This window comes from Ensifer oleiphilus, assembly GCF_013371465.1.
Taxonomy (GTDB): domain Bacteria; phylum Pseudomonadota; class Alphaproteobacteria; order Rhizobiales; family Rhizobiaceae; genus Ensifer; species Ensifer oleiphilus.
This window is the reverse complement of record NZ_JABWDU010000007.1, coordinates 283,059-340,499: the sequence shown is the minus strand read 5'-3', so window position 1 is coordinate 340,499 and position 57,441 is coordinate 283,059. Positions and strand designations below refer to the sequence as shown.

The window sequence follows — 57,441 nt, the reverse complement described above, 5'->3', positions numbered from 1 at the left end:
CCGCATCTGGCTCGACGATTTCGGTACCGGCTTTGCCGGCCTGTCCTGGCTCCGGCTGATCGATTTCGATACCGTCAAGATCGACCGTTCGTTCCTGCACGATTGCAGCACGCCAAAGGGCAAGGCGATGCTGAAGGATATCATCGGACTGGTCAGGAATCGCGGCCACAAGATCCTGGTGGAAGGTGTCGAAACCGAGGAGCAAATGGCGCTGATGCGGGAATTCCGCATCGACCATGTCCAGGGCTTCCACGTCGGCCGCCCTGTGCCCGCCGAAAGCTATCGCGTGTCAGCGGGTCTGGAGCAGCGCCCGGCCGGCCTCGTCAGGCCAGCCTAGCGGGATCCTCCCGACGGCTGCTATTTTTCAAGCTCATGGCTGCTTTTTTGTTTGCGATGTATGTCCCCGAAACGGCTGGACGCGTCTGCCATAGCGAACAAACCCCCAAGGACCGTTCACGTCCCCTTCATCGCACGGCCCAGCCGAGGCCGTGTTCAATGTCAGCGGCTCACGTCAAGAGACGTGGCGACCCGCTCAGCACACCGGCACGTTCAGTGTAAACCTGGTTTCTTCCGACGTTGAGGAAACGCTGATCCGGCCGCCATGAGCCTGAGCAATCTCGGCTGCGATGTAGAGTCCCAGGCCGAGGCCTTGCAGCTTGCCCTTTCCTTCGCGCCGCTTGAACGGCTGGAAGAGCCGAGGCAGGTCTGTCTCCGCTATCGGCTCCCCCCTATTGGCGACCCAAAGCTCCAGGGTGCCGCTGCGTCGCGCGGCACCGACGCGGATCGTTTTGTCCGCGGCGCCATGGGTCAAGGCGTTGCCGAGCAAATTGGAAAAGAGCTGACCTATACGCTGGTGATCCAGCGTGAGCGGTTCCTCAAGCACCAGGTCTGTTTCGATCTGTCGGTCAGGATAGATGCTCCGGTGCTCTGCCACGATCTGCGTGAGAACTGGGGTGAGCAGTCGATTGGTCCGGTTGAGCCCTATGCCGCCGCCAAGCCTGCCGCGGGCGAAATCCATCACATTGTCGATGAGGTTTGCCATTCGATCGACACTCTGCTGCATCAGCGAGATCACGGCGCTGGACTTCGGCGCATGCTCCTCCCGCGCCAGGATGCGCGTGCCGGCCGAGATCGATGCAAGCGGATTGCGCAGATCGTGACCAAGGATAGCAATGAATTGATCCCTGAGTTCTGAGGTCTCGATTTCGCGATCGAGTTTCAGTTTTGCATCAGCGATATCGGCCCGGGCATCAAGATGCCGGGCGATCAGGTCGGCGAACAAGCGAAACATGCCCACATTGGCGGCGCCGCCAAGCTTGGCCGGGCTGGGATCGATCGCGCAAAGCGTGCCGAAGAAGACATTGTCGCGCAGGTAGATCGGCACCGAGATGTAGCTCTTGAGGCCATATTGCAGCGGCGTGTGGTGGTTCGCATAGGCTTCGCTGGCCGAGACGTCGTCGATGACCACAAGCTCGCCGCTCTGCCGGATTTCGTGACATATGGTGGTCTCGAGCTGCAATTCGCCGCCGGGGGCCAGTCCGAAATCGATCAAATCGAGCGTCTGGCATGCGATCCAACGGTCCTGCGTGACCCGGGCAATCGCGACGAACCTCATGCCCGTCGATTGCTGAATGACGTCGAGAATCGTCGGGACGACCGAGATGCTGGCAACGGCATCCAGGTCTGCTTGAAAATCATGCGCCAATGCCTGATGTCTCCCGAGGTCGCTTTTCGATCCTCTGTATAGGCGATTGATCCGATTTCTCAAACGGACACGCCGCCGCTGCCTCAGCGCATAGGTGGCTCATCCCCCATCTTTATCGCACCGTCCTCAAAAGGTCTGCATCGAGCGTGGTGACGTCGACCCGTTGTTTGGGCGATGCTATCGGTGCGGTGGGGGCGTCGTAAGCTGCCGTGATCAGAAAAGCGATTGCTGGGCGGGCTCCGGCGGTCCGAGATGCACGCCTTCGAGTTCCAGCATCCGGATCTTCGATGTCGAGCCGCCCGGAGCCGAGAACCCGCCGACCTTGCCGCCGGCGGCCAGCACCCGATGGCAGGGAATGATCAGCGCCACCGGGTTCTTCGCCATCGCCTGGCCGACGTCCCGCGCAGCTTCGGGACCGACGCCCAGTTCCTTTGCCAGGGCGCCATAAGTGGTGGTCTGCCCCCATCCAAGCCCGCGGGCAGCGGCATAGATTCGCTTGAAGAACGGATCCTGGCCTTCGAGGTCGAGCTTGATGTCGGAGAAATCCACCTCCTCGCCGCTGAAATAGCGCCGCACGGCGGCAACCACTTCGCCAATCTCAGGCGTCGGGTGGGCCGGTTCGCCGGCAACGAGCCGGCGCAGCAGCAGCAGCCGTTCGGTGTCTTCAGCCTTTTTGGTCGGCAGCTGGAAACGGGTGATGCCAACGGCGTTCCAGGCGATGCCGCAAAATCCCGCGGCGGTTTCGAAGATAAGATAGTTGTGAACTGGCTGCGCCATCGCACCGTCCTCACGTTTCATACCTCGTGAAAATCGTGCGGCCGGCCGGCGAATTCAACCCGATTCCTGCGCCTAGGGACCATCGCCAACAGGCGACTTACCAAACCGGCCGGCAGATCCGCGTCATTACGCTCAGATCGTGGGCAGCCCACCGCCGGAGCGGAAGCGATCCTACCTTGCTTCGATCATCTTCGCCCAGCCTGCGGCGCTTTCGGCCGATTCGATCAGCACCGCCTTCGGCGCCTTGTACCATTCGTTCTCCGGCAGGCCGCGACGGTTGCGCACGAAGGCGATCGCCGCCTCCAGCGTCGGGAACTCGGCCGGCAACGTCAGATGCAGAAACAGCGAGACGACAATGACCGAACGCGACCGCCCGCCGCGGCAGTTAATCAGAATGTTGCCCATCTCGCGGCGCGGATAGGACGGTTTTTCCGGCAGCACCTGTTCCAGAGCGGCGCGCAGGATGTAGTGAGCCGCCAGCATCTGCGTGTCAGGATTGCCACCGCCGTCGATCAGTCCGACCTTGTAGTAACGGATCTCGCCTGGTCCGTAGACACTGCCCTCGTGGTCCGACACCAGTTGCGCCTGACGGACGAAATTGAAGTCGAGATTGACGGCGCAATTGACCACGGTAGTAATGCCGTTCAGCCTCAAGAGATCGAGGTCGCTCGTCCCTTCCTTGCCGGCAATATAGATATTGACGCCATAAAGCGGGTGCTGTTCGTAAACGAGGCTGAGTTTGGCAAGTTCGGCCGACGCTTGCGCCTTCGTCTCGGTCTCCTGGATCATGTCCAAAATCTTCTCCTGCTGTCTTCTCAGTTTGTTGCCGCGGCAATGCGTTTGGCCGAGATCCCCCGCGCGACACGCTGCAAAGTCGGATAATTGGCACCGGCGCCTGTGGCGATGTAGCCGGGACACATGAAGTCGGGCGCATCAGTCGGTACCTTGCCAAGCGTCAGCGGCTCGTACCGGCCGCCGGCATTCTTCAAAATCAAGGTCGCGGCCGCCACATCCCAGGAATTGACGCCGAAGCCGGTCGCCGCATCCGCCCAGCCGACCGCCACATGGGCGATGCTGAGCGCAGCACTGCCCGGCCGCCGGAGGGTTGAAAACGTCTCCACGAATTCCCCGAGATTGGCGAGCGCTGCGTCCCGGCCGTCGAGGCGAAAGTCCCGGGACACCGGATAGCCGGTGATCAGGGTTGCGCGGTTCTCCTCATCGACCGCTTGCGAGGAAATCACCTCGCCGTTGAGATAGGCCCGTTCGAGATCGGCGGAGAACATCATGTCGGCGACGGGATCGTAGACGACGCCGGCAACGACCTCTCCCAGTTCGACGGCGGCGATCGACACGCACCAGAACGCCAGGCCGCTGGCAAAATTCGAGGTGCCGTCGATCGGATCGACATACCACTGGATGTCGCCGTCGCCCACTTGTCCGCCCTCTTCGCCGAGCATGGCCGAGTTCGGCTCCTGCGCAAAAATGAAATCGCGAATGGTGGCTTCGGCGCGCTTGTCGTGGATGGTCACGACATCATGCAGGTCGCGCTTGTAATCGACCACCATGTCGGAGCGGAACGCTTTCAGCAGCGGATCGCGCACTTCGCTGGCCGCCCTGCGGGCAATCTCGACCAGACGCTTCGACCGCTCCAGCCGTTGTTCGGGGCCTGCCGTCGGCAAGGTCGCTGCGGAGAGACGCTTTTCCATATCGTTCTGATCCATTCCTTATCGAGAAAAACCGGCGCGCCAGGCGATGGCGCGCCGGCTCTGTTTCACTTGCTGTAGTTCACGCGCCAGAAATCCTGCCACTCCTCGCGCCGGTCGAAATCATCGAGACCGGTCGAAGAATTGTAGCCGAACAGGCGATCGGCGACCGCCATCAGCCCCGAGGGCTCGTCGGCCGGCATCTTGATGTCGATGTTGGTCGGCAGCTTGCCGTCCTTCATCTGCGGCGCGATGCCTTCCTCGGTCAGGATGTAATGGATGAAGAGCTTCGCTGCGTTCGGGCTCTGCGTCTTCGTCGCGATCAGGCCGAGCTTGACGTAGCTCCAGCCCACCCAGGGGTTGAGCTCCTTGCAGATGCCGAGCTTGTAGCCCTTGCCTTCGTTGTCGCGGAATTTTGCCGAGGAGAGAAGACCGAAGAAGGGCTCCTTCTGCCCGGCGGCGCCGACCGCTTCAGCCACCGGATCGTCACCGTCGGTGACCAGCGGTGCGTTCTGCGCCAGCGCTTTGATCCAGGCGGCCGACGCACTCTTCTCCTCCGTGGAAAGATCCTTGCCGAAGTGGGCCTTGTAGGCACCGGCGACCTTGTCGTCGGCGTGTTTCTCCATCTGGTTGAACCAGTCGGTATAGGTGCCCTTGGTCAAGGGATCGACAAGCGCGACCTTGCCTTTCCACTTCGGTTCCGTCAGCTCCCAGATATTGGCTACGGGGCATTTGTCGTGGGCTTCGGTGTTATAAGCCCAGACGTTGGCGTTGGTCGAAATCGCCAGCGGGTTCTGGAACTGCGCCGGGATTTTCGCGACCATATCGGCCGGCAGATAGCTTTCGACGAATTCCTGCGGCAGGAGTTGCGCGAGTGCTGCCGGCGCGTCGGTGATCAGGGCGACGTCGCCCTGCACGTTGCCCGCCTGGCTCTCCCGAATGATCATCTCCAACTGGCTGTTGGCCGACACTTTGACGCCTGTCGCCTTGACGCCGTACTTTGCCGTAAAGCCCTCGGCCATTTCGACGATCTTGCCGGTGCTGTCATAGACGTTGATCGGCTTTTCCGTCTTGGCTGCCGCAATCAGCGCATCGAGATCGAGCCCGTCGGCCGCGCGGGCCTGCGCCGAAAGCAGGCCGGCTGCGACTGCCGCGGCCGTCATGGTCATGCCACGCACTCTCTTCTTTTCCGTTGTCATCGCTTCCCCTCCCAAGGAAACAGCGCTCGGTGATCGGCACCGCCCGTCACGTCATTTTCGGTGGTTTATTCGCCAGAGATCCTGCCAGGCTTCGCGCTTGTCGAGGTCGTCGCCGGCGGTCGATGGATCGAAAGCCATCAATTGATCGAGATACTTGGCAACGCCCGAGGCCTCATCGGCCGGTAGGCCGATGGTTGAATTGCCGGAAATCTTCCCGTCTTCTGTCTGGGGCACGATCCCTTCTTCCGTCATCAGATAGCGAACGAACAGCTTGGCGGCATTCGGGCTCTTGCTCTGGCCCGCGATCAGGCCGAAGCCCGGATAGAGGAAGCCGGAGAATGGCTCGACGCCGGCGCAGATGCCGAGCTTCAGGCCCTTCGTCAGGTTGTCGCGATACTTCGCCGTCGAGGTGATGACGAAGAACGGCTCGGCCTGTCCCGGTGCGCCGGCGGCATTGGCGACCGTGGTCGAATCCGCCAGAAGCGGGCCATTTTCCGCGAAGGCCTTGACCCAGGTAGCCGTAGCACTCTCGCCGTTCGTCTCCAGCTTCTTACCATAAAGGCTTTCGTAGGCGCGGGCGACATCGGCGTCGCGGTGCGTCTCCATCTGATTGAACCAATCCGCATAGAGCGGTTTGTCGAAGAGATCGAGCATCGCCAGCTTGCTGCGCCATTGCGGCTCGGTCAGCTGCCAGATGTTGGTAACAGGGCACTTGTCGTATTTCTCAGTGTTGTAGGTGAAGACGTGTGGGTCCGAGACAACAACAAGAGGATTGCGTAGCGGTTCCGGAATATCCTTGGCGAGATCCGGAGGCGTCCAGCTGGTGGCAATGCCTTCCGGCAGCAGCTGCCCGATCGCCGATGCCACGTCGGTTGCCACACTGACATCGCCGAGGATATTGCCGGCCTGGTGCTCGCGGATCATCAACTCCACCTGCGTGGCTTCGTTGACCTTTTTGCCCGTCGCCTGCACGCCGTATTTTTCGGAGAAGTCCTTAGCCGTATCGACGATCTTGCCGGTCACGGCATAGACGGTGATCGGCGGTTCCTTCTTGGCAGCCTCGATCAGGGCGTCGAGATTGAAGGCCTCTTCAGCCTTCGCCGGGCCACAGGTCAGTGTCATGGCAGCAAGGCTGCCTGCGACCGCCCAGGCTATGGGGCGGTCGCGCAATGCGCTGCGTTTCTTTTCCATCATGTCGTCACTCTCCCGGCTGAGCCATCACTTCTGGTAGTTCACCCGCCAAAAATCCTGCCAGGTTTCGCGGGCATCCCAATCGTCGAGGCTCGTGTCCATCTGATAGGGCAGAACCTGATCGAGAACCTTGCCGATGCCCGAGGGTTCGTCTGCCGGAAGTGCCACGTCACTGTTGGTCGACATCTTGCCGTCAGCGGCCTGCGGCGCGATGCCTTCCTCCGTCATGACGTAGTGGATGAACAGCTTGGCGGCGTTCGGGCTGTTGGTGCCCTTGGTGATCAGGCCGACGCCTGGATACATCCAGCCGAGCCATGGCTTCAGGTCCTTGCAGAGCCCGAGCTTCATGCCCTTCTCCGCATTGTCGCGGAACTTCGCCGAGCTCATCAGCCCCATGAACGGCTGCGACTGGCCGGGCGCGCCGACAGCATCGGCAGCCGCGGCATCGGCATCGGTCAGAAGCGGTGCATTGGCGGCGAGCGCCTTCACCCAGGCCGCCGTTGCGCTGCCGTCGTCGAGCTCCAGTTCCTTGCCGTAGAGGTCCTTGTAGGCGGCAGCGACCTTGTCATCGCCGTGTTTTGCCATCTGGTTGAACCAGTCGACATAGGACGCCTTGCCGAGCGGGTCCTGCATGGCAACCTTGCCCTTCCACTCCGGGCCGGTCAGCTGCCAGATGTTGGTGACCGGGCACTTGTCGTAGAGCTCGGTGTTATAGGCCCAGACGTTGGCGCTGGTCACAACCGTTAGCGGATTCTGGTATTGCTCCGGGATCTTCGATGCCATGTCCGGCGGCAGCCAGCTCTCGGCAAAGCCCTGTGGGATCAGCTGTGCCATGGCGGCCGGCGCATCGCTGATGATCGAAACGTCGCCCTGGATGTTGTTGGCGCGCGCCTCGCGGATGATCATTTCCAACTGCGCCGTCGCCTTGACCTTGGAGCCCTCGGCGGCGACGCCGTATTTTGCAGAAAAGGCCTTGGCCATCTCGACGATCTTGCCGGTGCTGTCATAGACGGTGATCGGCGCTTCTTTCTTGGCCGCTTCGATCAGGGCGTTGAGATCGAAGGCGTCCTCAGCCATGGCCTGTCCGGCCAAAAGACCGGCAAAAGCCGTCGTCCACATCAGGCAGCGCTTTGTGTTACCTGTCTTTCCATTCTTCCGAAAATGCATCGACTGCTCCTCCTCAGTAAGCGGTGTTCGTCTTTCGGTTGATGCGATCAGTAATGTCGTCAGTTGAGCTTGGCGCTGCGCAGCAGCTTGTCGGCCTCGGTTATGCGCTGGCCGTCCTTGTCGAAGACGTGCAGCGCTTCCGGTGGCGCGAAGAAGCGGACCTTTTCGCCCAGCTCCAGCCGCGGCAGCGCGTGCGTCGTCAGGAACAGCGTGTGGCTGTCGCTCCTTAATTCCAGGATCCAGCTGCCGCCGGTCGGCAGGATGCCGGTGACGACCATCTTGCCGCTGAAGCTGCCTTGCGGAACGTCTTCCTTGCGCGTGGCGTAGCTCAGCGCTTCCGGGCGGATACCGACGGAGCCGATGCCGCGCAGGCTGGGGTAGCGGCTAGACAGGTAAGCTTCCGCTTCCTTGGCCACATCCGATGTGCCATTCTTGTCGAAGGACAGGATGTTGATCGGCGGGCTGCCGACGAATTCGGCAACAAAACGGTTGGCCGGGCGGTCATAGATGTCGTTCGGCGTGCCCATCTGCTGCAGCGTACCTTCGTTCATGACAGCGATCGTGGTCGCGAGCGTCATCGCTTCCCACTGGTCGTGGGTGACGAAGACAATCGTCGTCTTGAATTCCTTGTGCAGCCGCTTCAGTTCGGCGCGCATTTCGAGCCGCAGCCGCGCATCGAGGTTCGACAGCGGTTCGTCGAGCAGTAGCACGCCCGGATTGACCGCAAGCATGCGGGCAAGCGCCACGCGCTGCTGCTGGCCGCCCGAAAGCTGAGAAGGATACCGATCCCGGTACTTGGCGATGTCGAGTGCCTGCATGACTTTTTCGACACGCGCCTCACGCTCGGCCTTCGGCAGCTTGCGCAGCCTGAGGCCGAAGTCGGTATTGCGCTCGATGGTCAGGTGCGGCCAGAGCGCGTAGCTCTGGAAGACCAGACCCATTTCCCGCTTCTCCGGTGGCACGAAGACGCCATCGAAGATGGAATCGACCACCCGGTCGCCGATGCGGATCTCGCCGCCGGACAGGTTCTCCAGCCCTGCGATCATGCGCAAGGTCGTCGTCTTGCCGCAACCGGATGGGCCGAGCAGGCACATGAACTCGCCATCGCGGATTTCCAGGTCGAGGTTGGAGACGGCATTGGCGGAGTTGACGCCATAATTCTTCTGGGCGCCGCGCAGATTGATAGTGGGCATCAGCTTCCGAGTCCTTCTGCAAGATTGGTCTTGGTCAGCTTCTGGGCTGCCAGTGTTCCGAGATAGGCGATGGCCGCGATAATCAGCACGACCGCGTTTGCCGCCTGGGTGTAGTGGTAGTCGACGAGCCGCAGCGAATAGGTCGTCAGAACGTCGGTGCTGGGCACGGCGAGGATGACGAACAGGCTGAGGCCCTTGATGCCTGAGATGAACGGCAGCAACACACCGGTAACGAGCGAGCCCTTCTGGATCGGGATAACGATCGACATCATCCGGCGGAACCAGCCGGCACCAGCGATCTGGGCCGCCTCTTCCGGATCCTTGCCGAGCTGGGTCATCGCAGAGATCCCGGCCCTCGAGGCGTAGGGCATCTGGTCGGCCATCAGCGCCAGCACCAGGATGGTGACGGTGCCGTAGAGTGCAGGCATCGGACCTCTAGGAACCGCAAAGAGCGAGAGATAGGCGGCGGCAAAGGCAATGCCCGGCACCAGATAGGGCAGGAACGTCACCTGGCGCAGATAGACCGACAGGGCACGAACCGGGGTGCGGATGACGACATAGCCGACAAGCAGTCCGAGAATGCCCGAGGCGAGCGAAGCGAGGCCGACGATGACAAGCGTGTTCTTGGCCGCCGCCCAGAGGTCCGGGCTCAGGAGCACGCCGGTCTGCAGCGCCACGGTATGAAGATCCTGGCCGATCCAGTAGTCGAGCGTGAAGTTGTCGAGCGTGAACTGTGCCGGCAGCTTCATGATGGTCGAAAGGAACAGGGTCAGGAGCGGCAGGCCGACGCTCAGCATGAAGATCGTCGCGGCAAAGCCGGTCGCGGGAAGCCTGAGTTTGCCGAGGCGGCTCTGCCGGTTCATCGAGCCCTTGGAGCCGATGGTGACGAAGCGGCGCGCTTCGCGCACCAGCCGCGCATCGATCATCAGGGTGATGATACCGATCAGCATGATGGAGGCGGCAACGACACCGGCAACGCCCGTCTGGCGCGAAGCGATACTGCGGAAGAGCGAGGTGGAGAGCACTTCGAATTTGACCGGCAGGCCGAGCACATAGGGCACGCCGAACTCGCCCAGGCACTTTGCGAAGATCAGGATCATCGACGACATCAGCGCCGGGCGCATCAGCGGCAGGATGATCTGCATTGCCACCTGGTAGCGCTTGGCACCGAGAATGCGGGCGGAATCTTCCAGCTGGGAATCGAAGCGCCGGAGCGCCGAGCCGAACAAGAGGATGACGAAAGGGGTATAATGCAGCGCGAGGATGATGGTGATCGGGAAGCGGCCATAGGCAACCCAGTCGGGCGGCGTCCATCCCAAGGCTTCGAACCAGCCCGGCTGGCCGCCGACCGTGCGGTTCTTGAACAGCGTCGTCCAGGCGAGCGCGAAGGTCCAGGCCGGCAGCATGTAGGGCACGATCAGGGCCGTCGCAAACCAGCGACGTCCGAACATGTCGGTGCGGCTGATCAGCCAGGCAAGGATGGTACCGATGAGCAGCGACAAAAGGATCGCACCGACGGCAACCGACAGCGTGTTGAACAGCGGCCGCCAGAAGAGATCGACGGAGACAGGAGAGGTGAACGTCCGGTCGAGATAATAGAGCGTCAGGTCCCCGAAATCCTTGCCGAGCCGCCGCTCGTGCCCGAATTGCACGCGCACGGCATCGAGCACGATGGAGATGATCGGCACGACGATCAGATAGGTAAAGAGCAGCGCCGTCAGTACGCCGATCAATGTCGTCGGCTCCCGAGAGGCGACCTTCAACCGGTATCGCCAGACCTGCCAGGACGAAGGCGTGGCGGACGCCTCGCCGCCCGCTGTCGGCGACGCCTTCGCTGAATCACTTAGAAAAGCCATGCTCTGTCCCCTTGAGATCTCGCCTCGCAACACGATCCGGCCATGTGCCGGGCGCCTCGCGGCCGAGCCAACATGCGAACGGGGAGAACAGGCAAAGCCGCACGAGCACCCGCCCCGCTCTATTTCGAGCCGGGCAACCTGCCGCGAGAACGCGATGCGTCGTCATCGATCCAATCCTCCCTGTCCGCGATCGACCCCGTTCAACGGCCCTGTTTAGGACCGGGTCCGACGGCAGCCGGCTACTCCTCAGAAGCCGGCGCCATCATCACGAACATAGACGGAACAAAAATTCCATTTCTTTGCCGCCTATGGAATGCATGATCCATTGAGAGGCTTCGCTTGTCAACAAAAAAATGCACACGTGCGCAATGATTTATCGTATTGTTTTTATTATATATTTTTTCGTCGCGTTACGACGTTGTTCGAACACGTGATCACTGCCGCGCGACCGCCAGCCGAGGATGCACCAGCGACAGGCGGAACGTCGAAGCAAACAGCAGGATTTCCGGCGAGCGTGGCGCGCTCGGCGGACAGCACCAACCGAGCCCAATGATACTTTTTCGTTGGAATGAACCGGCTTTTGTGGCCCAGATGACCCAAACTGATTCTTGAGGAAAACCATGGCACGAGGGTTCGTCACGGCGGAGGAAGTCGCAAAGCGCGCGGGTGTTTCCCGCTCGGCCGTCTCGCGAACATTCACTCCGGGAGCCAGCGTTTCCCAGGCCGTCCGACGCAAGGTGCTGAAAGCGGCGCGCGAGCTCGGTTATCGGGTCAACCGCCTGGCGCAGGGGTTGAACAACGACCGCTCGAACCTGATCGGCGTCGTCGGCACCAATCTCAGTGCACCCTTCATTTCCAAGCAGCTCGACCTCTTGAGCATCGGCCTGCTCCGGCGCGGGCTGCAGTGCCTGCTGCTCAATGCCGCCGATGCGCGCAAGGATATCGCGCCGCTGATCGAGCTTCTGTTCGAATTTCGCGCCCAGGCAATCGTCGTGCTTTCCGGCGAACCCCCGTCCTCGATCGTCGACGAGTGTATCGCCAACGGCGTGCGGCTGATCCTGGTCAATCAACGGCTAGACCGAACCGACACAAACATGGTGCTGAGCGACGATTCGCACGGAGCGGATCTTGCCGCGCTCAGGCTGATTGCCGCCAAATGCCAGAAGGTTGCTGTCGTCTCCAGCGCCAGCCAGACGCCGGCCCAGGTTCGCCGGGCAACGGCGTTCACGCAGCGGATGCAAGCCTCAGGCGTCGACGTGGTCGCCTGGTCGGACGGGCCGACCGGCTACGAAAGCGGCTATCAGGCCGGTTGCGATCTCCTGCGCGACAAGAAGATCGACGGGGCTTTTTGCGTCACCGACCTTCTGGCGCTGGGGTTCCTCGATGCCGCGCGCATCGAAATGCACCGACGCGTGCCCGAGGACGTCTCGGTCATCGGCTTCGACGACATCCCGCAATCTGGCTGGAAGAGCTATGAGCTGACGACCATCGTCCAATCCTTGTCGACCTTGACCGACAACGTGCTGACAGCGCTTGAAACCGACGAACCGGCAACCCGGCTTCAGGTGGTTCCCGTCTCGATGATCGAGCGCAAGACGGTTCGCTAGGGATTGTCGAAGTCACCCGGCCTGGCGGATGCGGCTTTCGATCAAGAGGCCACTATCGTCGAGGATCGGGTGCGCGACCGACGCGATATGGGCGTTGATGCGCTTGAGGTCGCGCAGCATATCGAGATGCAGCGAGCTGGTTTCGATGCTTTCCGCCCTTCCGTCACGCAGGCGCTGCAGGTGCCGCTCAGCCGATTGCCGTTCGAGACGGCGCACGTCTTCCTTCACTTCCACTAGTCGCCGCGCGAGGGCCGCATCGCGGGTAGCAAACACCGTCTGCGCCATGCGCAGATTGTTCAGCGTGATCGCGAAGAGCCGCGTCAGCTCCTCATGGCCATCGCGCGAAAACCTCAGGCCGCGCGAAATCTTCTTGGCAAGTTCGGCCAGCAGGCCTCTTTCGATGATATCGCCGATGTGTTCGAGATTGATGGCATAGTCGACGACATCCATCGCCCGCCGACGGTTATCTTCTCCGATATCAGCCTGGCCGAGGCGTGAGACATAGACCTTGATCTGATGCTGCAGCCGGTCGACCCGGCCTTCGAGCGTGCTGATGCCCGCCAGTTTCGAGGGGTCAGCATGCTGCAGTGCGTCCCCCGCCTGCATCAGCATGCTTTCGATCAAATCGCCGACGGCCAGTACCTCGCGGCTCGCGCCGGCGAGCGCTGCGACCGGCGTCGAGAGCTTGTCCTCGTCGAGATAGCTCGGCGCGTCCGGCATTTGCTTGGGCTCCGGCAACAGCCGAGCGGTCAGCGCTGCGAGCGGTCGCGACAGCGGCCAGGCAAGCATCGCCAGCACCAGATTGAAGATGAGATGGGCATCGACAGGCAGTTTGTCATGCGACAACGGCAGAATATCGAGCAGCTGCGCGGAGTAGCCGGCAAGCGGCAGGGCAACAAGGCAGCCGACGGCACGCACGATGAGATTGCCGATCGTCACGCGTCTCGCGCTGATCGGCGCCCGCAGCGTCGCCAGGACCGGCGGCACCGCACCGCCGAGATTGGCACCGAGCACCAGAACGATGATGAGCCCGGTGGAAATGCCACCCGTCGCCGCAAGCGACAGGATGAGGACGACGATGGCAAGGCTTGAGGACGCCAGGACCGCGAGCATGGCGGAGAAGATGAGGGCGACCGGCCAGGCATTGTCCAGCATCGCCAGAAAGGCCGAAAGCGCTGCGGAGGCGCGCAACGGTTCCGTCGCGAGGCCGATCAGGTGCAGCGATAACAGCATCAGCCCCACGCCGACCACGGCGGCACCCCCGCCCTTTCGCGCATTCGAGGTTCCGCGCGACAGGATGACGCCAGCCAGAATGAGAAGCGGCGAGAGCCAGCCGATGCCGAGCGACACGATCCACGCCGTCATCGCGGTTCCGACATTGGCGCCCAGAAGCACGATCTGCGCCATGCGCGGCGCAACGAGATTGCGTTCCGCGAAGGATGCGATCATCAGTGCCGTCGCGGTCGAGCTCTGCAGCGCGATCGTCGCAACCAGTCCGGCAAGAAAGGACCGCACGCTGTCACGTGTACCTGCGGCCAATCCGGTCTTCAGCCTGGCGCCGAAGGCGCGCTGCACGCCATTCTTGACCTCCGACAGCCCGAACAGCAGCAGCGCCACGGCGCCGAAGAGATTGATGCTGACGATGGTCGATTCCATGAACGCACTCCAGTCGGACGATCTTTCAGGCCCTATGCCGCGCCAGGTGCAGCTTCACTGCCTGCGGCGTCGCAATTCCTCGCGGAACAACTGTTGGAAGGCCGCGTATTTCTCGAAGCCGAGATCGGAGATTAGCCGCATGACCGTTGTGGTGGAGACGCCGGCTCGCTCAGCCACTTCCCGGGCGCTGGCAAAGGCGATGTCATAGGGATGGGACAGGGCGAACTTGGCGACCTCAAGCCGCCCGCCTTTGAGCCGGCGGGCACCGAGGCGAAAGGCCTCCTTCAACTCCGGGACGCTTGCCGGCGGCTTCAACCGCCAACCGGGCAATTCAAACGACTGCTCGTTCATGAACAAACAACCTCCTTCGCGTCTCGCTGCAAGATGATCTCGATCCGCCGCGCACCGTTTTCCGCTCGGTCGAGAAAGGCGGCAAACGCACCCAGGAAGATCGACAGGAAACCGGCGACGGAATCGTCCCATCCTGTTTCCGGCTCCCGACCGAACCGCTCGGCAAGGGCGCGGTAAAGCCTGAGTCGTTGCGGCGCTATTGCAGGTAAGGCCAGATGTGCCGCCTGGCGCAGGCAATACCAGTCGGCGATAACATCGATCATGCGGCAGGCCGCGACTTGTTCGCTCGACATTCCGCACGTTTTTGCAAGCGCGTGCACGGCATGCGCGGCCGCGTCGGCATCAATAAGGTCCGCGCAGATAGCTGCAAGAGTTGCTTTCGAGACGCGGCTGACCACATCCTGCGGCCACTCCTTGGGGAAATAGCGGTGGTGAACCAATGCCAGCTTATGAGCCCGCAGGAAGGCACCGTAATCCTCGGCGCCAAAAGCGACGTCGCCCGCTTCCGCGAGCCGCTCCGTTTCGCGGCGATAGGCCTGCGCCAGCCGCGGATCCAGCGCCGCTGCCTGCAGTTCGACGGTATCAACGACGATGCCGTTGTTCACCGGTTGAACGATTTTGAATGCCGGCGGATAAGCGACCAGCGAAGGCACCGCCACATTGGTGAGCTGACGCTCGCGACGACCCCGTCGCGTTACGCCCTCGACATGAAGATGACCGCTGAAATGCACCGCGAGCCCGGCGCCAATCAGGGCATCGGTGACGGCGTCACGCGGAGTGCGGCGGGCGATATTGGTTTCTCCGAAAAGCACGCGCTCGGCCCCGGTCGCGCCATCGAAAGGATCGAGCGCCGGGTAGTGCGAGAAGGCAAGCACTGTCTTGTCCAGTGCCTTTGCCCGCGCGCAGACATCGGCAATCCACGAGACGATGAAGGGTTTCAGGCGCAGCATGGCGTTCCAGCCGGCCGCGGTGCTGTCGACGAAAGCCGCCTCTTCGCCGCTTTCGAACGTGCCGTCGCGCGGCTCGAACACATTGGCGTCAATCATCAACAGCCAGATGCCCGGCTCCGGCTCGACCAGATAGGAGGCATCCATCAATGAATAGCGGTTGCTTCCATCCGGCGAGACCACGTCGTAACGCCGGCTTTCGACATCGTCGGAAAGGCCGAACGGCGTCTCCCAATGAAGATAGTCGGGCTTGCGGAAATAACCGTAGGCAGCCATCGGGCCAAGACCCGAAGGATATCCCTCGCAATACATGCGCGGGGTCACGATCACGCCCTCGGCGCGAGACGCCGGATCGCTCGTCACCCAGACGCTGGCACCATCCTGATCCAGGAATTCCTTGGTGTGGTTGCGCCCCGATGGCCCAAAGATGTCGTGATTGCCGGGGAGAGCGTAAAAGGCGGTGCCGTACTCGCTCGCATGCCGATCGAGGATGCGGCGCAGGCTCGCGGTCGTCTGCCGCTGGCCGTCGTCGGTGTAATCCCCGAGCAGCACGACATGTCGGATGCCGCGCTGCCGCACCTCGTCCAGTGCCACGGAAAGCGCCTTGGCGCTCTCGTTGAAGACACGGGTTGACTGCCGCGTTTCTACCCAGCTGCGAACCATCATCCGCTGGCCGTCAATGGTCATACCAGGGAAATCGAAGTCGCCTTCAAGATCGTGGAAATGCGCGTCAGCGATGACGGCGATGCTGGGCTGGCTGCGCTTCAACATCAGTCCTGCCCGGATGCCTTGCCGGCGATCATGTCGATCCATTCAGAGGCGCGGCGTGCCGCGTTGTAAAGCATCGGCTTCGGCGTTTCGAACCATTCGTCGGGACGCAATTCGCGATGTTCGCGAATATGTGCAACGGCAGCATCGAGCGTCGGAAACAGCTCCGGTTGCTGCTTGTGCAGGAACAGCGCCACCAGCGACACCGACCGGCTGCGTCCGCCGCGGCAATTGACCAGCACATTGCCGCCATCGGCAAAGGGATAGGTTTCGCGCTTCGGCATCGCCTGCCGCAAAGCGCCATCCAGGATGTAGTAGGCGCCGAGCATCATCGTATCAGGGCTGCCTTCGCCGTCGATCAGGCCGAGCTTGTAGTAACGAATGTCGGCATAACCGCTGGGCCGCAATTCGCCACCGCCGTCCGCGTCCGTCTCACGCACCCAGTTGATATCGAGATTGATCGCGCAGTTAACAACGATCGAGATGCCGTGCCGCCTGAGCAGATCGAGATCGCGGGCACCGTCGCTGCCGCCGATATAGAGGTCTGATTTGTGGGGACCCAAGCCCTTGGCGATCAAACTGATCGCCGGGCGCGAATAAACAGGTGCATCCATGCCGTTTCCTTTCGAGGTCGGGCGATGCCGAAAGGCATGCGGCCCATAAATCTCACTTTCGACTTCTGACGCAGACGCTCACGCCAGCCGCAACTCGGCAACAGGCGCGTCAGCCGACGCGATCGGGATCCGCGACGCCTGGCTGATGCCGCCGGCAATCCCGGGAGCGGATGCGAGAACCGGGCCGCCATGGCGAAGACTGCCGATTTCCATGAAGGGGCAGACATCGCCGCCGGCCTCGGCAACCAGCAGCAATCCGGCCACGCAATCCCAGGAATTCATGTGCAGTTCGATATAGGCATCCGAACGACCGTCGGCGACGTAGGCAAGCGCCAGCGCTCCGGAGCCAGCCCTGCGGACATTGGCGCCAAGCGCCAAGAGATCGCGGATGGTTTCGAGATAGATTTCGTTGGATACACGGCCGGACCAGCCCATCTCCACCGACGCCGTCTCGAAAGCCGTGGTCGCCGAGACTGCAATCGGCTGGCCGTTGCGGGTCGCGCCTGCGCCGCGCTCAGCGAAATAGAGTTCGTCGAGCGCGGGGTTGTAGATGGCGCCGATCTCCGCCAGGCCATTTTCGATGTAGGCGATCGAAATGCAGAAATGCGGGATGCTGCGGGCGAAGTTGGCCGTGCCGTCGACGGGATCGACCACCCAGAGACGATTGCTGATCGAGCCCCCGCCTTCCTCTCCGAAGAAGCCGTCATCAGGAAAGTGCTCGGCAATCGCTTTACGAATGTGCGCCTCAGATGCCGCATCCGTCTCGGTCAGAAAGTCCTGTGGGCCCTTCATCGAGAACCCGCTGCTCGCGCTGTCTTCGAAGCCGCGCAGCACAAGCGCACCGGCCGACAGGATGACATCGCGGCAGAGCCTTGCCCGCCCCTGCAGATCGTTCGGATAGAATGGTCGTTCCAGGTTCATACGGGCATGGCTCCTTTGCACACGCGAGCATCTTTGCACACGCGTTCATTGGTGGCAAGCCCTTCCCTGCGTCAATCGCAGGCATGCTGAACGGGACGCCGCCTAGGCGGCCCGGCCGTCGCGGATCATCGAGAAATAATCGTCCTGGCCGATCTGCCCGCCCTTGAGCGAGATTTCGAGGCCATCGACAGCAGGATCGGCGCTGTGCGCTATGCAAAGCGGCGAACCGGGAGATTGCGGCAGCGGCAACCGCAGCGTCAAAGCTTCGACCGAAAGCTTGCCGAGCGCGTGGCTGGACGTGTCACCGCCTGCGATGACGGCGCGACGAAGGCCCGCACGCGTGATCAGCTGCTGCAGCAGAGCTCCCAATCGCTCCCCAAGCCGGTGGCGGGAGCCATCCTCCAGCGAGAAGGCGGCGCCTCGATCGGCCGCGGGCCCGAGAGCCGTGTAGAATATAACGCTGCGACCGGATGCAAGGGCCTGCAAGCCCCGTGCGACGGCGGCCTCCAGTGCCGCAGCTCCATCCACGGCCGCAAAATCCACCGCATCGAGCGCGATCCCTTCGAAACCGTTGTCGACCGCATGACGGATCTGCCGCTCGGTCGTCGGCGATACGCTGCCGGATACGACCGCAATCTGATCGACGCGCCCGACCTCAGAGAAGGCGGGTGCCGCGCGCAGCAGGCCAAGGCGTTGCCATTCCCTCACCAGCGCATACTCCACTCCCGACGATCCGCAGACGAACTGCCCAGACGGCGCCTTCAGGCGCCAGAGTTGCCGCCCGACGACCGCCTGGGTCTCTTCATCGGCCACATCGAGCAGAACGATATCGTCACCGGCTGCAAAAACCCTGTCGCTCGTCGCATCCGCATCGGCCGCCTTGAGTGCCGCAAGGTCGACAAGTCCGCAGCCAAGTGCGGTCTGGGACGCGAGGTGGAGGCGAACATCCGCCTCACTCATCGGCGTTACCGGGTGCCGGCTCATGACGGGATGGCGATCGATCCGGTAGGTCTCGCCACGATAGGCGGCAAACAGATTGCCGAATGCGGTGTAGCGGCGGATCTGCGGCGCACCGACGACGAGCGGCACCGGCGCCGCCCCGAAGATGTCGCGACCGATTTCGATCGCCCTGCCGATGCTGCCGAGCTGCGGGCTGGAATCGAAGGTCGAGCACACCTTGTAATGCGTGATTGCCGCACCGAGCGATTTCAGCCAGGAAAAGGCGGGAGCGAGATTGTCGTCCATCCAGCCCGGTGTCTGGCTGCGGCTTGTGCCAGCAAGGCCGAAGGCACGGCAATGCGAAAAGCGATCAAGGAGCGAAACATCCGGGATCTTCAGGAACAGCGCCGTGTCGACGCCCTGAGACGCAAGCGCCTCCATGACATCGGTCGAACCGGTCAGATCATCGCCGTAAAAGCTGAGCAAAGGTGTCTGCATGGAGGGTCTCGCTGCGAATTGCGTTCGGTCAGGCGCCCTTGCCGTCGGCGAACTTTTCAAGGGACTGGGCAAGCTCAATGTGGTCGCGGGCATAATCGGCCAAAGAGATGCCGGCAACGGCCGCTTCCCAGGCCTGACGAACCGCCCGGACGCCGGCACCGGCACCGCCGGGGTGGCTGACGATACCGCCGCCGCAGAGATAGAGAAGGTCGGTCGATCCGCCTGTCCGCCTATAGGTGTCGGGGGCCTGACCACCCCATTGCCCGGAGCCGACCACCGGCAGCGGGCAGTCGTCCGGCGCAAACAGCGGCGTGCTGACGGCCTCGAACGATTTCACAAAACTGTCGTCCGGCTCCCAGTATTTGACGCGGATGCCGTTGATCTGGAACTGATCGACACCGAGCAGGCGCCAGAACTGCTGCCACACGGAAAATTCCATTCCAAGTCCCCCGTGGCGGGTCAGGATATCCCAGCCATTGCGGTGGGCATGCAGGACGAGCTTGGACCGTTTGCGCAGGAAAGCGACGCCGCCCATGCCGATGGAGTTGATATTGACGACGGCAGCGTTGCCACCGGCAGCAGCGACCAGATCGTGGTTGCGCATCATCTCGTCGGGATCAGCGTGGGAGATGCCGAAGGCGTACACCACCTTCTTGCCGGTCTTCTGCTCGTGGTCGAGGATTTTCGGCATGATCGCCGCAACCCGGTCCTTCAGCGGCGAGTAGGCCGGGCTCATCAGCTTTTCATCATCCTTGATGAAATCGACCCCTGAAGACAAAAGTTCGCCCACCAGCTCCGCCGTCTCCTTCGGCCGCAGCCCGAGAGCCGGCTTGACGATCGTGCCGATGATCGGCCGCCCCTCGACACCGGTCAGCCGCCGGCTGCCGGCAACACCGAATTGCGGCCCGGGATGGGCGGCCGCGAACTCCTGCGGCAGCTTCATGTCGACGACACGGATGCCGGTCATACCCTTGATCGAATAGACACCACCAATGGCAATCGTCATCAGCGCCGAAAGGTCCGTGCCGACGGCGTCGAGCGGAAAGCTGACATCGACATCCGCCCGGTTGAAGCGCTTCACCTCCCCGGCTTCCTCAGGCAGGGATGGCCGCTCTGTCGGCTCAAGATGCCGGATGGCGACCACGCGCGCAGCAACGCGCGCTTTCAGTTCCTCGGTTTCTCCGGGGACGGCGACGAAGGTACCGGTCGACTGGTCGCTGGCGATCTTTTCGGCGAGCGCCTCAACGTTCCCAGCGCTCTCTATCCGGTAGGTCATGCGTATCACGGGCGGTTCGCTCTTCGGTTCGAAAGGGGTGGCTCTTGTTCTCAAACTGGTATAATGAGTACCTCAGTTGCGCAAGAAGAATCTCTGAACGGGCGCCACCATGCGAACCATTCCTTATCCGCAGGAATCGTGCATATAGGACACACGCTCAGGCACCGGTGGAGTTCACATGATCAGCCAGCCAGAACCCATTGTTCGCAGAAAACTCTCCGACGAGGTTTTCGCCCGCTTGAAGACCTTGATCGAAAGCGGCGAGTTGCAGCCGGGCGACGAAATGCCGTCGGAACGGATGCTCATGGAGCGGTTTCAGGTCGGCCGACCGGCAATCCGCGAAGCAATGCAGGCACTTGCGAATATGGGCCTTGTCGAGATCTCGCACGGCGAGCGCGCCAAGGTGCTCAAGCTCACGCCGAAGTCGCTCTTTCGCCAGATGGACGTTGCGGCCAAGATCATGCTGTCGGGCTCTTCAGATTCGCTCGAGCATCTGAAAAGTGCACGCATCTTCTTCGAGCGCGGCATGGTGCGCGAAGCCGCGAGCCGCGCGACAGCGGCAGATGTCGCCGCACTGAAGGACACGCTTATCCGCCAACGCGATGCGCTTGGCGATTCCGAAACGTTCATCGCCGCCGACATGGCCTTCCACAGCTGCATCGCGCAGATTTCCGGCAACCCCATCTATACCGCCGTCAGCGAAGCGATGCTGGGCTGGCTGAAGGAATACCACACCGAAATGCTGATCTGGACCGGTCGTGAGAACCACACGCTCGCCGAGCACGAAGAGATCATCGACTGCATCAGCCGCGGCAATCCTGACGATGCCGAACAGGCGATGATCAAGCACCTGGAGCGCTCCCGTGCGCTCTACACCCTTAAGGGCAAGGCCGAAGGCGCCAACGGCTAGCGAGGAAATTCGATGCGGGCAACGGCATAGGCCGGCAACCGGACGCATTCTTCGCGAAGGTCGAGGGCCTTCGGTTCACCGGCACACTCTCGCATCCAGTTTTCGTCGATTAGCGTAAGCATTGACTTACGAACATTGCCGAGAGACACAACCTGCATCTCTACACTGATGTTCGCCAGGAGCACCGTTCTGCCGCCATCGGTGACGGCGCCGACACCGACAAGCGTATCTGGAGCGCTGGTTTCGACCGACACGCATGTGTGGCCCGACAATTCCGCCAGCCACTTCAGCACGTGAAAGAGCGGACGTTTTCCGCCCTCCGCCACCGGCTCGCCGGCGGCGGCAATCAGACCGAACGGACCGCAGAGCGTCGAAAGCGTCAGCACCTCTAGTCCGGCCTCGGCCACCGTCGCGGCGTAGGCAAGCGTCCATGCGGCGCCGAAGAGGGCGTTGTGTCGCGGGTCTCTGTTTGCCATGGCAATCCGCCGGCCCAGCGGATTGTCCTTCGTGGCGCTGCCATAGGGGTTCTGCCGCATCGCGATCGTCGATGGCCCGATGCGATAGGGCCTGTCTCCATAGATCGCGCGAACCGAACGCGTCACATGACGCAAGGCTTCGAACGTCTGCATGACACTCAGATCGTCTGCGGCATGGACGATCGGATTGGTGCAATGGGTAAGATAGGATAATGGCGCGGGCGGCACCCGTTTGCGATTGAGCTCGGTGAAGTAGCTGAACATGCCGCCGCCAAGCGGCAATCCGGGAAACGCACGCTGCGCTGCAGCATAGACAGCTTCGAGCGGCGGGCAATCCGGCCAGGCGCTACCGGGCGGCGTCGATTGACGGTCGACGGAAGGCGACACGGCAATGCTCGACAGAGTGAGGCCGGCCGTTTCGACGTCGGCCGCGATCGCCTTCAGCTCCTCGTCGAGCGGCTGCCGGCAAGCAAGGAAACACTCAAGGGTCACCTTGGCGCCGCTTGCTTGCGCAACTCTACGGAAACCTGAAAGCGCCTCCACGCCATGACCGGCGCCCGTATCGAAATGGCAGACCAGGTGCCGGGCGCCAAGCTCGGTGACGAGACCCGCATGACGCAGCTCCTCGGTCAGATTCTCCGGGCGCAGGCCAAGGCCGATCTCAGGAAGTGTCCGACTGATGTCTGCGAGAGAAATCTCGATCGCTTTGCCCGGCCGTCCATCCGCGGCGGCCGACGGAGCGGACTGTGCGATCGTCAGCCGGACCGACTGACAAAGTGTTTCTCCCGCCTTCAGCATATAGGGCCAAGGCAGTGCCAGTGGGCGCACATAGGTCTTGTAGGAGCCATCCGTCCAATTGCGCTGGTCTTCCATTTCGAAGACATCGCCGGTCATCCGGCACTCGGCCATGACGCCGGGCATGGCCTCATGGGTGATGGCCGAAATATTCTTGAACGGCTGCCATGGCTCGATGAAATCGGGAAAAACGGCGTGTTCGACCGTGCCGTCGCCATGCTCCACCGCAACAGGTCTCCCGGCGACGCCCACGACCGGATGAAGCACGACGAACCCAGCGCGCGCCGTCTCAAACGCGCGATCGGGTGTGAAGTCAGCGGCAAAACTGACGGATTGTGGGTCAAGTGCGATCGTCGCATCGCAGCGGAGAATGGCCCCGTCCGGTGCTACGAACCGGGCGGTGTAGCGGACGGTCGCACGATCGGCCACTTCCTCGATTTGCACGCCGTCCAGCGCCGCTTCGCAGGTGCCCCAATCGCGATCGCGAACAAGAAACGAAATGCCGCGCAGAACCTCCCGTCCGGCAAACCGGATCGCGCGCAGATTGCCGCCGACCAGATCGACGCTCAACTGCCCCGCTTGCAGACGCTGCACGGTGGGTTCGCTTTCGTCGGAACCGAACAGGAGGAACGCGCGCGATAGCGTCATCCGAGGAATTCCGAGAGCGGCACGGTGCGATTTTCCGCCGCGCTCAGATACGACGCCTCGACCAGCGCAAAGGTCTGCAGGTTGTCGCGACCGGATGTGTCGGGTTCGCGCCTTTCGCGCAGACACTCGACCCAATGGCGCTGGATAAGCCCGACGCTTTCCTGAATGTTGTGCCATGGCTTGGAGGCCCATGGCAGAAGGCGTGGCTGCACGTCGCTCACCTCCGTGCCATCGGGCGAATGAACGGACAGACGGTAGCTCTGCGACAGGCGAAGCGTGCCCTTGCTGCCATCGACTTCAAGCAAGGTTTCCGGGAAAGGCTCGACCGGCAGCCGCGTTGCATAGCTGCAATCGACGATGGACGTGATCCCAGCCTCGTGATCGAGCATCATCGTTGCGACGTCCTCGCCGGCAATCGCAGGATTGACCCGTCGCGTGCGCGCCGTCACCGCTGTCGCGTCACCGAAGAGGAAACGGGCGATATCCAGGGCGTGAATGCCGAGATCCTCGATGATGAACCGTTTGCCGGTGGCCAGATAAGGTTGGCCGGAGAAGACGTCATAGGCAGAGCGGAAACTGACGCGTCCCCAGAAGACCTCGCCAATCGCGCCGCTTTCGATTGCGGCCTTCGCTGCCCGGATCGGCGATTGCCAGCGGAAGTTCTCATGTATCATGAAGGCGACGCCGGCCCGGTCACAGGCCGCGACCATCGCGACAGCGTCTTCCATCGTCGGTGCGAACGGCTTCTGGCAGATCGTCGCTACGCCGCTCGCCGCCGCCATCTCCACCAGGGGGCGATGGCTGGCAACCGTCGTCGCGATATCGACGAAATCGAACCCGCCATCGGCAAACAGCGCTTCTGCCGAGCTGTAGCGTCGCTCGATGCCGAACGTGTCGCCGACGATCTGCAGCCGCGCCGGGTCACGGTCGCAGATCGCGACGATGCGCACGCCCGCCGCGTCATTCCAGCCGTGCATCTGGTTGACCGCGAAGAAGCCGCAACCGATCAGGGCACCTTTCAATTCCGTCATCCTTCAGCCCTTCTTGGCAAGCTGCATCAAGGTCACCTGCTGCTGCAGGCGGCGCTGGGCCTGGTCGACGACCACCGCGACGATGATCACGATGCCCTTGATCACCATCTGCCAGAAGGACGAAATCCCCATCATCACAAGCCCGTCCGACAGAATGCCGATGACGAATGCGCCGATGATCGTGCCACCGATGGTGCCGCGCCCGCCGGACATCGACGTGCCGCCGAGAACAGCCGCCGCGATCGCGTTCAGTTCGAACGAATTGCCGGTCGCGGGGTGCGACGCCATCAGCTCCGATGAGATCACCAGGCCGACGATCGCCGCGCAGAAGCCCGAGAACATGTAGACGAACATCTTCACCCGGTCGACCCGGATGCCCGACATGCGTGCGGCGCGCTCGTTGCCGCCAACGGCAAAGATGTGGCGACCGATCGGGGTGTATTTGGCGACATAGGCGGCTGCCAGCGCCACGACGATCAGGATCCAGATCGAGACCGGCAGCCCGAGCACACGCCCAGATCCGAGAAAGGCAAAGCCTGTCGTCGCAAGCTCCGGCTTGCCGACGAGGTTGGGGAATGTCTGGCCGTCGGACGACAGCAGCGCGAACCCGCGCGCGACATAGAGCGTGCCGAGGGTGGCGATGAACGGCGCCACGTTGAGCTTGGTGATCAACAGACCGTTGATCGCGCCGATTGCGACGCCAACGGCAAGGGTGATCAGGCACACCTCGACAATGTTGAAGTAAACGGTAAAGCCGAACTGCAGGTCGATGCCGTTGAGGATGAGACCACCGGCGACCATGCCGCAAAGCCCGACGATCGACCCGACCGACAGGTCAATGCCGCCAGTGATGATGACGAAGGTCATGCCCATGGCCAGGAACGCGTTCAGCGCCACGTGCTTGGACATCAGGATGATGTTGGCCGTCGACAGGAAGTTCGGCGCGAAGATCGAGAAGAACGCGATCACCGCAAACAAGGCGATGAAGGTTCTGAGCTTCATCAGGGTCAACAGGACCGATCCGCTGGAAACGTCCGTCGCGTCGGGGGTCGTGGTTGCCGTCGTCATTGGGCGAGTTCCCTTGTCGTTTTGTGTCCTTCGGCCGAAGCCTTGACAATCATTTCTTCGGTCGCGTCCTTGCGGTCGATCACGGCGACCAGGCGGCCATTGCTCATGACCGCTATGCGGTCGGACAGCGCCATCACCTCTTCGAGGTCCGAGGTGGAAAAGAGAATAGCGAGCCCCTCACCCGCCAGGCGCCGCATCGTGCGAAACACGTCTGCCTTTGCTCCGACGTCGATGCCGCGGCTCGGCTCGTCCATCAGCAGAACCTTCGGCTCCGTCATCAGCGCCTTGCCGATCACCACCTTCTGCTGGTTGCCGCCCGACATTGATGTCACTTCGAAGTCGGGGTTCGGGGCCTTGATGGCGAGATCGCGGATCGCCGACTGGATGGCGGACTGCTCGCGTTCGCCGGCGATGTGAAAGCCGAAGCGGACGAAGCGATCGAGGCTTGCAAGCGTCAGGTTGCTGGCGATCGAAAGCGCCTGTACCAGACCTTCGCGCTGCCGGTCCTCCGGGATCAGCGCCATGCCCTCGCGGATCCGGCGCGACGTGTCGCGATCCGCCACCTCGACGCCGCCGACACGAATGCTGCCGGTGGCGTGGGCATGCTGCCCCATCACGCATTCGAAGAATTCGCTGCGCCCTGCCCCCATCAGTCCGTAGATGCCGAGCACTTCGCCTGCCCGCACCGAGATCGAGACGTGGTCGACGGCAAGACCGCCTGTCTTCCGCGGCAAGCAGATATCCTCTGCACGGAACATTTCCTCGCCGAGGCGATGATCGACGGACTTGGCAAAATCCTTGGCGTCGGACCCGATCATCGAGCGGACAATCCACTTGGTATCGATATCGCGCACCATGGCGTGCCCGGTGATCTGGCCGTCGCGCAGGACGGTAATGTAGTCGCCGATGCGCATCAGCTCTTCAAGGCGGTGGGAGATATAGACGATGGCCACCCCTTGCGCCTTCAGCTCGCCGATGACCTTGAAAAGCACATCGACTTCGGCCGCCGACAACGCCGATGTCGGTTCGTCGAGAATGAGGATGCGGGTGTCGAGCGAGATCGCCTTGGCGATCTCGACCAGTTGCTGCTGGCCGATCGGAAGGTCCTCCACCAGAGTCTCGGCGTTGATGCCGGCGTCCAGCTTGTCGAGGAAATGATTGGCCTTTTCGACCTGTGCGCGATGATCGATGCCGCGAACGCCGCGCATGATCTCGCGCGTGGCAAAGATGTTCTCAGCCACCGACAGGTTGCCGAAGAGGTTGAGCTCCTGAAAGACCATGCCGATGCCGTGACGCTGGGCGTCGGCCGGCGAATGAAATTCGACCTCCTCGCCGTCGATGAGGATTCGTCCGAGCGACGGTTTCTCCACCCCGGCAATGATCCGCATCAGCGTCGACTTGCCGGCGCCGTTCTCGCCGACAAGCACGTTCACGGCTCCGCGCCGGAGCGCCAGATTGGCATGACGGACCGCGACAATGCCGGAATAGACCTTGGTCACATCCTCCAGGCGCAGCACGCAGGTGTCGTCTTCTACGGGGAACATCGTCATTCGCTCACCGTCAATTGAACAGGTACGAACAGCGGCAGCTGTCCCTTGGCAGGCAGCGGAAAGGCACCCAGCGCCTCGACCTTCTTGCCGACGAGCCCGTCGCGCGAGAGTTTTTCCAGAATGAGGCCGTTGACATGAGTGTTGAACGACTTGCCGTATTGCGCCCACTCGATCTGGTTCTTGAATTCGTTGAAATTGACGAAGTCGAGGCTGTCGCGGATCGCCGTGCCGCGGATCGCCGGCCCGATCTGCACGCGGGCATCGGCCTTGCCGTCACCGTCCGCGTCGACATCCACATAGGCCGATCGCGATTTCGTTTCGGCGGTGACGATGGTCCCGGTCAGGCGTGCTGCAAAAGTCCAGGGCGCGCTGCCCTGTTTTTCCTTGTGACCGTATTTCGCGCCGGCCGCATCGGCATTGGCTGACGCAAGCGCCGCTACCTCCTGCAAGCCACCGGCCTTCTTGTCGAGATAGGGCACCATTTTCGTGTCCCATATTTCGGCGACCGAACGATCGGGATTGAAGCCGCCGGACGCGGCCTCGGCAGCCTCCTGCGCCGTGGGCGTCTTGATGATCTTGCAACCCGACAGAGCGATTGCACAGACAAGTGCAAGCGCAGCCGCGGCCTTCAACTTCGGCATCGAGAACTACTCCGTGACAGGACAATGGCGCGCGACGACCGTATCCGCCGTCGCGCGCCTGGAGGATCGTTGTGGATCAGTCGGCGAGAGCGAAGGTCTCGAGCTGGCCGGCGTTCTCGCTGTTGATCAGCACGCAATCCATCAGCTGCTTTTCTTCCGCCGGGCCTTTGCCTGTCTTGATGTAGTCGTGGGCCTGCTGGACGGCCATCTGCGCCTGGGCATAGGCTGGCTGCAGGACGGTCGCCTTGATGCCGCCCGACTTGATCGAGTCGCGAACGTCATTGGAGCCGTCGAAGCCGACGACGATGACATCCTTGCGCCCCGCCGCCTGAAGAGCGGCGATCGCGCCCATGGCCATGGTGTCGTTGCCGGAGATCACGCCCTTGATATCGGGATTGGCCTGCAGGATCGTTTCCATCTTGCTGTAGCCCTCGGTCTGGCTCCAGTTCGCCGACTGCTGCGCGACCATCTTCATCTCGGGATATTCGTCGATGACGTCGTGATAACCCTTGGAGCGAATGCCGGCGTTGAGATCGGCCTCGCGGCCAAGCAGTTCGACATAGTTGCCGCTCTCGCCCATCAAGCGAACGAACTCTTCGGCACCGAGCTGGGCGCCCTGGTAGTTGTTGGAGACGATCTGCGAGACGGCAACACCCGTGGCGTTGATTTCGCGGTCGATGAGGAAGGAGGGCACGCCCGCATCCTTCGCCTTCTGAACCGCTGCGATCGAGGCCTCGGATCCGGCATTGTCGAGGATGATCGCCTTGGCGCCACGGCCGATGGCGGTGTCGATCAGCTGCGACTGCTTGTTGGCGTCGTCGTCATGGACGAGCACGAGGGTCTCGTAGCCCAGTTCCTTGGCCTTGGCCTCGGCACCGACGGCTTCCGCCTTGAAGAACGGGTTGTCATGCGACGGCGTGATGATCGCGATCAAGTCAGCGGCATAGGCCGGAATGGCCGAGCCGGCCGCCAGGAATGCCGCGAAGGCGGCGATGGTCATTCTGCGTGTCAGTTTCATCAGTTTTCTCCTCCCAGGTTGAATGGTGACCGAAGCCGCCTCACCGGCTCCGATATCTCGTGCGCACCATCAGGTGATGCGGCGAATGCTGTCGGTGATTTCCTGTGGCTCGAAGACGCGCTTCCAGTCGTCGCGCATCAGCATCGGCTTGCCGAACTCGATCGCCTTGTTGCAGGCGTCGGAAAAGACACCTTCGACCTCGTCGAAGATCACGGCGCCGAGCACGTTCATGTGGCCGAGCAGAAAATCCCGCGCCGCTTCACGCGGCACGCCGCGGGCGATGCACTCGTCCATCGCCTCGCGCATGACGACCAGCAGCGACGCGCATACGGTTTCCGACAGGCCCGGCTCCAGCAAGGCCATCTGCTCGACGGTGACGCGGTGCGAGCGCATCACCGGCGCCCAGATGAGCTTGGCGATCTCTTCGCCCTTGGCATAGTCGGCCTCGGGGCCCTGCATCAGGGCGGAAACGATATGCTGCTTGGCGGCGATGCCGCCGAAATGATCCCGGCGTGCGGCAAGCTCGGTCTCGTCGTTGAAGATCGGCGGATGGCAGGGATGCGTGACGAAATAGGTCAGATCGTCGCGCTCGGGCAGGTGGCCGGCGAAGGGCGCTGCCGCGTCGAGGACGACAACCATCGTGCCCGGCGCCAACTGATCGACAATGCCGGCCGCAACCTTGCCGATTGCGGTATCGGGTACGGCGAGAATGACGACATCAGCGCCATCGAGCGCCTGTTCGGCACTCACCGTGCTGAGGCCGAGTTCCTTTGCCAGACGCGCGCGGCCAAGCTCGCTGACCTCGACATGGCGCACGTCGAAGCGCGAGCCCTTGAGGTTCTTGGCCAGCCGGCAGCCCATCTTGCCGCCGGCGCCGAACAAAGCAATCGAGGTCATGTCGTCTCTCCCAAACAGATCGTGTGGCGGCAGTCATACGCGCAACTGGTATAATGAGTCAATAAGCATATCATCATAACAATTGACTTAACGCAGATGATCCGCGCCCGGGCCACAGCCAAGCCGTTGCACGCTCCGATGCGCCTGGTTGGAGCTTGTCCTCAAACGTGAGTTTACAAAAGTACTATTATATGATTTTTTGGAATCGCTGCTGGGAGAGCAGCTTTCTTTGGGAGGAAATCATGAAATTCGCCAAAGCACTCGCGAGTGCAACGATCCTTGCTGCCTGCACGTTCGGCAGCGCATCTGCCGCAGATCTCGTCGTCGGCTTCTCGCAGATCGGCTCTGAGTCCGGCTGGCGCGCGGCGGAGACCACGCTGACGAAGCAGCAGGCTCAAGAGCGCGGCATCGACCTGAAGTTCGCCGATGCACAACAGAAACAGGAAAATCAGATCAAGGCGCTGCGCTCCTTCATCGCGCAAGGCGTCAATGCCATCCTGCTTGCCCCTGTTGTCGCTACCGGCTGGGACGAAGTGCTTCAGGAAGCCAAGGATGCGGAAATCCCGGTCATCCTGCTCGACCGGACCGTCGACGCTTCCGACGACCTCTATATGACCGCCGTCACCTCGGACCTCGTGCATGAAGGCAACGTCGCCGGCAAGTGGCTCGCCGACACCGTTGCCGGCAAGCCGTGCAACATCGTCGAGCTCCAGGGCACCACGGGTTCTTCGCCGGCGATCGACCGCAAGAAGGGCTTCGAACAGGCTTTGTCCGGCCACGACAACCTGAAGATCGTGCGCAGCCAGACCGGCGACTTCACCCGCACCAAGGGCAAGGAAGTCATGGAAAGCTTCTTGAAGGCCGAGGACGGCGGCAAGAATATCTGTGCACTTTACGCCCATAACGACGACATGGCCGTTGGCGCCATCCAGGCGATCAAGGAAGCCGGCCTGAAGCCGGGCACCGACATCCTCGTCGTTTCGATCGATGCTGTCCCGGATATCTTCCAGGCGATGGCGGCGGGCGAAGCCAACGCCACAGTCGAGCTGACGCCGAATATGGCAGGCCCCGCCTTCGACGCGCTTGCCGCGTTCCAGAAGGACGGCACCATGCCGCCGAAGTGGATCCAGACGGAATCGAAGCTCTACACCCAGGCCGACGATCCGATGAAGATCTACGAAGCGAAGAAGGGTCTCGGCTACTGATCCCAGGCGCGACCGGCGTCGACGCGCACCGTCGGCGCCTGTTGTCACAAGCCAGACGGTCGGCACCGCGCAGTTGAAGGACGGAACGGGTTCGCCCGCCTCGTTGTCGCCGCGGGCTCGACGTCCGGTCGGCGATGCTTCGCTCGAGTACGAGGATCGATGCGACGCATTGCCGATTTCTTGGCACGCTGAAGCAATGTGGTGCGCCCGATAGGGCGCTCCGCGTTCCAGTCAGAGAGGGATCATGCAGACCATTGCCAACAACCTGCTTTCAGCGAACCGGATCGACAAGGTCTTTCCCGGCGCAAAGGCACTGGACAAGGTCGACTTTCATTTACGCCGTGGCGAGGTTCATGCGCTTCTCGGCGAGAACGGCGCCGGCAAGTCGACGCTGGTCAAATGTCTCACAGGCGCCTATCGGCGCGATGGTGGGACGATCTTGCTCGATGGGGTCGAGGTCGATCCGCGCGATACATTCAATGCGCAGAAGCTCGGCATCGGAACCGTCTATCAGGAGGTCAACCTGCTGCCCAACTTGACGGTCGCGGAAAACCTCTTTCTCGGCCGGCAACCGCGCCGACTGGGATTCGTCGATGTCGGCGCCATGAACCGCCAGGCGCGCGCGCTGCTTGAAAACTACGAGCTCGATCTCGACGTCACCCGTGCGCTCGACAGCTATTCGGTCGCCATTCAGCAGGTCGTAGCGATCGCTCGTGCCGTCGATCTCTCGGGCAAGGTGCTGATCCTCGACGAGCCGACGGCAAGTCTCGACGCCCACGAAGTCGAGATGCTGTTTCGCATCATCCGCCGACTGAAGGCCCGCGGCCTCGGCATCGTCTTCATCACCCATTTCCTCGAGCAGGTCTACGAAATCGCCGATCGCATCACCGTGCTGCGCAACGGCCAGTTGGTCGGTACCCGCGACACCGCCACACTCGAGCGGCGCGACCTGATCTCGATGATGATCGGCCGCGAGCTTGCAGCCGAGATCCGCGCAGCGCGCGAAGAGCCAGATGTCACCGGACCGGTGCGCTACCGCTTCAAGGATTACGGCCGCAAGGGCCACATCTCCCCCTTCGACCTCGAGGTGAAGGCCGGTGAGGTCGTCGGCATTGCCGGGCTTCTCGGCTCCGGCCGAACGGAGACGGCTGAAATCCTTTTCGGCGCACATCGCGCCGACAGCGGCACGGCCGAGGTGGACGGCAAACCCGTCCAGCTATCGTCGCCGCGCCGGGCGATCGCGCACCGGTTCGGCTTCTGCCCCGAAGATCGCAAGACCGCGGGCATCGTCGGCGACCTCTCGGTGCGCGAAAACATCGTGCTGGCGTTGCAGGCGCGGCGCGGATGGACCCGACCGATCTCCCGCACCGAACAGAACCGCCTTGCCGACCATTACATCCGCGCGCTCGACATCCGCACGGCCGATCGTGAAAAGCCGATCCGGCTCCTATCCGGCGGCAACCAGCAAAAGGCCATTCTCGCCCGCTGGCTGGCGACCGAGCCGGAATTCCTGATCCTCGACGAGCCGACGCGCGGCATCGATGTCGGCGCTCATGCCGAGATCGTCCGGCTGATCGAGGGCTTGCGCGAGAAAGGCATGTCGCTGCTGGTCATCTCGTCGGAGATCGAGGAGCTCGTCGCCTATTCGACGCGCATCCTCGTGCTTCGCGACCGCCAGCACGTCGCCGCGCTCGAAGGCAACAGGATCACCGCGGACCAGATCATCGAAGCCATCGCATCGGCGAATGAACGGGGAGCGGCATGACAGCAATACTCAAGGGCTATGCGCTTAGGCTTCTGCCGCAGATCATAGCGCTGGCGGCCATCCTGCTGATGGTCTCGTTCGTGTTCCCAGGCTTCTTCCGCCTCGAAATTCAGAACGGCCGCCTCTATGGCAGCCTCATCGACATCCTCAACCGCGGCGCACCGGTCGTGCTTCTCGCGATCGGCATGACTGTCGTCATCGCCACCAAAGGCATCGATCTTTCCGTCGGCGCCGTCATGGCCATCTGCGGGGCCGTGGCAGCCTCGTCGATCACGTCGGGCCATTCGCTGGCGATGACGCTCGTGATCACCCTTGGCACCGGCATCCTCTGCGGCCTTTGGAACGGCGTCCTTGTCGCCCTCCTCGATATCCAGCCGATCATCGCGACGCTTGTGCTGATGGTCGCCGGCCGCGGCATCGCCCAACTCGTCACTGAGGGCGCCATCCTCACCTTCAACGATCCGGGACTGATCTTCCTTGGCAGCGGCTCCTTCGCGTGGCTGCCCTTGCCGGTGATAATCTGGCTGGTCTTCGGCATCCTGGTGGCGCTGATCGTACGCAAGACGGCACTTGGCATGCTGATCGAGGCGATCGGCATCAACCGCCAGGCAAGCACGCTCTCCGGCGTGCTGACCCCGGTGCTGCTGATCGCCGCCTATATGCTGTCAGGCCTTTGTGCCGCGATTGCCGGCACCATCGCGGCCGCCGACATCAAGGGCGCCGACGCCAACAATGCCGGGCTCTGGCTCGAACTCGACGCCATCCTGGCCGTGGTCATCGGCGGCACCTCGCTTCTCGGCGGTCGCTTCAGCATCGCGGCTTCCGTGCTCGGCGCCATCATCATCCAGTCGATCAACACCGGCATCCTACTTTCCGGCTTCCCGCCGGAATTCAACCTGATCATCAAGGCGGCGATCATCGTCTTCATTCTCGTCTTGCAGTCGCCGCCGGTTCGCAATGCCTTCACCTTTGTAGCGCTCCTGCGCACCAGCAGAAAACCGACGGAGCGGCAAGCGCGATGAAACCGAAATACCTGCCGCTGACCGCAACCATCGTCATTTTCGTGCTGAGCTACGCACTTTGCGCGGCGCAGTACCCCAACATCCTGTCGACGCGGGTGATCGGCAACCTCCTGACCGATAACGCCTTTCTCGGCATCGCCGCCGTCGGCATGACCTTCGTCATCCTGTCCGGCGGCATCGACCTGTCGATCGGCTCCGTCATCGCCTTCACCGGGGTGTTTCTGGCGGTCGTGCTGGACAATACCGCCATCCATCCGCTCGCGGCTTTCGCCATGGTGCTTTTGATCACGACGCTTTTCGGCGCTGTGATGGGTGCCATCATTCACTACCTGGAGATGCCCGCCTTCATCGTCACGCTCGCGGGCATGTTTCTGGCGCGCGGCATGGCCTTCGTGCTGTCGATCGACAGCATCGCCATCAAGCACCCGTTCTATGGCACGATGAAAGGGCTCTATTACAAGCTCCCCGGCGGCGGCAGGATCACGCTCATCGGCGGGTTGATGCTGCTGGTCTTCGCCATCGGCATACTGATTGCCCATCGCACCCGCTTCGGCACCGACGTCTACGCGCTCGGTGGCGGCACTACCACCGCCAAGCTGATGGGCGTCCCGGTCGGGCGCACCACCATCCTGATCTACGCGCTGTCGGGCCTGCTCGCGGGCCTATCCGGCATAGTCTTCTCGCTTTACACGTCGGCCGGATACTCGCTTGCGGCGGTTGGCGTCGAACTCGACGCAATCACGGCGGTGGTCATTGGCGGAACACTTCTGACCGGCGGCTCCGGTTTCGTCGCCGGCACCTTCATCGGCATTCTCATCCAGGGCCTGATCCAGACCTACATCACCTTTGACGGCTCCCTCTCCAGCTGGTGGACGAAGATCCTGATCGGCCTCCTGCTGTTCGTCTTCATCCTGATGCAGAAAGGCATCGTCTACGTGTCGCGCAGCGAACGGCGACATGCCTAGGAAAGGGTTTGATTGCACCTCATGTCGCCAGGACGCTTCGCGAGACAACCGGTAAAACGCTCGAGTCACGGCCACGTCGTCGATGAACTTGGACGCGCAGTGATCGGCGGCGAGTTCGCGGCCGGCGATATCCTGCCGGGGGATGTCGAGTTGGCGGCGCGCTTCAAGGTGTCGCGCACGGTGCTGCGCGAGGCGATGAAGACGCTTGCGGCCAAGGGCCTTGTGTTCCCGCGCGCGCGCATCGGAACGCGGGTGATGCCGCGGGCGCATTGGAACCTGTTCGACAGTGACGTGCTCTCCTGGCATTTCAGCGTCGGCGTCGACGAAGACTTCCTGAAACATCTGAGCGAAATCAGGCTGGCGCTCGAACCTTATGCGGCAGCGCTTGCAGCCGAGCGTGCCTCCGACGCCGACATTGCCCAGATGATGCGGCTCGCCGTTGCCATGGGCAACAACGACCACAGTGCCGAGACACTCGCCCATGCCGACCTCGAGTTCCACCTGCATCTTCTCGAGGCGTCGCTCAACCCGTTCATGCGGACGGTCGGCAACTTGATCGAGGCGGCACTGATCGGCGTCTTCAAACTCACCAACCCGAATGCAGACCGCAGCGAAATCGACCGCGTCGCCGTGACCCACATCCGAATTGTCGAAGAAATCCGCCGCGGTGATGCCGAGGGCGCCCGACAGGCGATGGAAGACGTCATCCGGGCCGGCCAGCAGCGACTGATGTCAGACCTCACGGTGCAAGGGCGCAGGCCGTCGTAACAGGGCAAGCATCGCCTGCGACGGGTGTCACACCCTGACGAAAACGCTGCGTTTGGTAGCCGTACCCCCAGCTAATCCTCGCAACCGCCGTTTGCAAAACTTTTAAGATTCCGGCGCATAACGTGGCGCAGAATCCAGGAGTTGACGGTGGAAGCACTACATACCCCGACGATCATGATCAGCTCTTTCGCCACCCTGGTGGTCTTTGCTGTCTTCTTCGCGCTCGCTTCGCGTCAGGAGCGCAACAGCCTTGAACTGCGGCTTTGGTCCTGTGCGTTTCTGGTCGGGGCTATCGGGTTTACCCTGCTGGCTCTTAGAGGCCCCGACTATTCCTTCGTTGCGGTTTCGCTGGGCAACGCTCTGGCCGTTCTCGGGCTGGCGCTAATCTGGCTCGGCTTGCGGGCCTTCGACGACCAGCCACTGAAGATCGCGTCCGCACTGGCCGGGCCCATGCTATGGCTCCTGATCACCAGTTTCTCCGACTATGTCCAGAGCAACGTCACCAGCCGGATCGTGCTGTTTTCCGCGCTGATCTTCGTCTATTCGGCCATGATCGCGGTCGAGATCTTCCGTTCCGACAATTTCCGGAAGCTTCCAAGTTCCTACATCGTTGCCTTTCTCTTTGCGACGCATGGGTTGTTTTATCTCGTGCGCATCCCGCTGATCTTCGTATGGCCGCTTTTCGGCAACACGGCGTCCGGCGCCGAGCAGCCGCTGTGGTACCAGCTCCTGACGTTCGAGTTGTTCATTCATAGTCTGGCCGGCGGTTTCTCATTCTTCGCACTGATCAAGGAACGGACGCAGTACAGATACAAGCTGGCGTCGGAAACCGATGCCCTGACCGGCGTGCAGAACCGGCGCGCCTTCATGGCCAAACTCGACACCTATCTCGCGACAAAACCCGCTGAAGGCGCGTTGATGTACATGGACATCGACCACTTCAAGGCAGTCAACGATCGCTATGGCCACGCGGTCGGTGACAAGGTGCTTATCGAATGCGCCGCCGTCATTTCACAAGCCGTAGGCGGCCGGGCCTTCCTCGCGCGCATGGGCGGTGAAGAGTTTTCTGCCTGCTTCCCCGGGGTCGACCGGTCGCAGGCCGCAGCGATCGCCGAGGATATCCGAGTTGCCTTCGAGCATGCACTCGTCAGGGCAGGAAACACCACGATTTCGGCGACCGTCAGCATCGGCATCGCCTTTGTCGGCAACAAGCAGGAAGCGAGCGAGCTTCTGTCTTCCGCCGACCGCGCACTCTATGCCGCAAAGGCTGCCGGGAGAAATTCCGTCTGGGTCATCGGCAAGGACGGCGCTGCGCGGTTTGCATCGGGGCCGGCGGCCCAACCGGCCGAGCCGGCGCCTTCCCCGCGGAAGTCTGAGAGAGGTTCGATGGCGCACTGCGCCTAAATGCGTTGCACCTGCTCGATCGCTGCGCCGATGCGATCGAAGGGCCCGCTTTCTTCGCGCCCCCTTTGGCAGAAGAGTTTCGGCGCAAATCAATCTGCCGGTATTGGCGTACCCTGCAGCGTGCCATGGTCGGGCGATGGCGGCTGGCCGCCTTGCCCAGCCGGCTACTCCTCCGTAAAGATCGGGTCCCGTGTGAACATCCCGCCCTGGTAGACGGCGAGTGGCGACGATGCTTCCGGCCGGCCGGGAGACACTTCGAGTTCGGCACGAAAGCGCTCGGCATTGTCGCGCGGCCGCCAGCCGAGATAGGCGGCATGGCCGTTGTCCCACCAGCGGCTGTCATTGTCCGAGATGCCCCAGACGACCGGGCAGCCCAGCATCGGCGCCCGGAACACGCAGGCGATCAGCGCGGCAAAATCGTCATAGGACATCCACGTCGACAGCATGCGGTGGTTGGTCGGCTTCTCCGTGCAGCTGCCGATCCGAACAAGCGCCGTCTCCTGCCCGAATTTCTCGAAATACATCCGGGCCAGCGCCTCGCCGAAACATTTCGACACGCCATAGAGGCCATCGGGACGCATCGGCGCATCCGCGGCCACGGGCTCGTCCTGCCGGTAGAAGCCGACCGTATGGTTGGAGCTGGCAAAGAGAATGCGCGGCTGGCCATGCGCCCGCGCCGCTTCGTAGAGATTGTAGAGACCGAGCAGGTTCGCATTGAGGATCTTGGAGAACTTGTCTTCGACCGAAATGCCGCCGAGGTGAAGAATGGCGTCGCAGCCCTCGACCAGCCGATCGACGGCCGCCGCATCGCCGAGATCGCAGGAAATGATCTCCTCATGCGGCGCCGCGGTGCCGAGATCGGCAATATCCGACAGCCGCACCACCTCGGCCAGATCGGCCACGCGCGCCCGCATGGCGCGACCCAGTGCTCCCGCGGCCCCAGTGATCAACAATCGCTTCAAGTTCCATCCCTCCGCAACCGGCTCGCCCAGCGGCCGGATATCGATACATTGCATTTGAAGTCAACTCATCATACAGGTTGATGCAATCACGTCAATAAATCGCCCCTGTGATGCCACAGGCCGAATAATCTGGCATACCGGTGGGACAAGGCGAGCTGGTTGGCGGGCCAATGACCACGAGAGGGAGAGCAGATGAGCGTTCAAACGAAGCTGCAGCCGGGCACCGGCACAGGCACGTTGACCTCGAGGCTGGCCGACACGTTGCGGCGGGCGATAGCCGCGGGACAGTTTGCAACCGGTGGCAAGTTGCCGAGCGAAGCGCAGCTTTCCGAGGCCCATGGCGTCAGCCGCACGGTCGTGCGCGAGGCGATTGCGGCCCTTCGCGCTGACAGGCTGGTCGAAGCACGCCAGGGTGCCGGTGTTTTCGTTCTCGACGCCCCGCCGACCACCGGCCCCGCATCGCTTTTCCTGCAGGATGTCGATCCGGTGCGAGTATCGTCGATGATCGAGTTGCTCGAGCTGCGAACGGCCGTCGAGGTGGAGGCTGCCGGACTTGCGGCCCTTCGCCGGTCGCCAGCACAGGAAGAGGTGATCATCGAACGCCACTATGCGGTGCGCGCCTGCCTCAACGCCGGGGTATCGAGCGTCGAGGCCGATTTCGCCCTGCACCTCGCCATAGCCGAAGCCACCAACAACCCGCGCTTCCGCGAGTTCCTGGCGATAATCGGCCGCAACGTGATCCCGCGCGGCGCGTTGCGCAACGACGACAGCGAACAGGACCAATCCGCCTATATCGCCATGCTCGACAACGAGCATGACGACATCGTCATCGCCATATCAAACGGCGACGAGGAGGGTGCGCGCGAGGCGATGCGGCGGCATCTGCGCGGCAGCCAGGCACGCTACCGGACGCTGCTTCGCGAACAGCGAGGACCTGTACGATAACTTATTGACACGATCCCATCATACACGTATGACAACTCTGCCGGAGGAGGCAGGCAGAGGAAATCCAGCATGACGCCGCAAGAGATCAAGGCCGCGCTCGGCGCCGGCCTGTTGTCCTTTCCCGTGACGCATTTTGATGCCGAGCGAAAATTCAACTCCGAAAGCTACCGTCGCCATGTGGAATGGCTGTCGGGCTTCGACGCTCCGGTGTTGTTTGCCGCCGGCGGAACAGGCGAGTTCTTTTCGCTTTCGCCACAGGAAATTCCCGGCATCGTCTCGGCGGCGAAAGAAGCGGCCGGCAAGACCGCGATCGTTTCTGGCTGCGGCTTCGGCACAGAGATCGGTGTCGAACTGGCACGTGCGGTCGAAAAAGCTGGTGCCGACGGCATCCTGCTTCTGCCGCATTACCTGATCGACGCGCCGCAGGAGGGGCTCTTCGTTCATGTACGAGAAATCTGCCGGTCGGTCGGCATCGGCGTCATGGTCTATAACCGCGACAATTCGGTGCTGGCGATCGACACCTTGAAGCGTCTTTGCGACGAATGCCCCAACCTCATCGGCTTCAAGGACGGCACCGGCGATATCGGCCTCATCCGCCAGATCACCGCAACGATGGGCGACCGGCTGACCTATCTCGGCGGCATGCCCACGGCCGAACTGTTCGCCGAAGCCTATCTCGGCGCCGGCTTCACCACCTATTCCTCGGCGGTCTTCAATTTCGTGCCGGGGCTCGCCGTCGAGTTCTATAGCGCGTTGCGTGCCGGCAATCGCGCGCGGTGCGAAGAAATCCTGCGCGATTTCTTCTACCCGTTCATGGCCATCCGCAACCGTCGCAAGGGCTATGCTGTCGCAGCGATCAAGGCCGGCGTCCGGCTGCAGGGTTTCGGTGCGGGCGGCGTCCGGCCGCCGCTCGACGACCTGACGCCGCAGGAAGAAGACATGCTCGCCGCGCTCATTGCGCCGTGGAAACGCTAGGATGAAGATCGCGGCCGTCCGCACGCATCTCCTGGAGCACCGCCTCGCGGTGCCGTTTCAAAGCGCCTCCATGCGCTTCGATCGGCGCGCCCATGTGCTGGTCGAAATCGTCTGTGACGACGGCACCACCGGCTGGGGCGAATGCCTCGGTCCGGCCAGGCCGAACGCCGCGGTGGTCGCGGCCTACACGCCCTGGCTGATCGGGGCCGATCTGCTCGAAACCGAAAAGATCTGGGCGCGGCTCTACAATGCGCTGCGCGACCAGGGCCAGCGCGGCCTCGCGCTCACTGCCCTGTCCGGGATCGACATCGCGCTTTGGGACATCAAGGGCAAACATTTCGGCGTGACGGTCTCCACGCTGCTCGGCGGTCGCTTCCGCGAGACGGTCAGGGCCTATGCCACCGGCAGCTTCAAGCGCGACGGCGTCGACCGCGTCGAGGACAATGCCGCGGAGGTCGCCCGTTATCGCGCCGAGGGCTTTCACGCCAGCAAGATCAAGATCGGTTTTGGCGTGAAGGAAGATCTCGCGGTCGTTCGCACCGTTCGCGAGGCCGTCGGACCAGACATGCGGCTGATGGTCGATGCCAATCACGGCTATGACGTGCTCGAAGCACTAGAATTCGGGCGCAAGGCGGCCGAACTCGACATCGACTGGTTCGAGGAGCCGGTGGTTCCGGAACAGCTCGGCGCCTATCGCGAGGTGCGCGCCGGCCAGCCGATAGCAGTCGCGGGCGGCGAAACCTGGCACAGCCGCTGGGGCATGCGCGAACCCGTCGAAACCCGCGCCGTCGACATTCTCCAGCCCGACCTTGCCGGCGTCGGAGGCTTCACCGAGGCGCGACGCGTCGCCGATATGGCAGCGCTCCACGGTATCCGCATCGTGCCGCACGTCTGGGGCACGGCGGTGCATATTGCGGCAGCCCTTCAGTTCATGGCGTCCATGGTGCCCAATCCGGTGCGCGTCGACCCGATCGAGCCGATCCTGGAATTCGATCGCACCGAGAACCCGTTTCGACAGGCGGTGATCAAAACGCCGATCGAACATGACCAGGGGGTCGTCAAAATCCCCAATGGTCCGGGACTTGGCATCGAGATCGACCGCGATGCGCTTGCCGAGTTCCGGATGAGGGATGACTGAGATGCTGGTCAGAACGCTCTCCGGTCGCCCGCCCAGGATCGCGCTGCCAAGAGGCACGGTCGATACGCAGATGCACATGTATCTGCCTGGCTTTCCCGCCCTTGCCGGCGGTCCAGCACTTCCCGCCGGTGCCCTGCCCGATGCGGATCAATACAGACAATTCATGCGCTGGCTCGGCATCGACAGGGTCATCATCACCCAGGGCAATGCCCATCAGCGCGACAATGCCAATCTGATTGCCTGCCTGAACGCGATGGGGACCATCGCCCGCGGCGTCGCCGCCTTCGGCGCGGAAACATCCGAAAGCGAGCTGGACGCCCTGGCGGCAGCCGGTGTCATCGGCGCACGGATCATGGACCTGCCCGGCGGCGCCGTCGGCCTTAAGGAACTCGAAGCGATCGATGACCGCGCCGCTGCACGCGACTGGATGGTCGCCGTCCAGTTCGATGGCAGCGATATCCTTCAGCACGAGCCAAGACTGAAGAAACTCAAATCGCGCTGGGTTTTCGATCATCACGGCAAGTTCTTTTCCGGTGCCGCAGCCGATGGCGCTGAAGTCGCCGCCGTGAAGCGCCTGATCGACCGCGGCAACTGCTGGTTCAAGTTCGCGGGCGTCTACGAATCTTCAAAGACCGGTGGTCCCGACTACGCCGACGTGGCCGCGCTTTCGCGCGCGATTGCCGAGCATGCGCCCGAGCGCATCGTCTGGGGCAGCAACTGGCCGCACAATCTTGCAAAGACCAGCGCCGACTATCCCGACGACGCCGAACTGACCGACACGGTTCTGGGCTGGCTGCCCGATGCCGAAGCCCGTCACCGCGCGCTCGTCGAAAATCCTGAACGGCTCTTTGGCTTGAAGCCGTTTACGGACGGAGATGCCTGAAGCCACCCGCATTCGTCCGAAGCGAGGAGGCTTCGGCGTTTCAAGAAGGAGGAGGACAAAATGAACATTGCAAAAACGCTTTGCCTGGCCCTGGGCGTTGCCCTTGGCGCCGGAACTCTGCAGGCGCAGGAAATCACCCTGCGCTCGGCCGACATCCATCCGGACGGTTATCCGACCGTCGATGCGGTGAAATACATGGGCGAACTGGTCGCCAAGCGCACCAACGGCCGCATCAAGATCGATGTCACCAACAATGCCGCCCTTGGCAGCGAGAAGGACACGATCGAGCAGACGCGCTTCGGCGTCATCGACATGAATCGCGTCAACGCCGCACCGTTCAACAATCTGGTGCCACAGACCGTCGTGCTCGGGCTTCCCTTCCTGTTCCGTTCGACCGAGCACATGCACAAGACCGTCGACGGGCCGATCGGCGACGAAGTGCTGGCCGCCTTCGAACCGCATGGGCTGATCGGGCTTGCCTTCTACGATTCCGGCGCGCGCTCGTTCTATTCGACCAAGAAGCCGATCGAGAAACTCGCCGATCTCAAGGGCATGAAGGTGCGCGTCCAGCAATCGGATCTCTGGATCGCGATGATGGAAGCCTTCGGCGCCAATGCCACGCCGATGCCGTTCGGTGAAGTCTATTCCTCGCTTGAAACAGGTGTCGTCGATGCGGCTGAAAACAACTGGCCGTCCTACGAATCCTCCAGGCATTTCGAGGTTGCCAAGAACTACACGCTCACCGAACACTCCCTCAACCCCGAGATCCTGGTGATCTCGAAGCTGAGCTGGGACAAGCTTTCGCCTGACGACCAGAAGGTTTTGAAGGAGGCGGCGAAGGAATCGGTGGTGAAGATGCGGGAACTCTGGACGGCCCGGGAAAAGGCCTCGGAGGAAAAGGTTCGCGCAGCCGGCGCCAATGTTGTCACGGTCGACAAGGCCGAGTTCTCCGCGGCGATGAAGCCCGTCTATGATCGCTTCGTTACCGATCCGCAGATGAAGGACCTGCTCGAGCGGATCCGCGCCATCAACTAGCAGTAACCGGCGTGCCTACGGGGTGCCCGGTCTAATCGCCCGGGCCCTCCCCTCGTCTGCAGTCTATGGAGGATAAGGCAATGTGGCGTTTCATACAGGTCGTCAGGCCTGTCCTTGCCCGGCTCAGCCGGCTCTCGCTTTACATCTCGGGTGTGGGCCTCGTCGCCATGACGGTAATCGTCGGATGGCAGGTCTTCGCCCGCTATGTGCTCAACGACACGCCCAGCTGGTCGGAACCGCTGTCGCTGCATCTGATGTCCTGGTTCATCCTGCTCGGCGCCGCCGTCGGTGTGCGCGAGAGCGTGCATCTCGGCCTCGATTTCGTGCGCCATTCGGCGTCACCCGCCGTGCAGCGGCTGATGGATCTCGTCAGCCTTTCGCTGATCGTCCTCTTTGGCCTGGCGATGAGCTTCTATTCGACCCTCCTTGCCGCCGGCACCTGGGCCGCGACCATCCCCGTGCTCGGCTGGCCGGGTGGCGTCGATTTCTTTCCGATGATCGCCGGCGGCCTGCTGATCGCGCTGTTCGCGGCGGAGCGGCTCGCCGATGTCGTGCTCGGCGATGCCCCGGTCGCCGACATCGTCATTCAGGAGGCAGCATAGTGGCCTACAGCATTCTCTTCGGCACCTTCACCATCCTGATGATGATCGGCATGCCGATCGCGTTTTGCCTCGGCATCGCGTCGCTCGCGACCGTCATCTACATGGGCCTGCCGCCGATCGTCGTCTTCCAGCAGATGAATTCCGGCATGAACGTCTTTGCGATGATGGCGATCCCGTTCTTCATCTTTGCCGGCGACCTGATGGTGCGCGGCGGCATTGCCGACCGGCTGATCCGCTTTGCCGCCGGCATCGTCGGCCATCTGCGCGGCGGCCTCGGCCAGGTCAATATCGTCGCCTCGACGCTGTTCGGCGGCATTTCCGGGTCCGCTGTCGCCGACGCATCCGCGGTCGGTGGGCTGATGATCCCGCAGATGGCGGCGCGCGGTTACGACCGCAGCTATGCCGTCAACGTCACGGTCAACGCGGCGATCATCGCGCTGATGATCCCGCCTTCGCACAACATGATCCTCTATTCGATCGCCGCCGGCGGCAATGTTTCCGTCGCCGATCTCTTTACTGCCGGCATTCTGCCCGGCCTGCTTTTGGCCGCAGCGCTGATGGTCACGGCCTATGTGGTCGCGCGCAAGAAGGGATACCCGTCGGAACCGTTCCCAGGCCTGCGCCGTCTCGGCTTCTATCTGCTCGCCTCGCTTCCGGGGCTGCTCCTGATCGGCATCATCTTCGGCGGCGTACGCTCGGGCATTTTTACGGCGACGGAAAGCTCATGCATTGCCGTGTTCTACGCCCTGCTCGTCGCACTGCTTGTCTACCGCGAACTCGACTGGAGCGGCTTCGTCGAGGCGGTGCTGCAGGCTGTTCGCACCACGGCAATGGTGCTTCTGGTGATCGGCACCGCCGCCTCCTTCGGCTGGCTGATGGCGTTCCTGCAGGTCCAGCAAAGCATGGTCGCCGCGATCAGCGCGATCTCCGACAATCCCATCATCGTGCTGTTGCTGATCAACATCATTCTGTTGCTGCTCGGCACCTTCATGGACATGGCGCCGCTGGTCATCATCAGCACGCCGGTGCTGCTGCCGGTCGTCAAGGCGTTTGGCATCGACCCCGTGCATTTCGGCGTCGTGATGATCCTGAACGCCGGCATCGGTCTCAACACGCCGCCAGTCGGCACCGTGCTCTTCGTCGGCTGCGCCGTCGGCGGCATTTCGATCCGCGAGGCGATGAGGACGATCTGGCCGTTCTTCGGTGCCAGCATCGCCGTGTTGATGCTCGTCACCTATATCCCCGCCCTGTCCCTCTGGCTGCCAAGCCTGTTCCGGTAGCGAGCAGCCTGACGCTTCTCACGCCAACGAAATTGTGGATCGGCCCGAGCCTCTAAGCTCGGGCCGATCCACAATTCGACCGCATTGCCCGGCCATCGCACCTGCGGCACCGGCATGGAGGCGAATCGCGTGGCGCAGCGGTCGGACGACAGACGTTTCACATCACTCGAAGCGCGCATCGATGCGGTCGCACGCCGGCTGCTCGACCGGCTTCCAAGCGACGGCTTCCCTGGCGGCCTGACGGAATTTCTGGTCTTCGGCATCAAGCAGGCTTTCGCATGCCTCTTCGGCGCCGCCCTGCTGGCGCTCATGATTGCGACCAAGCTGTTCTGGCCGGCAGAGATCGGCCTTGCCCGCTACGATTTTCTTTTCCTGGCAGCCCTGGGCATTCAGCTTCTGATGCTCGCCTTCAAGCTGGAGACCATCGCCGAGGCCAAGGTTATCCTGATCTTCCACATCGTCGGCACGTTGATGGAGGTCTTCAAGACGTCGGTCGGCTCCTGGATTTATCCGGAACCCAGCTTCTTTCGCATCGGCGGCGTGCCGCTGTTTTCAGGCTTCATGTATGCCGCTGTCGGCTCGTATCTGGCGCGCGTCACCCGCATTCTCGACCTGCACTACACCCACTATCCGCCACGGTGGGCAACGGTGCTCCTGGCTCTCGCCATCTATGCCAACTTCTTCACCCACCATTTCGTCGTCGATCTGCGTTACCTGCTGTTTGCCATCATCGCGGTCCTGTTCTGGCGCACGACCGTTCACTATCGCGTCTTCCGGTTCCGCCATCGCATGCCGCTGCTGGTCGGTTTTCTGCTCATCGCCCTGTTCATCTGGTTTGCCGAGAACATCGGAACGTGGTCCCGCGCCTGGATCTATCCCTCGCAACACGCCGGCTGGACGCTGGTGTCGCTGCAGAAGCTCGGCGCGTGGTATCTGCTGATGATCCTGTCCTTCGTACTGGTCACGCTCGTCCACCGACCACGACAGCTGCAGGCGACGCATCAACTTCAACCGGGCAGTGACCTGCCCATGGCGACCACAGGCCGTGCCGCCATCGTCGGCAAGGCATCGCAGATCAGCGGGTGATATCAGGGAAAAAATCCTTTTGGGGGCGTTTCCATCGTTCTCATTTCAGCACGGATCTGAGCCGCGGGGCGGCGAAGTCGACGAAGGCCCTGAGTTTCATCGGCACATGTCCCTGCGGCAGATAGACCAGCTGAACCGGCAGCGCCGGGTGCTCGAAGGGCTCCAGCACCGGCACGAGCAGACCATCGGCGACCGCGCGCGCCGCCTGATAGGACAGAACGCGTGTGAGGCCGAGCCCGGTAACGGCGGCATCGACCGCGGCCTCGGCCGTGTTGACCGCAAGGCGTGAGCGGATCGGGGCAGCGATTTCGGCCTTTCCGTCGACAAAACTCCAGGTCCGGTTCGACATGAGGCCTTCGAACGTGATGCAATCGTGCTCGGCAAGCTCGCTCGGATGACCCGGCTGACCGTTCCGGCCGATATAGCTTGGGCTCGCGTAGACGACGCGTCGGATCGTGCCGAGCTTCGTTGCGATCATGTTGCTGTCCGGCAGGTTGCCGATCCGGAGTGCGACATCGATGTGATCGTCGACGAGATTGACGAGCCGGTCACCCAAGGACAGGCGCATGTTGACGTCCGGGTTGGCTTTGAGGAAATCGACGACGACAGGCAGCACGTGCAGCCGTCCGAAGACGATCGGTGCCGTCATCGTCAGGTCCCCCTTGATCGTCGTGTATTCCCCGGCCGCCACCCGTTCCGCCTCGTCGACACGCGCGAGGATTTCCCGCGCCGCGTCGACATAGGTTCGCCCGGCCTCCGTCAGCTGGATCCGCCGATTGGTTCGGGTGAGCAATTGCGCGCCGAGGTGGGTTTCCAGTTCCGAAACCTTGCGGCTGACCGTCGCCAGCGGCATGCGCAGCCGCCGCGATGCGGCAGACAGGCTCCCGCCTTCCACGACGCCGAGAAGCACGGTCATTGCGTCCAGTCGATCCATCTAACTTCCAATATCCGAGAGGCCACTTATCATAATGACACTCTACAGCTAAAATCTGGAAGGGCATAGATTGCTGGTTAAGGCAGTTCAATCCGAACCGCCCGAAACCACGCAGCGCACTCCGATGATCCGGTTCTTGCTACCGCCGGACGCGACCGAGTGACAGGCATCACGCACCTGCCGACGCCCTGATCGACGGACCCGGCTATAAAAGGGACAATTAGCATGAAACTCTACCGCCACCCGCTCTCGGGCCATTCGCATCGCGCACAACTCTTCCTCTCCCTGCTGGGCGTGCCGCACGACCTTGTCGATGTCGACCTCCTGGCAAAGGCCCACAAGACACCCGACTTCCTCAAGCTTAATTCCTTCGGTCAGGTTCCGGTGCTCGACGACGATGGCATTGTGGTAACCGACTCCAACGCCATCCTCGTCTATCTCGCAAAGAAGCTCGGCCGCGCCGACTGGTTGCCGGAAGATCCCGCCGGCGCAGCGAAAGTGCAGAAATGGCTGTCGGTCGCAGCCGGTGAAATCGCCTACGGACCGGCGGCCGCACGGCTCGTGACTGTCTTCGGAGCAGGTCTTCGGCCCGAAGAGGTGATCGCGAGAGCGCATCGCATCCTGCAACTGATCGAGGCGGAACTTGCCGATCGCGACTTCCTGCTCGGCGGCCGGCCGACCATCGCCGACGTCGCGCTCTACAGCTATGTCTCCAGCGCGCCTGAAGGCAATGTCGACCTCAGCGGCTACACCCACGTGCTGGCCTGGCTTGGTCGTATCGAGGCCCTGCCCGGTTTCGTCGGCTTCCACAAAACGGCAGCGGGCCTCGCCGCCTGACTGCGCTGCCGGTGCGGAACGCTCCGCGCCGGCCTTGCCTGTCACCAAGGAGAAAGACGATGCCGGACACAATTGCGCCGATCCCCGCCGCGTCCCCCTGGCACGAGGGCGAACTTACCATTCAACGCAGTCTCGGGGTCGTCGAGCGCATGGATGCGCCGGGCCGCAACTTCGTTAGAACCTTCATGCCCGAGCAGCATCGCCAGTTCTTTCCGATGCTGCCCTTCATCGTGCTTGGCGCCGTGGACCCCTCAGGCGATGTCTGGGCGAGCCTGCGCGCTGGCGAGCCGGGATTCATACAGGCACCGGACGCCCACGCCCTGACCGTTCACTTGCCGCGTGACCGTGGCGACCCCGCCGATGCCGGGATGGAGGATGGCAACGCCATCGCGTTGCTGGGCATTCAGCTTGAAACCCGGCGCCGCAATCGGCTGAACGGTGTCGTCCGTCGAGCGAGGGACGATCACTTTGCCGTCTCCGTCGGTCAGAGCTTCGGCAACTGTCCGCAATATATCCAGCTGCGGGATTTCTCGTTCGCGCGTAAACCGACCGCTCCGCCGGAGACGCGCCCCGTCCACCTCAGCGGTCTCGACAGGCGCGCGAAAGAAATCATCGCCAATGCCGACACGTTTTTCGTCGCCTCCTTTGTCGACCGCGACAACGGCGAGCGTCAGGTCGATGTCTCGCATCGCGGCGGCAAGGCCGGCTTTGTGCGTGTCGGTGAGGATGGCGTACTGACGATCCCCGACTTCGCCGGCAATCTGTTTTTCAACACGCTCGGCAACTTCATGCTCAACCCCAAGGCTGGTCTGCTTTTTGTCGATTTTGCCACCGGAGACATGCTGCAGATGACCGGCGAGGCCGAAGTCGTCCTCACCTCGCCGGAAATCGATGCGTTCCAGGGCGCGGAACGCCTCTGGCGCTTTCGCCCACGGCAAGTGCTCTACCGGGCGGATGGTTCGTCACTTCGCTGGTCCTCTCGCGAGGCTGGTCAGTCGCCCAATTCGCTGATGACCGGCGATTGGCAGCAGACCGATGATCGGCTGCGTGCCACCGTCCGCGCCGGAGAATGGCGACCGTTTCGGATCACACGCACGCAGGCCGAGAGTGCGACGATCCGCTCGCTCTACCTTGAGTCGACTGACGATGCGGGGCTCGCACCGTTTCGCGCCGGGCAGCATCTGTCGATCCGCATCAATTCGGAGGGCAAATCCGTGGTTCGAAGCTACACGCTTTCGGCCGCCCCTTCCGACGGCGCCTACCGCATCAGCGTCAAGCGCGACGGCAGCGTCTCGTCCTTTCTGCACGGTCTCGGGCCGGGCGATATCATCGAGGCCAGGGCGCCGGCCGGCAGCTTCGTCATCGACGCGACGGAGCGCCGGCCAGCGGTGCTGCTTGCCGCCGGTGTCGGCATCACGCCTGTCATCGCGATGTCGCGCGACATCCTCTATGAGGGCTTGCGCAAGCGACGGATACGCCCGACGTGGCTGTTCCAATCGGCTCGCAGTCTGGATGAACGCGCCTTCGATCAGGAGATTGCCTCCCTCGTCGAGGCCGGCCAGGGCAAGATCCACCTGACGCGCGTGCTCAGCCAGGCGGATGGCGCACGCAAGGGCGAGGACTACGACGCCGCCGGACGCATTGATATTCCGTTGCTGCAATCCGTCCTGCCGTTCGACGATTATGACTTCTACCTCTGTGGTCCGCGGGCTTTCATGCAATCGCTCTATGACGGGCTGCGTGGGCTCAACGTCACTGATGCCCGCATTCACGCGGAGACCTTCGGCCTGTCTTCGCTGACGCGTAGCCCTGACGCCGGATTGCCCGCATCGGCAAAACAACCGGCGAGTACGCCTGTCCGCGTCATCTTTGCCGCCTCCGGCAAGGAAGCACGCTGGCAGCCGGGCGAAGGCACATTGCTCGATCTGGCCGAAGCGCGCGGCCTCTTGCCCGAATATGGCTGTCGCAACGGCAGCTGCGGCAGTTGCAGCACGCGGGTCCTCGAAGGCGAAGTCGCCTATCCCCAGCAGCCGTCGTTCGAGGCCAGGCAGGGTGAAGCCCTGATCTGCTGCGCCGTGCCGGCCGAAAATGACGGGCAAGCGCTCCAATTGGCCGTTTAACTCAACGGCACCAGTGCCTGCCGCGCGCCGGGCAGTATGGTCGCGAACCTTTCGGAGAATCGTGCAAGGATGCCGGAGTGCTGTTCTACCGCTCCATAGAGCGGATAGCGCATGGTGACTTTCAGAGCCGGGGAGGTCCTCGGCCCATCTTGAAAGGAACCAGACATGTCCGAACTTCAAGGAAAAGTCGTCGCCATCACAGGTGCCAGCAGCGGAATTGGCGAGGCTACAGCCCGATATCTGGCAGCAGCCGGGGCCCGCGTCGTTCTCGGCGCCCGCCGTACCGATCGGCTGGCGACCCTTGCCGGCGAAATCCGCGACGCCGGCGGCACCGCCAGCTTCCAAGCGCTCGATGTTACCGACCTTGCCGACACGCAGGCCTTCGTTGCCCATGCTGTTTCCGAATTCGGCCGGCTCGATGTCATCGTCAACAATGCCGGCGTCATGCCGCTGTCACCGCTTTCCGCTCTCAAGGTCGACGAGTGGAACCGGATGATCGATGTCAACATCCGCGGTGTGCTGAACGGCATTGCCGCCAGTCTGCCCGTCATGAACGAGCAAGGCAGCGGACAGATCGTCAACCTGTCGTCGATCGGTGGTCATGCGGTCTCGCCGACTGCGGCTGTCTATTGCGCGACCAAGTTTGCCGTCCGGGCGATCTCCGATGGCCTTCGACAGGAGACAGATCGCATCCGCGTCAGCGTCGTCTCGCCGGGCGTCACCGAATCGGAACTGGCGGACAGCATCTCCGACGAGACCGCGCGCGGAGCAATGCGCGACTTCCGGCGCATAGCCATCCCGGCCACCGCCATCGCCCGGGCCATCACCTATGCCATCGAGCAGCCTGACGACGTCGATGTCAGCGAGATCATCGTGCGCCCGACGGCAAGCCCGCACTGATCCGGCTCGAGCGGAGCGCACGCAGATGAACCGCAGTTTTCCAACAGCAACGGCATCGGAAGCCTGGACGGCGTTCGGCCTTGTCCTTTCCGCCATCTCGCCAGATCCATCATCGGCACCGGAGAAAATCATGCAGCAGGCGCCGCACCCCTATGTCGGCATGTGGGTGACTGAAGACGGGCATGTCCGCCACCACCTCTTGCCGTGTGGCCGTTACGACGAAGCGCGCGGCAAGCGGCAGAGCTCCTATCAGGGCCGTTATTGGGTCACCGGCAATCATATCGACTATGTCGACGATACCGGCTTTACCGCCGATGGCGATTTTGCCGACGGAGTGCTCTACCACGGCGGCATGGTCTTGAGCCGGGAAGAATAGGCCAAGAGGGAGCGGCAGCCGACGATATCAGCCGCTCCCCACGTTACGCCATTGAACTTGTGCCCGGAAAAGGTCAACCTTTTCAGGGCGACATTCCCCCGCGAAGGAAAACGGCATTGGGCAATCTCGAAGAATTCCAGCACCTGATGGCGCGCAACAGCGGCATCGACGGCGTGCTGTCGACACGGATACCGCGCCTCATCCTGATCCGGTCGTCGAGCCCGACCGAACCGATCCATACGTTGCATCAACCCGCAGTCTGTTTCATCGCGCAAGGATCCAAGCAGGTGATGCTGGGTGATACGGTGCAAACCTACGATCCCAACCGGTATCTCACAGTTTCGGTCGACCTGCCGGTCATCGGACAGGTCATCGACGCATCGGCGGAAAAGCCCTATCTCTGCCTGCGCCTCGATCTGAATCCGGCCATGTTGAGCGCACTGGTGATCGAGATGGGGTCCTCGCCGCTCGATGCCCGCGTGCCCGGGCCCGGCCTGTTTCTCAGCGATACGACACCTGAACTGCTTGATGCCATCGTCCGGCTGCTGCGCCTGCTCGACCGGCCGGACGAAGCAGACCTGCTGGCGCCACTGGCGGAGCGCGAGATCCTCTACCGGCTGCTGATGGGCGAACAGGGCCATCGCCTGCGCCAGATCGCCCGGTCCGAGAGCAAGCTGACCCAGGTCACCCGCGCGATCGAAGTCATCAAACGCGACTTTCGCAAGCCGCTGCGCATCGAAGATCTGGCGGCAAGAGCCAATATGGGCCTTTCGTCCTTTCACCAGCATTTCAAGGCGGTGACGGCGATGAGCCCGCTGCAATACCAAAAGCAGCTTCGGCTGCAGGAAGCCCGCCGGCTGATCCTCGGCCAGTCCATCGACGCGGCGACGGCGGGCCACCATGTCGGCTATGACAGCCCGTCGCAATTCTCGCGCGAATATGCCCGCCTTTTCGGTCAGCCACCGCTGCGCGACATTGCGCGGTTGCGCGCAGCGCCTTCCTACCTGCTCGAGGCCTGAAGTGCGGGGATGCCTTGGAACCTTGGCAAGGTCTGAAGGGTTGCTTGTTCTCATGCCGGACTCGGCTATTGATAGCGTGCACGGCTCGCGCCAGCGCAATCCACCGGCAGCTTACGAGCGGGACCCGCAATGAACAACGAACAGATCCGCGACATCGTTCTCTGGCTGTCCGAGGAGGGACTGAAGGGCCTGGAAGAACCCGAGATGCTTGCCGGCTTCTGTGAGAAATGTCGCGCCGCAGGCATCGACCTCGCCCGGGCGCAAGGGTTGATCGACACGCTGCATCCGGAGTTCGAAGGACGCGCGTTCCAATGGAACAGCGAGAGCGATGTCACGCCGGAAGTCGTTCAATATGCTTCGACCGTCGGCGGCGAAGCCCTGACCAACTGGCAGCGCTCGATCTTCTACCATATGCTGACGGCGCAAGAGCCGGAACGGCGCGTGCGTCTCGCCCACGAGCCTTCGGTGCCCTACCAGGTCCTCGACCGCCTGAAGGACGAAGGCCATACGGACTGCGTCAACATGATCCACCATTTCACCGACCGGGGCCGCGTCGGCGAAATGGACTGTTTCTATTCCTATTGGACCACGCGTCGGCAAAGCGGTTTTACCGACGAGGAGATCGCGGCCCTTCGCATTCTGCTACCCACCCTGGCGCTGGCTGTGAAGACCACGTCCTGCGTCCGCATCATCGGCACGCTTGCCGACGTCTATCTCGGCGCCGACGCCGGCCGGCGCGTGGTCGAAGGCAGCATCGTGCGCGGAGAGGCCGAACGCATCGAAACCGTCATGTGGTTTTCCGACCTGCGCAACTACACAAGGATCTCCGACACTGCCGCGCCGGAAGAGATCATTCCCTTCCTCAACGACTATTCGGGCATGGTCATCTCGGCGATCCACGATCACGGCGGCAGCGTGCTCAAGCTGATCGGCGACGGCGTGCTCGCCATCTTCAATGCCGAGGAGCCGAAGACCGCCTGCACCAATGCCATTGCCGCCGAGCGGCAATTGCGGCGCATGCTGGTGGCGTTGAACGCACGCCGGGAAGAACAGGGAAAGCCGACGACCGATGTCTATCTCGGCCTGCACATCGGCGAGGTCTTCTACGGCAATATCGGCAGCCAGAACCGTCTCGATTTCACCGTCGTTGGCCCCGCTGTCAACGAGGTCAGCCGCATCGCTTCGATGTGCCGCTCGATCGAGCGGCAGGTGATAATGTCGGCGGATTTCGTCGAGGCCTGCCCGCAGCAACTGCAGGCGGACGCTGTTTCTCTGGGGCGTTTCGCCCTGCGCGGAATTGCCCGCGCCAAGGAACTGTTCACCTGGGATCCGGAACTGTTGACGGACTGACGCTTCGGATCAACCGCCGCCCTTGGCGAACACACCGGCCAGCCAGTCGATGAAGACGCGCACGCGCGGCGAAAGCTGGCGGTTGCGCGGATAAAGCAGGAAAACCGGCGTCGGCGTCGGACGGCAGCTCTCAAGCACCTCGACCAACCGACCCTCACGCAGATCGCGCTCGACATGGTATCGCGGCACCTGGATAAGCCCGAGCCCCAGCCTTGCGGCGGCGACGAAGCTTTCGGCGGCATTGACCGCGACCGTCACCGGCAAGGTAACATGCTCGACCTTGCCACCCACCTGGAATTCGAGCGGTATCGGATCGCCTGAAGTCGACGAACGGAAGCCGACCATGCGATGCCCTTCCAGCGCGTCGAAACTTTCAGGCCTGCCGCGGAGGGCAATGTAGCTGGGTGCCGCGCAGGTGATCTCGTCCAGCATCGTCATGCGCCGCCCGATCATGTCGCTGTCCTGCGGCTCGCCGACCCGCAGCACACAATCGATCCCCTCGCGCACAAGGTCGACGAGCCGGTCGCCCTCGCTCATGTAAAGCTCGATCTCCGGATAGGCCGCAAGAAAGGCAGGCAGGCTCGGCAGCACGAAGTGTCGTGCCAGGGTGCCATGCACGTCGATGCGCAGCAGGCCCTTGGGTTTGGCGCCGGCGAAGGCACCTTCCGCATCCTCGATATCGTCGAGAATGGAGAGGCACCGCTGATGGTAGGCCGCACCGTCCAATGTCGGGCTGACATGCCGCGTCGTGCGTTGCAGCAAGCGAACGCCCAGCCGTGCCTCCAGTTGCTTGACTGCGTCTGTCACCGTGGAGCGAGGCAAGCCGAGATCATCAGCGGCCTGCGTGAAGCTGCGCCTCTCGACGACACGTGAAAACACGCGCATGGCATCGAACCTGTCCATTTGTTCGTGATCTCCGGATTATGTTGCCAGGTTACGCATGATTATCCGGAACAAGGAAGACGTCATTTTCTCCCCGTCAACGAAGCAATTCCGCTTCGCACCCAAGGAGAAGCATCATGCAGGATCAATCCAACAGGGTCGCCATCGTGACCGGCGCCTCGCGCGGCATCGGCGCGGCCATTGCCGAACGCCTGGCCGCCGACGGCTTCACGGTCGTTATCAACTACGCCGGTGACGCCGCTTCCGCCGAGAAACTGGCACACAGGATCGAAGAGAAAGGCGGTCGCGCCCTGACCGCCAGGGCCGATGTCGCCGATCCCGAAGCGGTCAGGCGCATGTTCGACGCAACCGAAGCCGCCGTCGGCAGCATCGACGTGGTGGTCAACAACGCCGGGATCCTGAAGACGGCGGCGCTTGCCGAAACCAGCGACGAGGAATTCGACCGCCATTTCGCCATCAACACCAAGGGCACCTTCAACACACTTCGCGAAGCGGCAAAACGCATGCGCAACGGCGGCAGGATCGTCAATTTCTCCTCGACCACGCTCGCCCTCAACCTGCCTGGCTATGCCGTCTACAACGCCACCAAGGCCGCAGTGGAAGCCCTGACGCACGTCTTCGCCAAGGAGCTGCGCGGCCGCGACATCACCGTCAACGCCGTGGCGCCGGGCCCGATAGCGACCGATCTGTTCCTGTCGGGCAAGAGCGAAGAACTTGTCGCCCAGTTTGCCAAGATGCCGCCGCTGGAGCGGCTCGGCCAGCCGGGGGATGTCGCCAGTGTTGTATCGTTTGTTGTCGGTCCCGACGCCGGCTGGGTCAACGGCCAGGTCCTGCGCGCCAATGGCGGCGTAGCCTGATAGCTTCGACCGACCGACCAGTGATGTGGGGTGCGGACTGTCGCTTTACTGGCTGACCGCGCCAGTGGAAAGCCGGGACTGATGGCGCTGCCAGAGTTCGGCCTGCACCTCAGCCTGAAATGCCATGACCTCAGCGCGCATCTCTTCGTCGGAGCAACCGAGCGCAAGCAACTCGTCGGCAAGCTTCCGGCATTCGCGCCGCCAATATTTTACGGCATCGTCACCATGGAGATCTTCGAGGTCGGCAGCGCAGATGCGAATGGTGCTCAGTCTTCTTGCCATCGGAAACGGAACGACCTCGCGCCCGCCAAACACCACTGCTTCATCTGATCTATCGGCTGCCATTGCTTCATTTTCTCCCCTGGTGATTCCCTCTTCTACGAAGCTTATGGTTAACGTTTTCTTCCTCCCGCCCCGGCTTTCGCCTCATCGCGGGATCACACGCCCGGGTTGGTGTGATTTGTGCCAACGTCTCTTCGCTTTTCGGTCGCATATCTGTTGGCTTCCGACTAAAAACATGACATTTGAGCTCAGATTTTACTGCTGCTCCCAAGCGGCTGCCCATGTGAGTGCGGTTGTCATGTTGAAGCGCTTCTTCGCGTTCTACCGGCCCTATCGCGGCCTCTTCATTCTCGATTTCACCTGCGCGGTTTTGTCCGGCCTGTTGGAGCTGGGTTTTCCGGTCGCGGTGAAGCTGTTCGTCGACCAGCTGCTGCCCAGCCAGGAATGGACGCTGATCCTGCTGGCCTCCGTCGGTCTACTCATCGTCTATCTCGTTAACACGGGCCTGATGGCGACGGTCACCTATTGGGGGCACATGCTCGGCATCAACATCGAGACGGATATGCGCCGCCTTGCTTTCGACCATTTGCAGAAGCTCTCCTTCAGCTTCTTCGACAATCAGAAGACCGGCCATCTCGTCGGCCGCCTGACGAAAGACCTGGAAGAGATCGGCGAAGTCGCCCATCACGGCCCGGAGGACCTGTTCATCGCAATCATGACCTTCATCGGCGCCTTGCTGTTGATGATGACGGTGCACTGGCAACTGGCGCTCATTACGGCCGCCGTCGTGCCGATCACCGCTTGGGTCACCAGCCGCTACGGCGGCCGCATGGCCAATAATTTCCGCAACCTCTACGGCCGCGTCGGCGACTTCAACGCCCGCATCGAGGAAAATGTCGGCGGCATCCGTGTGGTCCAGGCCTTTGCCAACGAAGAGCACGAGCGCAGCCTGTTTGAGACCGACAACCAGAACTACCGCCAGACGAAGCTCGAGGCCTATCGGATCATGGCCGCCAGCACCTCGCTCAGCTACATGAGCATGCGGCTGACGCAATTGATCGTGATGATCACCGGCAGCTATTTCGTCCTGACCGGACAATTGACCAATGGCGGCTTCATCGGCTTCCTGCTTCTCGTCGGCGTCTTCTTCCGCCCCGTCGAGAAGATCAACTCGGTCATCGAGACCTATCCCAAGGGCATCGCCGGCTTCAGGCGCTTCATAGAGTTGATGGAGACCGAGCCCGACATCGAAGATCGCCCCGATGCGGTCGACGTGAAGGGCCTGCGCGGCGACATCGCCTATCGCAACGTCTGCTTCGGCTACAGCGCCGACAAGCCGACAATCTCCAACATCGACCTGACGATCAAGGCCGGAGAAACCGTCGCCTTCGTCGGCCCGTCAGGCGCCGGCAAGACGACGATCTGCTCGCTGCTGCCGCGCTTCTACGAGGTTGCCGAAGGCAGCATCACCGTCGACGGCATCGACATCCGCGACATCAAGCTCGCCTCGCTTCGTGGACAGATCGGCATCGTCCAACAGGATGTGTTCCTGTTTGCGGGCACCATCCGCGACAACATCGGTTATGGGCGCCTGGGCGCCAGCGAAGCCGATATCCTCGGTGCCGCCCGCCGCGCCAAACTGGACGACATGATCGCAGCGCTGCCCGAAGGCATGGACACGGTGATCGGCGAGCGCGGCGTCAAGCTTTCCGGCGGTCAGAAGCAGCGGCTCGCCATCGCCCGGATGTTCCTGAAGAACCCCTCGATCTTGATCCTCGACGAAGCGACGTCTGCGCTCGACACCGAGACCGAGAAGGCGATCCAGCAGTCGCTCGCCGAGCTTTCCAAGGGCCGCACGACGCTCGTCATCGCCCATCGTCTGGCGACGATCCGGGACGCCGATCGCATCATCGTCGTCGATGCGAACGGCATCAGCGAACAGGGACCGCACGACACGCTGCTCGCTGCCAAGGGCACCTATAGCCGGCTTTATCACGCCCAGGCGGGATTGCGCTGAGGAGACACGGAGCGCGGTTGCAACTGCACTGACGGAGCGGTAGGTACGAAACCGATCCGCCCGTCCGGGCGGCAGATTTCCCTCCCGACCGACTGGCATTGCGCACCATGACCATCCTGGATCTCCCCGCCCTCGAACGAGCCGTCCTCGCCTTGCCGCAGCAATACAGGGGACCGGGCGGCGTCGTCGGCGTCGTCAGGGATGGCGAGGTCATCCTGAAGCATGTCTGGGGCTATGCCGATCTCGCCGCACGCAAGCCGATGTCACCCGGCACACTGCTGCCGATCTGCTCGATCAGCAAACACTTCACCTGCGCTGTGCTGCTCGACGCGGTCGGCGATCCCGCCAGGCTCGACAAAGCGCTCGACGCCTACCTGCCGCTGATCGAAGGCAAGCGCCCCAACGTCGC

The 57,441-nt window shown here is 62.5% G+C and carries 53 protein-coding genes (2 of these 53 running past the window's edge); 26 read left to right on the top strand and 27 right to left on the bottom strand.

Features of this window, described 5'->3' with window-relative positions:
- Positions 1-337 carry the 3' portion of a putative bifunctional diguanylate cyclase/phosphodiesterase gene (locus HT585_RS24685; RefSeq protein WP_176355414.1) on the top strand. 1,661 nt of this gene lie to the left of the window's left edge, so the window shows 337 of its 1,998 coding nt (coding positions 1,662-1,998); its start codon lies off the left edge, out of view; its stop codon occupies positions 335-337.
- Between the two features lie 195 nt (positions 338-532).
- On the opposite strand, the gene HT585_RS24680 is transcribed toward HT585_RS24685, so the two are convergent.
- The 9 genes from HT585_RS24680 to HT585_RS24640 all read right to left on the bottom strand — a co-directional run bounded on the left by HT585_RS24680 (position 533) and on the right by HT585_RS24640 (position 10,791).
- The gene (locus tag HT585_RS24680; protein WP_176355413.1) at positions 533-1,705 is read right to left on the bottom strand and encodes a GAF domain-containing sensor histidine kinase; all 1,173 of its coding nucleotides are present in this window, start codon (positions 1,703-1,705) and stop codon (positions 533-535) included.
- Positions 1,706-1,918: 213 nt separating this feature from the next.
- Positions 1,919-2,482 (bottom strand): methylated-DNA--[protein]-cysteine S-methyltransferase, encoded by a 564-nt coding sequence (locus tag HT585_RS24675; protein ID WP_176355412.1) that lies wholly within the window; start codon positions 2,480-2,482, stop codon positions 1,919-1,921.
- 171 nt (positions 2,483-2,653) lie between these two features.
- A complete protein-coding gene (locus tag HT585_RS24670; protein WP_246707897.1) occupies positions 2,654-3,271 on the bottom strand; it encodes a dual specificity protein phosphatase family protein in 618 nt (205 codons plus the stop codon).
- Positions 3,272-3,297: 26 nt separating this feature from the next.
- Positions 3,298-4,188 carry an inositol monophosphatase family protein gene (locus tag HT585_RS24665; protein ID WP_176355461.1) on the bottom strand — a complete coding sequence of 297 codons (891 nt, stop codon included), beginning with the start codon at positions 4,186-4,188 and terminating at the stop codon, positions 3,298-3,300.
- 65 nt (positions 4,189-4,253) lie between these two features.
- Complete coding sequence (locus HT585_RS24660; RefSeq protein ID WP_176355460.1) at positions 4,254-5,348, bottom strand: ABC transporter substrate-binding protein; 1,095 nt, start codon at positions 5,346-5,348, stop codon at positions 4,254-4,256.
- A gap of 87 nt (positions 5,349-5,435) precedes the next feature.
- Positions 5,436-6,575, bottom strand: a complete 1,140-nt coding sequence (locus tag HT585_RS24655; protein WP_176355459.1) for an ABC transporter substrate-binding protein — start codon at positions 6,573-6,575, stop codon at positions 5,436-5,438.
- A 27-nt stretch (positions 6,576-6,602) separates the two neighbouring features.
- Positions 6,603-7,742, bottom strand: a complete 1,140-nt coding sequence (locus HT585_RS24650) for an ABC transporter substrate-binding protein (protein ID WP_425513785.1) — start codon at positions 7,740-7,742, stop codon at positions 6,603-6,605.
- 59 nt (positions 7,743-7,801) lie between these two features.
- Complete coding sequence (locus tag HT585_RS24645; protein ID WP_176355409.1) at positions 7,802-8,935, bottom strand: ABC transporter ATP-binding protein; 1,134 nt, start codon at positions 8,933-8,935, stop codon at positions 7,802-7,804.
- Entirely contained in the window at positions 8,935-10,791 is a 1,857-nt protein-coding gene (locus tag HT585_RS24640; RefSeq protein WP_176355408.1) for an ABC transporter permease, read from the bottom strand. The genes HT585_RS24645 and HT585_RS24640 overlap by 1 nt, the downstream gene beginning before the upstream one ends.
- Before the next feature lie 620 nt (positions 10,792-11,411).
- On the opposite strand from HT585_RS24640, the gene HT585_RS24635 reads away from it, so the two are divergent.
- Positions 11,412-12,398, top strand: coding sequence for a LacI family DNA-binding transcriptional regulator (locus HT585_RS24635; protein ID WP_176355407.1), 987 nt, complete (start codon positions 11,412-11,414; stop codon positions 12,396-12,398).
- Between the two features lie 12 nt (positions 12,399-12,410).
- Here the strand turns inward: HT585_RS24635 and HT585_RS24630 are convergent, their stop codons facing one another.
- From HT585_RS24630 to oiaX, 7 genes are all read right to left on the bottom strand, one after another.
- Complete coding sequence (locus HT585_RS24630; protein WP_176355406.1) at positions 12,411-14,054, bottom strand: Na/Pi cotransporter family protein; 1,644 nt, start codon at positions 14,052-14,054, stop codon at positions 12,411-12,413.
- 54 nt (positions 14,055-14,108) lie between these two features.
- The gene (locus HT585_RS24625; protein ID WP_176355405.1) at positions 14,109-14,405 is read right to left on the bottom strand and encodes a MurR/RpiR family transcriptional regulator; all 297 of its coding nucleotides are present in this window, start codon (positions 14,403-14,405) and stop codon (positions 14,109-14,111) included.
- Positions 14,402-16,123 (bottom strand): metallophosphoesterase family protein, encoded by a 1,722-nt coding sequence (locus HT585_RS24620; protein ID WP_176355404.1) that lies wholly within the window; start codon positions 16,121-16,123, stop codon positions 14,402-14,404. Before HT585_RS24620 ends, HT585_RS24625 begins: the two co-directional genes overlap by 4 nt.
- Entirely contained in the window at positions 16,123-16,734 is a 612-nt protein-coding gene (locus tag HT585_RS24615) for a dual specificity protein phosphatase family protein (protein ID WP_176355403.1), read from the bottom strand. Before HT585_RS24615 ends, HT585_RS24620 begins: the two co-directional genes overlap by 1 nt.
- A 78-nt stretch (positions 16,735-16,812) precedes the next feature.
- Complete coding sequence (locus HT585_RS24610) at positions 16,813-17,655, bottom strand: inositol monophosphatase family protein (RefSeq protein WP_425513784.1); 843 nt, start codon at positions 17,653-17,655, stop codon at positions 16,813-16,815.
- 102 nt (positions 17,656-17,757) lie between these two features.
- Positions 17,758-19,092, bottom strand: a complete 1,335-nt coding sequence (locus HT585_RS24605) for a four-carbon acid sugar kinase family protein (RefSeq protein ID WP_176355402.1) — start codon at positions 19,090-19,092, stop codon at positions 17,758-17,760.
- Between the two features lie 28 nt (positions 19,093-19,120).
- Positions 19,121-20,377: a 3-oxo-isoapionate-4-phosphate decarboxylase OiaX gene (gene oiaX / locus HT585_RS24600; protein ID WP_176355401.1), complete on the bottom strand. Its 1,257-nt coding sequence runs from the start codon at positions 20,375-20,377 to the stop codon at positions 19,121-19,123.
- A 169-nt stretch (positions 20,378-20,546) separates the two neighbouring features.
- Between oiaX and HT585_RS24595 the strand changes: the two genes are divergently transcribed.
- The gene (locus HT585_RS24595; protein ID WP_176355400.1) at positions 20,547-21,278 is read left to right on the top strand and encodes a transcriptional regulator NanR; all 732 of its coding nucleotides are present in this window, start codon (positions 20,547-20,549) and stop codon (positions 21,276-21,278) included.
- Here HT585_RS24595 and apnL read toward each other — a convergent pair.
- From apnL to HT585_RS24560, 7 genes are all read right to left on the bottom strand, one after another.
- Positions 21,275-23,197, bottom strand: a complete 1,923-nt coding sequence (gene apnL / locus HT585_RS24590) for a D-apionate lactonase (RefSeq protein WP_176355399.1) — start codon at positions 23,195-23,197, stop codon at positions 21,275-21,277. The genes HT585_RS24595 and apnL overlap by 4 nt on opposite strands.
- Positions 23,194-24,228: a Gfo/Idh/MocA family protein gene (locus HT585_RS24585; protein ID WP_176355398.1), complete on the bottom strand. Its 1,035-nt coding sequence runs from the start codon at positions 24,226-24,228 to the stop codon at positions 23,194-23,196. The genes apnL and HT585_RS24585 overlap by 4 nt, the downstream gene beginning before the upstream one ends.
- A gap of 3 nt (positions 24,229-24,231) precedes the next feature.
- Complete coding sequence (locus tag HT585_RS24580) at positions 24,232-25,296, bottom strand: ABC transporter permease (RefSeq protein ID WP_077505167.1); 1,065 nt, start codon at positions 25,294-25,296, stop codon at positions 24,232-24,234.
- Positions 25,293-26,846: a sugar ABC transporter ATP-binding protein gene (locus tag HT585_RS24575; protein WP_176355397.1), complete on the bottom strand. Its 1,554-nt coding sequence runs from the start codon at positions 26,844-26,846 to the stop codon at positions 25,293-25,295. The genes HT585_RS24580 and HT585_RS24575 overlap by 4 nt, the downstream gene beginning before the upstream one ends.
- Positions 26,843-27,487 carry a DUF2291 family protein gene (locus tag HT585_RS24570; protein WP_176355396.1) on the bottom strand — a complete coding sequence of 215 codons (645 nt, stop codon included), beginning with the start codon at positions 27,485-27,487 and terminating at the stop codon, positions 26,843-26,845. The genes HT585_RS24575 and HT585_RS24570 overlap by 4 nt, the downstream gene beginning before the upstream one ends.
- Before the next feature lie 76 nt (positions 27,488-27,563).
- Positions 27,564-28,505: a D-ribose ABC transporter substrate-binding protein gene (locus tag HT585_RS24565; RefSeq protein WP_115421451.1), complete on the bottom strand. Its 942-nt coding sequence runs from the start codon at positions 28,503-28,505 to the stop codon at positions 27,564-27,566.
- Positions 28,506-28,574: 69 nt separating this feature from the next.
- Positions 28,575-29,402, bottom strand: a complete 828-nt coding sequence (locus HT585_RS24560; RefSeq protein ID WP_176355395.1) for a phosphogluconate dehydrogenase C-terminal domain-containing protein — start codon at positions 29,400-29,402, stop codon at positions 28,575-28,577.
- A gap of 242 nt (positions 29,403-29,644) precedes the next feature.
- On the opposite strand from HT585_RS24560, the gene ytfQ reads away from it, so the two are divergent.
- The 6 genes from ytfQ to HT585_RS32135 all read left to right on the top strand — a co-directional run bounded on the left by ytfQ (position 29,645) and on the right by HT585_RS32135 (position 36,531).
- Positions 29,645-30,607, top strand: coding sequence for a galactofuranose ABC transporter, galactofuranose-binding protein YtfQ (gene ytfQ, locus HT585_RS24555; protein WP_176355394.1), 963 nt, complete (start codon positions 29,645-29,647; stop codon positions 30,605-30,607).
- Between the two features lie 244 nt (positions 30,608-30,851).
- Positions 30,852-32,372 (top strand): galactofuranose ABC transporter, ATP-binding protein YtfR, encoded by a 1,521-nt coding sequence (ytfR, locus tag HT585_RS24550; protein WP_176355393.1) that lies wholly within the window; start codon positions 30,852-30,854, stop codon positions 32,370-32,372.
- Positions 32,369-33,394, top strand: a complete 1,026-nt coding sequence (locus HT585_RS24545; protein WP_176355392.1) for an ABC transporter permease — start codon at positions 32,369-32,371, stop codon at positions 33,392-33,394. Before ytfR ends, HT585_RS24545 begins: the two co-directional genes overlap by 4 nt.
- Positions 33,391-34,359 carry a galactofuranose ABC transporter, permease protein YjfF gene (yjfF, locus tag HT585_RS24540; RefSeq protein ID WP_176355391.1) on the top strand — a complete coding sequence of 323 codons (969 nt, stop codon included), beginning with the start codon at positions 33,391-33,393 and terminating at the stop codon, positions 34,357-34,359. Before HT585_RS24545 ends, yjfF begins: the two co-directional genes overlap by 4 nt.
- A 21-nt stretch (positions 34,360-34,380) precedes the next feature.
- Entirely contained in the window at positions 34,381-35,127 is a 747-nt protein-coding gene (locus tag HT585_RS24535) for a FadR/GntR family transcriptional regulator (RefSeq protein ID WP_176355390.1), read from the top strand.
- Positions 35,128-35,274: 147 nt separating this feature from the next.
- Positions 35,275-36,531, top strand: coding sequence for a diguanylate cyclase (locus HT585_RS32135; protein ID WP_176355389.1), 1,257 nt, complete (start codon positions 35,275-35,277; stop codon positions 36,529-36,531).
- A 164-nt stretch (positions 36,532-36,695) separates the two neighbouring features.
- On the opposite strand, the gene HT585_RS24525 is transcribed toward HT585_RS32135, so the two are convergent.
- A complete protein-coding gene (locus tag HT585_RS24525) occupies positions 36,696-37,493 on the bottom strand; it encodes an NAD-dependent epimerase/dehydratase family protein (RefSeq protein ID WP_176355388.1) in 798 nt (265 codons plus the stop codon).
- Between the two features lie 192 nt (positions 37,494-37,685).
- Between HT585_RS24525 and HT585_RS24520 the strand changes: the two genes are divergently transcribed.
- From HT585_RS24520 to HT585_RS24485, 8 genes are all read left to right on the top strand, one after another.
- The gene (locus HT585_RS24520; RefSeq protein WP_176355387.1) at positions 37,686-38,438 is read left to right on the top strand and encodes a FadR/GntR family transcriptional regulator; all 753 of its coding nucleotides are present in this window, start codon (positions 37,686-37,688) and stop codon (positions 38,436-38,438) included.
- Between the two features lie 69 nt (positions 38,439-38,507).
- Positions 38,508-39,413, top strand: coding sequence for a 5-dehydro-4-deoxyglucarate dehydratase (gene kdgD / locus HT585_RS24515; RefSeq protein ID WP_176355386.1), 906 nt, complete (start codon positions 38,508-38,510; stop codon positions 39,411-39,413).
- Position 39,414: 1 nt separating this feature from the next.
- Positions 39,415-40,551 (top strand): mandelate racemase/muconate lactonizing enzyme family protein, encoded by a 1,137-nt coding sequence (locus tag HT585_RS24510; protein ID WP_176355385.1) that lies wholly within the window; start codon positions 39,415-39,417, stop codon positions 40,549-40,551.
- 1 nt (position 40,552) lies between these two features.
- Complete coding sequence (locus HT585_RS24505; RefSeq protein WP_425513783.1) at positions 40,553-41,434, top strand: amidohydrolase family protein; 882 nt, start codon at positions 40,553-40,555, stop codon at positions 41,432-41,434.
- Between the two features lie 60 nt (positions 41,435-41,494).
- Positions 41,495-42,469 (top strand): TRAP transporter substrate-binding protein, encoded by a 975-nt coding sequence (locus HT585_RS24500; protein WP_176355383.1) that lies wholly within the window; start codon positions 41,495-41,497, stop codon positions 42,467-42,469.
- A gap of 80 nt (positions 42,470-42,549) precedes the next feature.
- Positions 42,550-43,071 carry a TRAP transporter small permease gene (locus HT585_RS24495; protein WP_176355382.1) on the top strand — a complete coding sequence of 174 codons (522 nt, stop codon included), beginning with the start codon at positions 42,550-42,552 and terminating at the stop codon, positions 43,069-43,071.
- Entirely contained in the window at positions 43,071-44,351 is a 1,281-nt protein-coding gene (locus HT585_RS24490) for a TRAP transporter large permease subunit (protein WP_176355381.1), read from the top strand. The genes HT585_RS24495 and HT585_RS24490 overlap by 1 nt, the downstream gene beginning before the upstream one ends.
- 129 nt (positions 44,352-44,480) lie before the next feature.
- The gene (locus HT585_RS24485) at positions 44,481-45,437 is read left to right on the top strand and encodes a DUF817 domain-containing protein (protein ID WP_343214075.1); all 957 of its coding nucleotides are present in this window, start codon (positions 44,481-44,483) and stop codon (positions 45,435-45,437) included.
- Positions 45,438-45,477: 40 nt separating this feature from the next.
- Here HT585_RS24485 and HT585_RS24480 read toward each other — a convergent pair whose 3' ends face one another.
- Positions 45,478-46,371 carry a LysR family transcriptional regulator gene (locus tag HT585_RS24480; protein ID WP_176355379.1) on the bottom strand — a complete coding sequence of 298 codons (894 nt, stop codon included), beginning with the start codon at positions 46,369-46,371 and terminating at the stop codon, positions 45,478-45,480.
- A 225-nt stretch (positions 46,372-46,596) separates the two neighbouring features.
- Between HT585_RS24480 and HT585_RS24475 the strand changes: the two genes are divergently transcribed.
- From HT585_RS24475 to HT585_RS24450, 6 genes are all read left to right on the top strand, one after another.
- A complete protein-coding gene (locus HT585_RS24475) occupies positions 46,597-47,208 on the top strand; it encodes a glutathione S-transferase family protein (RefSeq protein WP_176355378.1) in 612 nt (203 codons plus the stop codon).
- A gap of 59 nt (positions 47,209-47,267) precedes the next feature.
- Positions 47,268-49,328 carry a 2Fe-2S iron-sulfur cluster-binding protein gene (locus HT585_RS24470; protein ID WP_176355377.1) on the top strand — a complete coding sequence of 687 codons (2,061 nt, stop codon included), beginning with the start codon at positions 47,268-47,270 and terminating at the stop codon, positions 49,326-49,328.
- Positions 49,329-49,493: 165 nt separating this feature from the next.
- A complete protein-coding gene (locus HT585_RS24465) occupies positions 49,494-50,228 on the top strand; it encodes an SDR family oxidoreductase (protein ID WP_176355376.1) in 735 nt (244 codons plus the stop codon).
- 130 nt (positions 50,229-50,358) lie between these two features.
- Positions 50,359-50,604: an Atu4866 domain-containing protein gene (locus HT585_RS24460; protein WP_176355457.1), complete on the top strand. Its 246-nt coding sequence runs from the start codon at positions 50,359-50,361 to the stop codon at positions 50,602-50,604.
- Positions 50,605-50,720: 116 nt separating this feature from the next.
- Positions 50,721-51,623, top strand: a complete 903-nt coding sequence (locus HT585_RS24455; protein ID WP_246707895.1) for an AraC family transcriptional regulator — start codon at positions 50,721-50,723, stop codon at positions 51,621-51,623.
- Positions 51,624-51,752: 129 nt separating this feature from the next.
- A complete protein-coding gene (locus HT585_RS24450; RefSeq protein WP_176355375.1) occupies positions 51,753-52,973 on the top strand; it encodes an adenylate/guanylate cyclase domain-containing protein in 1,221 nt (406 codons plus the stop codon).
- A gap of 9 nt (positions 52,974-52,982) precedes the next feature.
- Here HT585_RS24450 and HT585_RS24445 read toward each other — a convergent pair whose 3' ends face one another.
- Entirely contained in the window at positions 52,983-53,876 is an 894-nt protein-coding gene (locus HT585_RS24445; protein ID WP_176355374.1) for a LysR family transcriptional regulator, read from the bottom strand.
- A gap of 116 nt (positions 53,877-53,992) precedes the next feature.
- Between HT585_RS24445 and HT585_RS24440 the strand changes: the two genes are divergently transcribed.
- Positions 53,993-54,733: an SDR family oxidoreductase gene (locus HT585_RS24440; protein ID WP_176355373.1), complete on the top strand. Its 741-nt coding sequence runs from the start codon at positions 53,993-53,995 to the stop codon at positions 54,731-54,733.
- A 45-nt stretch (positions 54,734-54,778) separates the two neighbouring features.
- Here the strand turns inward: HT585_RS24440 and HT585_RS31870 are convergent, their stop codons facing one another.
- A complete protein-coding gene (locus HT585_RS31870) occupies positions 54,779-55,015 on the bottom strand; it encodes a DUF6074 family protein (protein WP_246707908.1) in 237 nt (78 codons plus the stop codon).
- 298 nt (positions 55,016-55,313) lie between these two features.
- On the opposite strand from HT585_RS31870, the gene HT585_RS24430 reads away from it, so the two are divergent.
- Both HT585_RS24430 and HT585_RS24425 read left to right on the top strand, forming a co-directional pair.
- Positions 55,314-57,032, top strand: a complete 1,719-nt coding sequence (locus HT585_RS24430; RefSeq protein ID WP_176355455.1) for an ABC transporter ATP-binding protein — start codon at positions 55,314-55,316, stop codon at positions 57,030-57,032.
- Positions 57,033-57,139: 107 nt separating this feature from the next.
- Positions 57,140-57,441 carry the beginning of a D-aminopeptidase gene (locus HT585_RS24425; RefSeq protein WP_176355371.1) on the top strand. The gene runs 1,261 nt beyond the window's last position, so the window shows 302 of its 1,563 coding nt (coding positions 1-302); it begins with the start codon at positions 57,140-57,142; its stop codon lies off the right edge, out of view.

Bases quoted from the DNA above. Each gene is read 5' to 3' on its own strand.
- HT585_RS24675 (WP_176355412.1), bottom strand. From the start codon at position 2,482: ATGGCGCAGCCAGTTCACAACTATCTTATCTTCGAAACCGCCGCGGGA.
- HT585_RS24670 (WP_246707897.1), bottom strand. From the start codon at position 3,271: ATGATCCAGGAGACCGAGACGAAGGCGCAAGCGTCGGCCGAACTTGCC.
- HT585_RS24665 (WP_176355461.1), bottom strand. From the start codon at position 4,188: ATGGAAAAGCGTCTCTCCGCAGCGACCTTGCCGACGGCAGGCCCCGAA.
- HT585_RS24660 (WP_176355460.1), bottom strand. From the start codon at position 5,348: ATGACGGCCGCGGCAGTCGCAGCCGGCCTGCTTTCGGCGCAGGCCCGC.
- HT585_RS24655 (WP_176355459.1), bottom strand. From the start codon at position 6,575: ATGGAAAAGAAACGCAGCGCATTGCGCGACCGCCCCATAGCCTGGGCG.
- HT585_RS24650 (WP_425513785.1), bottom strand. From the start codon at position 7,742: ATGCATTTTCGGAAGAATGGAAAGACAGGTAACACAAAGCGCTGCCTG.
- HT585_RS24645 (WP_176355409.1), bottom strand. From the start codon at position 8,935: ATGCCCACTATCAATCTGCGCGGCGCCCAGAAGAATTATGGCGTCAAC.
- HT585_RS24640 (WP_176355408.1), bottom strand. From the start codon at position 10,791: ATGGCTTTTCTAAGTGATTCAGCGAAGGCGTCGCCGACAGCGGGCGGC.
- HT585_RS24635 (WP_176355407.1), top strand. From the start codon at position 11,412: ATGGCACGAGGGTTCGTCACGGCGGAGGAAGTCGCAAAGCGCGCGGGT.
- HT585_RS24630 (WP_176355406.1), bottom strand. From the start codon at position 14,054: ATGGAATCGACCATCGTCAGCATCAATCTCTTCGGCGCCGTGGCGCTG.
- HT585_RS24625 (WP_176355405.1), bottom strand. From the start codon at position 14,405: ATGAACGAGCAGTCGTTTGAATTGCCCGGTTGGCGGTTGAAGCCGCCG.
- HT585_RS24620 (WP_176355404.1), bottom strand. From the start codon at position 16,123: ATGTTGAAGCGCAGCCAGCCCAGCATCGCCGTCATCGCTGACGCGCAT.
- HT585_RS24615 (WP_176355403.1), bottom strand. From the start codon at position 16,734: ATGGATGCACCTGTTTATTCGCGCCCGGCGATCAGTTTGATCGCCAAG.
- HT585_RS24610 (WP_425513784.1), bottom strand. From the start codon at position 17,655: ATGAACCTGGAACGACCATTCTATCCGAACGATCTGCAGGGGCGGGCA.
- HT585_RS24605 (WP_176355402.1), bottom strand. From the start codon at position 19,092: ATGCAGACACCTTTGCTCAGCTTTTACGGCGATGATCTGACCGGTTCG.
- HT585_RS24595 (WP_176355400.1), top strand. From the start codon at position 20,547: ATGATCAGCCAGCCAGAACCCATTGTTCGCAGAAAACTCTCCGACGAG.
- apnL (WP_176355399.1), bottom strand. From the start codon at position 23,197: ATGACGCTATCGCGCGCGTTCCTCCTGTTCGGTTCCGACGAAAGCGAA.
- HT585_RS24585 (WP_176355398.1), bottom strand. From the start codon at position 24,228: ATGACGGAATTGAAAGGTGCCCTGATCGGTTGCGGCTTCTTCGCGGTC.
- HT585_RS24580 (WP_077505167.1), bottom strand. From the start codon at position 25,296: ATGACGACGGCAACCACGACCCCCGACGCGACGGACGTTTCCAGCGGA.
- HT585_RS24575 (WP_176355397.1), bottom strand. From the start codon at position 26,846: ATGACGATGTTCCCCGTAGAAGACGACACCTGCGTGCTGCGCCTGGAG.
- HT585_RS24570 (WP_176355396.1), bottom strand. From the start codon at position 27,487: ATGCCGAAGTTGAAGGCCGCGGCTGCGCTTGCACTTGTCTGTGCAATC.
- HT585_RS24565 (WP_115421451.1), bottom strand. From the start codon at position 28,505: ATGAAACTGACACGCAGAATGACCATCGCCGCCTTCGCGGCATTCCTG.
- HT585_RS24560 (WP_176355395.1), bottom strand. From the start codon at position 29,402: ATGACCTCGATTGCTTTGTTCGGCGCCGGCGGCAAGATGGGCTGCCGG.
- ytfQ (WP_176355394.1), top strand. From the start codon at position 29,645: ATGAAATTCGCCAAAGCACTCGCGAGTGCAACGATCCTTGCTGCCTGC.
- ytfR (WP_176355393.1), top strand. From the start codon at position 30,852: ATGCAGACCATTGCCAACAACCTGCTTTCAGCGAACCGGATCGACAAG.
- HT585_RS24545 (WP_176355392.1), top strand. From the start codon at position 32,369: ATGACAGCAATACTCAAGGGCTATGCGCTTAGGCTTCTGCCGCAGATC.
- yjfF (WP_176355391.1), top strand. From the start codon at position 33,391: ATGAAACCGAAATACCTGCCGCTGACCGCAACCATCGTCATTTTCGTG.
- HT585_RS24535 (WP_176355390.1), top strand. From the start codon at position 34,381: ATGTCGCCAGGACGCTTCGCGAGACAACCGGTAAAACGCTCGAGTCAC.
- HT585_RS24520 (WP_176355387.1), top strand. From the start codon at position 37,686: ATGAGCGTTCAAACGAAGCTGCAGCCGGGCACCGGCACAGGCACGTTG.
- kdgD (WP_176355386.1), top strand. From the start codon at position 38,508: ATGACGCCGCAAGAGATCAAGGCCGCGCTCGGCGCCGGCCTGTTGTCC.
- HT585_RS24510 (WP_176355385.1), top strand. From the start codon at position 39,415: ATGAAGATCGCGGCCGTCCGCACGCATCTCCTGGAGCACCGCCTCGCG.
- HT585_RS24505 (WP_425513783.1), top strand. From the start codon at position 40,553: ATGCTGGTCAGAACGCTCTCCGGTCGCCCGCCCAGGATCGCGCTGCCA.
- HT585_RS24500 (WP_176355383.1), top strand. From the start codon at position 41,495: ATGAACATTGCAAAAACGCTTTGCCTGGCCCTGGGCGTTGCCCTTGGC.
- HT585_RS24495 (WP_176355382.1), top strand. From the start codon at position 42,550: ATGTGGCGTTTCATACAGGTCGTCAGGCCTGTCCTTGCCCGGCTCAGC.
- HT585_RS24480 (WP_176355379.1), bottom strand. From the start codon at position 46,371: ATGGATCGACTGGACGCAATGACCGTGCTTCTCGGCGTCGTGGAAGGC.
- HT585_RS24475 (WP_176355378.1), top strand. From the start codon at position 46,597: ATGAAACTCTACCGCCACCCGCTCTCGGGCCATTCGCATCGCGCACAA.
- HT585_RS24470 (WP_176355377.1), top strand. From the start codon at position 47,268: ATGCCGGACACAATTGCGCCGATCCCCGCCGCGTCCCCCTGGCACGAG.
- HT585_RS24465 (WP_176355376.1), top strand. From the start codon at position 49,494: ATGTCCGAACTTCAAGGAAAAGTCGTCGCCATCACAGGTGCCAGCAGC.
- HT585_RS24460 (WP_176355457.1), top strand. From the start codon at position 50,359: ATGCAGCAGGCGCCGCACCCCTATGTCGGCATGTGGGTGACTGAAGAC.
- HT585_RS24450 (WP_176355375.1), top strand. From the start codon at position 51,753: ATGAACAACGAACAGATCCGCGACATCGTTCTCTGGCTGTCCGAGGAG.
- HT585_RS24445 (WP_176355374.1), bottom strand. From the start codon at position 53,876: ATGGACAGGTTCGATGCCATGCGCGTGTTTTCACGTGTCGTCGAGAGG.
- HT585_RS24440 (WP_176355373.1), top strand. From the start codon at position 53,993: ATGCAGGATCAATCCAACAGGGTCGCCATCGTGACCGGCGCCTCGCGC.
- HT585_RS31870 (WP_246707908.1), bottom strand. From the start codon at position 55,015: ATGGCAAGAAGACTGAGCACCATTCGCATCTGCGCTGCCGACCTCGAA.
- HT585_RS24430 (WP_176355455.1), top strand. From the start codon at position 55,314: ATGTTGAAGCGCTTCTTCGCGTTCTACCGGCCCTATCGCGGCCTCTTC.